Origin of the sequence: Arthrobacter sp. MYb214, from assembly GCF_002979865.1 — a bacterium.
Classification (GTDB): Bacteria; Actinomycetota; Actinomycetes; order Actinomycetales; family Micrococcaceae; genus Glutamicibacter.
Map to the genome: position 1 here is coordinate 1 of NZ_PCPZ01000010.1, position 49,904 is coordinate 49,904.

General features: G+C 62.3%; 52 protein-coding genes, 1 tRNA gene and 1 pseudogene. 24 read left to right on the forward strand and 30 right to left on the reverse strand.

The features are described 5' to 3' along the window. The first annotated feature begins 187 nt into the window (after positions 1-187). The 6 genes from CQ012_RS16790 (at position 188) to CQ012_RS16810 (ending at position 7,783) form a co-directional block, all read left to right on the forward strand. Positions 188-2,161, forward strand: coding sequence for a M13 family metallopeptidase (locus tag CQ012_RS16790; protein ID WP_105662699.1), 1,974 nt, complete (start codon positions 188-190; stop codon positions 2,159-2,161). 138 nt (positions 2,162-2,299) lie between these two features. Next, positions 2,300-3,814 (forward strand): lysine--tRNA ligase, encoded by a 1,515-nt coding sequence (gene lysS, locus CQ012_RS16795; protein WP_105662700.1) that lies wholly within the window; start codon positions 2,300-2,302, stop codon positions 3,812-3,814. A 2-nt stretch (positions 3,815-3,816) separates the two neighbouring features. Further along, a complete protein-coding gene (locus CQ012_RS17700; RefSeq protein ID WP_166650875.1) occupies positions 3,817-3,984 on the forward strand; it encodes a hypothetical protein in 168 nt (55 codons plus the stop codon). A 137-nt stretch (positions 3,985-4,121) separates the two neighbouring features. Next, entirely contained in the window at positions 4,122-4,442 is a 321-nt protein-coding gene (locus CQ012_RS16800; protein ID WP_105659017.1) for a histone-like nucleoid-structuring protein Lsr2, read from the forward strand. A gap of 269 nt (positions 4,443-4,711) precedes the next feature. Further along, complete coding sequence (locus tag CQ012_RS16805) at positions 4,712-7,225, forward strand: ATP-dependent Clp protease ATP-binding subunit (RefSeq protein ID WP_105659016.1); 2,514 nt, start codon at positions 4,712-4,714, stop codon at positions 7,223-7,225. Between the two features lie 90 nt (positions 7,226-7,315). After that, entirely contained in the window at positions 7,316-7,783 is a 468-nt protein-coding gene (locus CQ012_RS16810; RefSeq protein WP_105662701.1) for a hypothetical protein, read from the forward strand. Positions 7,784-7,815: 32 nt separating this feature from the next. Here CQ012_RS16810 and CQ012_RS16815 read toward each other — a convergent pair whose 3' ends face one another. Genes CQ012_RS16815 through CQ012_RS16830 form a run of 4 tightly spaced genes read right to left on the reverse strand, consistent with a single transcriptional unit; the run spans position 7,816 to position 10,349 of the window. Further along, positions 7,816-8,262: an iron chaperone gene (locus CQ012_RS16815; RefSeq protein ID WP_105659014.1), complete on the reverse strand. Its 447-nt coding sequence runs from the start codon at positions 8,260-8,262 to the stop codon at positions 7,816-7,818. After that, positions 8,259-8,681 (reverse strand): VOC family protein, encoded by a 423-nt coding sequence (locus CQ012_RS16820; RefSeq protein ID WP_105659013.1) that lies wholly within the window; start codon positions 8,679-8,681, stop codon positions 8,259-8,261. The genes CQ012_RS16815 and CQ012_RS16820 overlap by 4 nt, the downstream gene beginning before the upstream one ends. Before the next feature lie 48 nt (positions 8,682-8,729). Next, positions 8,730-9,074 carry a helix-turn-helix transcriptional regulator gene (locus tag CQ012_RS16825; RefSeq protein WP_219844379.1) on the reverse strand — a complete coding sequence of 115 codons (345 nt, stop codon included), beginning with the start codon at positions 9,072-9,074 and terminating at the stop codon, positions 8,730-8,732. Between the two features lie 57 nt (positions 9,075-9,131). Then, on the reverse strand, positions 9,132-10,349 hold the full coding sequence (locus tag CQ012_RS16830; RefSeq protein WP_286134409.1) for an MFS transporter: 1,218 nt from the start codon (positions 10,347-10,349) through the stop codon (positions 9,132-9,134). A gap of 130 nt (positions 10,350-10,479) precedes the next feature. On the opposite strand from CQ012_RS16830, the gene CQ012_RS16835 reads away from it, so the two are divergent. Further along, on the forward strand, positions 10,480-10,989 hold the full coding sequence (locus tag CQ012_RS16835; protein WP_105659010.1) for an amino-acid N-acetyltransferase: 510 nt from the start codon (positions 10,480-10,482) through the stop codon (positions 10,987-10,989). A gap of 5 nt (positions 10,990-10,994) precedes the next feature. On the opposite strand, the gene CQ012_RS16840 is transcribed toward CQ012_RS16835, so the two are convergent. After that, positions 10,995-11,795 carry a DUF1206 domain-containing protein gene (locus tag CQ012_RS16840; protein WP_105659009.1) on the reverse strand — a complete coding sequence of 267 codons (801 nt, stop codon included), beginning with the start codon at positions 11,793-11,795 and terminating at the stop codon, positions 10,995-10,997. Positions 11,796-11,859: 64 nt separating this feature from the next. Further along, the gene (locus CQ012_RS16845; RefSeq protein WP_105659008.1) at positions 11,860-12,768 is read right to left on the reverse strand and encodes an iron-sulfur binding domain-containing protein; all 909 of its coding nucleotides are present in this window, start codon (positions 12,766-12,768) and stop codon (positions 11,860-11,862) included. A 123-nt stretch (positions 12,769-12,891) separates the two neighbouring features. Between CQ012_RS16845 and CQ012_RS16850 the strand changes: the two genes are divergently transcribed. Further along, positions 12,892-13,509, forward strand: a complete 618-nt coding sequence (locus CQ012_RS16850; protein ID WP_105659007.1) for a hypothetical protein — start codon at positions 12,892-12,894, stop codon at positions 13,507-13,509. 6 nt (positions 13,510-13,515) lie between these two features. Here CQ012_RS16850 and disA read toward each other — a convergent pair whose 3' ends face one another. The 3 genes from disA to CQ012_RS16865 are packed head-to-tail and all read right to left on the reverse strand — an operon-like array spanning position 13,516 to position 17,082. After that, entirely contained in the window at positions 13,516-14,589 is a 1,074-nt protein-coding gene (disA, locus tag CQ012_RS16855) for a DNA integrity scanning diadenylate cyclase DisA (RefSeq protein ID WP_105662703.1), read from the reverse strand. Positions 14,590-14,623: 34 nt separating this feature from the next. Continuing rightward, a complete protein-coding gene (gene radA, locus CQ012_RS16860; protein WP_105659005.1) occupies positions 14,624-16,018 on the reverse strand; it encodes a DNA repair protein RadA in 1,395 nt (464 codons plus the stop codon). 35 nt (positions 16,019-16,053) lie between these two features. Next, entirely contained in the window at positions 16,054-17,082 is a 1,029-nt protein-coding gene (locus CQ012_RS16865; protein ID WP_286134711.1) for an FUSC family protein, read from the reverse strand. 326 nt (positions 17,083-17,408) lie between these two features. Here CQ012_RS16865 and pstS point away from each other — a divergent pair, with 326 nt between their 5' ends. From pstS to CQ012_RS16895, 6 genes are all read left to right on the forward strand, one after another. Beyond that, on the forward strand, positions 17,409-18,524 hold the full coding sequence (gene pstS / locus CQ012_RS16870; RefSeq protein ID WP_105659003.1) for a phosphate ABC transporter substrate-binding protein PstS: 1,116 nt from the start codon (positions 17,409-17,411) through the stop codon (positions 18,522-18,524). A gap of 119 nt (positions 18,525-18,643) precedes the next feature. After that, positions 18,644-19,579, forward strand: a complete 936-nt coding sequence (pstC, locus tag CQ012_RS16875) for a phosphate ABC transporter permease subunit PstC (protein ID WP_105659002.1) — start codon at positions 18,644-18,646, stop codon at positions 19,577-19,579. Next, positions 19,579-20,718, forward strand: coding sequence for a phosphate ABC transporter permease PstA (pstA, locus tag CQ012_RS16880; RefSeq protein ID WP_105662705.1), 1,140 nt, complete (start codon positions 19,579-19,581; stop codon positions 20,716-20,718). Before pstC ends, pstA begins: the two co-directional genes overlap by 1 nt. A gap of 47 nt (positions 20,719-20,765) precedes the next feature. Further along, positions 20,766-21,545 (forward strand): phosphate ABC transporter ATP-binding protein PstB, encoded by a 780-nt coding sequence (gene pstB / locus CQ012_RS16885; protein WP_105659000.1) that lies wholly within the window; start codon positions 20,766-20,768, stop codon positions 21,543-21,545. 203 nt (positions 21,546-21,748) lie between these two features. Beyond that, a complete protein-coding gene (locus tag CQ012_RS16890; RefSeq protein ID WP_105662706.1) occupies positions 21,749-22,213 on the forward strand; it encodes a hypothetical protein in 465 nt (154 codons plus the stop codon). Next, a complete protein-coding gene (locus CQ012_RS16895) occupies positions 22,213-22,410 on the forward strand; it encodes a helix-turn-helix transcriptional regulator (RefSeq protein ID WP_105658998.1) in 198 nt (65 codons plus the stop codon). The genes CQ012_RS16890 and CQ012_RS16895 overlap by 1 nt, the downstream gene beginning before the upstream one ends. On the opposite strand, the gene CQ012_RS16900 is transcribed toward CQ012_RS16895, so the two are convergent. Beyond that, the gene (locus CQ012_RS16900; RefSeq protein WP_105658997.1) at positions 22,407-23,435 is read right to left on the reverse strand and encodes an inorganic phosphate transporter; all 1,029 of its coding nucleotides are present in this window, start codon (positions 23,433-23,435) and stop codon (positions 22,407-22,409) included. The two genes, CQ012_RS16895 and CQ012_RS16900, sit on opposite strands and share 4 nt — an antisense overlap. Positions 23,436-23,440: 5 nt before the next feature. Then, entirely contained in the window at positions 23,441-24,001 is a 561-nt protein-coding gene (locus tag CQ012_RS16905; RefSeq protein WP_286134712.1) for a hypothetical protein, read from the reverse strand. On the opposite strand from CQ012_RS16905, the gene CQ012_RS17705 reads away from it, so the two are divergent. Then, on the forward strand, positions 23,988-24,233 hold the full coding sequence (locus tag CQ012_RS17705) for a hypothetical protein (RefSeq protein ID WP_181148953.1): 246 nt from the start codon (positions 23,988-23,990) through the stop codon (positions 24,231-24,233). The two genes, CQ012_RS16905 and CQ012_RS17705, sit on opposite strands and share 14 nt — an antisense overlap. A 59-nt stretch (positions 24,234-24,292) precedes the next feature. On the opposite strand, the gene CQ012_RS16910 is transcribed toward CQ012_RS17705, so the two are convergent. Together CQ012_RS16910 and CQ012_RS16915 are read right to left on the reverse strand one after the other, a co-directional pair. After that, the gene (locus tag CQ012_RS16910) at positions 24,293-25,504 is read right to left on the reverse strand and encodes an MFS transporter (protein ID WP_105662707.1); all 1,212 of its coding nucleotides are present in this window, start codon (positions 25,502-25,504) and stop codon (positions 24,293-24,295) included. A 63-nt stretch (positions 25,505-25,567) separates the two neighbouring features. Then, positions 25,568-26,233 (reverse strand): hypothetical protein, encoded by a 666-nt coding sequence (locus CQ012_RS16915; protein WP_105658994.1) that lies wholly within the window; start codon positions 26,231-26,233, stop codon positions 25,568-25,570. Positions 26,234-26,393: 160 nt separating this feature from the next. Here CQ012_RS16915 and CQ012_RS16920 point away from each other — a divergent pair. Next, a tRNA-Lys gene (locus tag CQ012_RS16920) sits at positions 26,394-26,466 on the forward strand. Between the two features lie 90 nt (positions 26,467-26,556). Here the strand turns inward: CQ012_RS16920 and CQ012_RS16925 are convergent. The 7 genes from CQ012_RS16925 to CQ012_RS16955 form a co-directional block, all read right to left on the reverse strand. Continuing rightward, positions 26,557-27,147 (reverse strand): dienelactone hydrolase family protein, encoded by a 591-nt coding sequence (locus CQ012_RS16925; RefSeq protein ID WP_105658993.1) that lies wholly within the window; start codon positions 27,145-27,147, stop codon positions 26,557-26,559. Between the two features lie 18 nt (positions 27,148-27,165). Further along, entirely contained in the window at positions 27,166-27,417 is a 252-nt protein-coding gene (locus CQ012_RS16930) for a hypothetical protein (RefSeq protein WP_105658992.1), read from the reverse strand. Positions 27,418-27,489: 72 nt separating this feature from the next. After that, complete coding sequence (locus CQ012_RS16935; protein WP_105662708.1) at positions 27,490-29,097, reverse strand: ABC-F family ATP-binding cassette domain-containing protein; 1,608 nt, start codon at positions 29,095-29,097, stop codon at positions 27,490-27,492. Positions 29,098-29,308: 211 nt separating this feature from the next. Next, positions 29,309-30,091: a CPBP family intramembrane glutamic endopeptidase gene (locus tag CQ012_RS16940; protein ID WP_105662709.1), complete on the reverse strand. Its 783-nt coding sequence runs from the start codon at positions 30,089-30,091 to the stop codon at positions 29,309-29,311. A gap of 162 nt (positions 30,092-30,253) precedes the next feature. Beyond that, a complete protein-coding gene (locus CQ012_RS16945; protein ID WP_105658990.1) occupies positions 30,254-30,955 on the reverse strand; it encodes a demethylmenaquinone methyltransferase in 702 nt (233 codons plus the stop codon). Between the two features lie 59 nt (positions 30,956-31,014). After that, on the reverse strand, positions 31,015-31,986 hold the full coding sequence (locus CQ012_RS16950) for an SRPBCC family protein (RefSeq protein WP_105662710.1): 972 nt from the start codon (positions 31,984-31,986) through the stop codon (positions 31,015-31,017). 11 nt (positions 31,987-31,997) lie between these two features. Then, positions 31,998-32,336 carry an ArsR/SmtB family transcription factor gene (locus CQ012_RS16955; protein WP_105662711.1) on the reverse strand — a complete coding sequence of 113 codons (339 nt, stop codon included), beginning with the start codon at positions 32,334-32,336 and terminating at the stop codon, positions 31,998-32,000. 502 nt (positions 32,337-32,838) lie between these two features. On the opposite strand from CQ012_RS16955, the gene CQ012_RS16960 reads away from it, so the two are divergent. From CQ012_RS16960 to CQ012_RS16990, 7 genes are all read left to right on the forward strand, one after another. Next, positions 32,839-33,438 (forward strand): TetR/AcrR family transcriptional regulator, encoded by a 600-nt coding sequence (locus CQ012_RS16960; RefSeq protein WP_105662712.1) that lies wholly within the window; start codon positions 32,839-32,841, stop codon positions 33,436-33,438. Further along, positions 33,438-35,216: an alpha/beta fold hydrolase gene (locus tag CQ012_RS16965; RefSeq protein ID WP_105662713.1), complete on the forward strand. Its 1,779-nt coding sequence runs from the start codon at positions 33,438-33,440 to the stop codon at positions 35,214-35,216. Before CQ012_RS16960 ends, CQ012_RS16965 begins: the two co-directional genes overlap by 1 nt. Before the next feature lie 93 nt (positions 35,217-35,309). Beyond that, the gene (locus CQ012_RS16970; protein WP_105658985.1) at positions 35,310-36,530 is read left to right on the forward strand and encodes a GAF domain-containing protein; all 1,221 of its coding nucleotides are present in this window, start codon (positions 35,310-35,312) and stop codon (positions 36,528-36,530) included. Between the two features lie 164 nt (positions 36,531-36,694). After that, complete coding sequence (adh, locus tag CQ012_RS16975) at positions 36,695-38,218, forward strand: aldehyde dehydrogenase (protein WP_105662714.1); 1,524 nt, start codon at positions 36,695-36,697, stop codon at positions 38,216-38,218. Between the two features lie 149 nt (positions 38,219-38,367). Continuing rightward, complete coding sequence (gene adhP, locus CQ012_RS16980; protein ID WP_105662715.1) at positions 38,368-39,399, forward strand: alcohol dehydrogenase AdhP; 1,032 nt, start codon at positions 38,368-38,370, stop codon at positions 39,397-39,399. Between the two features lie 168 nt (positions 39,400-39,567). Next, entirely contained in the window at positions 39,568-39,993 is a 426-nt protein-coding gene (locus CQ012_RS16985) for a DUF779 domain-containing protein (RefSeq protein ID WP_013347532.1), read from the forward strand. A 9-nt stretch (positions 39,994-40,002) separates the two neighbouring features. After that, positions 40,003-40,455 (forward strand): pyrimidine dimer DNA glycosylase/endonuclease V, encoded by a 453-nt coding sequence (locus CQ012_RS16990; RefSeq protein WP_105658982.1) that lies wholly within the window; start codon positions 40,003-40,005, stop codon positions 40,453-40,455. Between the two features lie 20 nt (positions 40,456-40,475). Here CQ012_RS16990 and CQ012_RS16995 read toward each other — a convergent pair whose 3' ends face one another. The 9 genes from CQ012_RS16995 to CQ012_RS17030 form a co-directional block, all read right to left on the reverse strand. Further along, the gene (locus tag CQ012_RS16995; RefSeq protein ID WP_105662716.1) at positions 40,476-41,459 is read right to left on the reverse strand and encodes a diaminopimelate dehydrogenase; all 984 of its coding nucleotides are present in this window, start codon (positions 41,457-41,459) and stop codon (positions 40,476-40,478) included. 114 nt (positions 41,460-41,573) lie between these two features. After that, positions 41,574-41,732, reverse strand: coding sequence for a DUF8730 family Cys-rich protein (locus tag CQ012_RS17710; protein WP_166650877.1), 159 nt, complete (start codon positions 41,730-41,732; stop codon positions 41,574-41,576). A 22-nt stretch (positions 41,733-41,754) separates the two neighbouring features. Continuing rightward, positions 41,755-42,033 carry a metal-sensitive transcriptional regulator gene (locus CQ012_RS17000; RefSeq protein WP_105658980.1) on the reverse strand — a complete coding sequence of 93 codons (279 nt, stop codon included), beginning with the start codon at positions 42,031-42,033 and terminating at the stop codon, positions 41,755-41,757. Positions 42,034-42,060: 27 nt separating this feature from the next. Next, entirely contained in the window at positions 42,061-42,405 is a 345-nt protein-coding gene (trxA, locus tag CQ012_RS17005) for a thioredoxin (RefSeq protein ID WP_105662717.1), read from the reverse strand. Next, positions 42,402-43,271, reverse strand: coding sequence for a sulfite exporter TauE/SafE family protein (locus tag CQ012_RS17010; RefSeq protein ID WP_105662718.1), 870 nt, complete (start codon positions 43,269-43,271; stop codon positions 42,402-42,404). The genes trxA and CQ012_RS17010 overlap by 4 nt, the downstream gene beginning before the upstream one ends. A 3-nt stretch (positions 43,272-43,274) precedes the next feature. After that, on the reverse strand, positions 43,275-43,814 hold the full coding sequence (locus CQ012_RS17015; RefSeq protein ID WP_105658977.1) for a rhodanese-like domain-containing protein: 540 nt from the start codon (positions 43,812-43,814) through the stop codon (positions 43,275-43,277). A 32-nt stretch (positions 43,815-43,846) separates the two neighbouring features. Further along, positions 43,847-45,232 (reverse strand): MBL fold metallo-hydrolase, encoded by a 1,386-nt coding sequence (locus CQ012_RS17020; RefSeq protein WP_105662719.1) that lies wholly within the window; start codon positions 45,230-45,232, stop codon positions 43,847-43,849. A 119-nt stretch (positions 45,233-45,351) separates the two neighbouring features. Continuing rightward, positions 45,352-45,804 carry a hypothetical protein gene (locus CQ012_RS17025; protein ID WP_105658975.1) on the reverse strand — a complete coding sequence of 151 codons (453 nt, stop codon included), beginning with the start codon at positions 45,802-45,804 and terminating at the stop codon, positions 45,352-45,354. Between the two features lie 4 nt (positions 45,805-45,808). Further along, positions 45,809-46,477, reverse strand: coding sequence for a GntR family transcriptional regulator (locus CQ012_RS17030; protein WP_105662720.1), 669 nt, complete (start codon positions 46,475-46,477; stop codon positions 45,809-45,811). A gap of 130 nt (positions 46,478-46,607) precedes the next feature. Here CQ012_RS17030 and CQ012_RS17035 point away from each other — a divergent pair, with 130 nt between their 5' ends. Then, on the forward strand, positions 46,608-49,439 hold the full coding sequence (locus CQ012_RS17035; protein WP_181149093.1) for an FAD-binding and (Fe-S)-binding domain-containing protein: 2,832 nt from the start codon (positions 46,608-46,610) through the stop codon (positions 49,437-49,439). Between the two features lie 122 nt (positions 49,440-49,561). Here the strand turns inward: CQ012_RS17035 and CQ012_RS17040 are convergent. Beyond that, positions 49,562-49,904 (reverse strand): annotated as a pseudogene (locus CQ012_RS17040) (HNH endonuclease); the annotation flags it as partial.

A 49,904-nucleotide genomic window follows, 5' to 3' on the forward strand; every position in this document is an offset into this window, starting at 1 on the left:
GGTCACCGCCGGACTTAACTTGAGTAGATGGTTTGAGGCCCTGGTACCGTTTGGTGCCGGGGCCTCACCTGTTTAACTTGACTATTTAAGCCGTACGCGCATCGGCCGTCCTCACCCTTCCTATCTTCATGGAAGTAGATAAGGTGTGTAGTAGAAATAACAAGATCTTCTACACGAGGGGCTTTCCTTGACCACCGAGACTACGAGTCCACTGACATACCGCGACGATTCAATTCGTCCCCAGGACGATCTCTACCGCCATAGCAATGGCAAGTGGTTCGAGACAGCAACAATTCCAGGAGATCAAGGAATTTACGGTTCCTTCATGGAACTCCGCGACCAGGCTGAGGCTGCGGTCCACGGAATCATTAATGAAGCAGTGCAGAAGGTCGATTCCGGTGCAGAAACTGACGCCGCCACCCAGCGCATTGCCCGCCTCTACAGCTCATTCATGAATGAAGCCGTTATCGAAGAACGCGGTGCCGATCCGGTTGCTGTCTTCTTGAATACTATTTCGGATATCCAGAGCACCGAACAGCTGCTCGAAGTATGCGGTTTCTTCCAGCGCAAAGGCATCAGCGGCTTCATGGATATCGGCGCGATGAACGACGCCGGCAATCCGGACCGGAACCTGCTGACCTTCCTGCAAGGCGGACTGGGCCTGCCTGATGAGTCCTACTATCGCGAAGAGCAGTTCGCTGAAACCGTATCCGACTACCAGGACCACCTTGGCCGCCTGCTGGCCCTTGGCGGTATTGCTGATGCCGAAGCCGCGGCCGCACATGTCGTAGCGCTCGAGAAGGCCATGGCCTCGCATCACTGGGACCGGGTCAAGGTCCGCGATGCTCAGGCACGCTACAACCTGATGTCCGATGAGGAGCTTTCCGCGCTTTTCCCGGGTGTGAGGACCTGGCTGGCTGGCGCCGGCATTGAGCCGAAGTACTACAGCGAAGTTGTCGTCTGGCAGCCAAGCTACCTTCAGGGATTGTCTGAGCTATTCGGCTCCCAGCCGCTGGATGCCTGGAAGAACTGGTTGCGGGTCCAGGTGCTGCGCTCGTTCGCTCCCTACTTGTCCAGCGCATTCGTCAATGAGAATTTCTCCTTCTACTCGGCCAAGCTCGGTGGCGTGGAACAGCTCAAGGAACGCTGGAAGCGAGGTGTCGCATTCACCGAAGGTGCTGTAGGCGAAGACATCGGGCAGCTGTACGTGGCTGAGCACTTCCCTGCAGAGGCCAAGGACGCCATGGACGCGCTGGTTCAACGGCTCATCGAGGCTTACCGCATCTCGATCAGCGAACTGTCCTGGATGGGCCCGGAGACCATCGAAAAGGCACTGGATAAGCTTTCCAAGTTCCGTCCGAAGATCGGCTACCCGAACCAATGGATCGACTACTCTGCCATCCAGGCTGATGAACTGGACGTCATCGCGAATATTGCCTCGGCGAACGAATTCGAGTTCGCTCGTGAATTGAAGAAGATCGATGACGGCGTGGATCGCGAACTGTGGTTCATGTTCCCCCAGACGGTGAACGCCTACTACCACCCGCTGCTGAATGAAATCGCGTTCCCAGCGGCAATCCTGCGCCCGCCATTCTTCGACGTGAACCGCGACATCGCCTCGAATTTCGGCGGCATCGGCGCGGTCATCGGCCACGAAATCGGCCACGGCTTCGATGACCAGGGCTCGCAGTTCGATGGCACTGGCCAGTTGACCAATTGGTGGACCGATGAGGACCGGGCTTCCTTCGAGAAGCTGACCGCCAAGCTGGTGGACCAGTACAACGCGCTGTCCCCTTCAGAAGCCCCGGAACACAACGTCAACGGTGCACTGACCTTGGGCGAGAACATCGGCGACCTCGGTGGCCTGGGCATTGCCTACAAGGCCTACAAGCTCGAGTTGGCCGCCCTTGGCATACAGGAAGATGAAGTGATCGACGGCATCACCGGAGACCAGCGCTTCTTCTACTCCTGGGCCGAATGCTGGCGCACGCTGATTCGTCCGGAGACCGCGGTGGTACGCGTGACCACCGACCCGCATGCACCCGGGGAGTTCCGCTGCAACCAGGTTCCGAAGAACCTGGCATCCTTCCACGAGGCCTTCGGCACCAAGCCCGGCGATGGCATGTGGCTGGATCCAGCTGACCGCGTAGAAATCTGGTAAACCGCATAACTGAATGGATAGGGCAGGGGCAAAGCCAGCTTTGCCCCTGCCCTATCCTGCGTTACGGGCCAAGATCACTGTGTAAGGCTGATCATGAAGGGCTTCAACTGCACGCCATGACACGTAGAATGGTCTATTGTGACTTCCGAAAATAATTCCGCACAGGCCCCAGATCCAAACGACCAGCGACAGGTGCGCACCGATAAGCGCAACCAGCTGCTGGCCAAGGGCGAGGAAGCCTACCCGGTAGGCATAGCTCGCACCCACTCGTTGCAGGAAATCCGCGACAAGTACGAGCACCTCGAAGCTGGTGAAGAGACCGAAGACGTCGTCGGCATTGTCGGCCGCATCGTTTTCATGCGCAACACCGGCAAGCTGTGCTTCGCCACCTTGCAGGAAGGCGGCCAGAAGGGCGAAGGGGTTCGCCTGCAGGTCATGCTCTCGCTTGCCAACGTTGGCGAAGAGCGCCTGGCCCAGTGGAAGTCGCTCGTCGATCTGGGCGACCATGTGTTCGTGACCGGCAAGGTCATCTCCTCGCGCCGCGGCGAGCTGTCCATCATGGCAGACGCTTGGGAAATGGCTTCCAAGGCCCTGCGCCCACTGCCGGTGCTGCACGCCGATCTGAATGAAGAGACCCGCGTGCGCCAGCGCTACGCCGATTTGATCGTGCGCAACGAGGCCCGCGAAATGGTCTTCAAGCGCGCCGCGATCGTCCGCGCCGTACGCAACACCCTGGAGAACCGCGGCTACGTCGAGGTTGAGACCCCGATGCTGCAGCTGGTTCACGGTGGCGCTTCGGCCCGTCCATTCAAGACGCACCTGAACGCCTTTGACCAGGAAATGACCCTGCGCATCGCAACCGAGCTGTACCTCAAGCGGTGCGTCGTTGGCGGTGTCGACCGCGTCTTCGAGGTGGGGCGCATCTTCCGCAACGAGGGTGTCGACTCGACCCACTCGCCGGAATTCACCACCTTGGAATCCTACGAAGCCTACGCCGACCAGTACGTCATGGCCGATCGCATCAAGGAAATCATTCTCAATGCCGCTGATGCCATTGGCGCCGGCCGCACCATCGAGACCCCCAAGGGCACCGCTAACTTGGACGGCGAATGGCGCTGGGTCAGCGTCTACCCTGGCCTGTCCGAAGCTGTCGGCGTGGAGATCACCCCGGAAACCGAAGCTTCGATACTGCGCGAAGTCGCTGCGAAGCACGAAGTGAAGATCGATCCAGCCTGGGGCGCCCAGAAGCTGGTCATCGAGCTGTTCGGCGAAATCGTCGAGCCGACCTTGATCGACCCGACCTTCGTGTGCGACTACCCGCCACTGGCACAGCCGCTGGCACGCCCGCATCGCTCGAAGCCGGGAGTCATCGAGGCCTGGGACCTGATCATCGGCGGCATGGAGCGCGGTACCGCGTTCTCCGAGCTGATTGACCCGGTGATCCAGCGCGAGCGCCTGACCGAGCAGTCCCTGATGGCTGCTGGCGGCGACCCAGAAGCAATGCAGCTTGATGAAGACTTCCTTCGTGCATTGGAATACGGTGCACCGCCGATGGGCGGTATCGGTTTAGGTATCGATCGTCTGGTTATGCTTTTCACCAACGTCGGTATTCGTGAAACTATTCTGTTCCCACTCCTAAAGCCGGAGGCATAGGAATGCCATATATTGAGGCGATCGTCCCGACAATCGGCCTGGCGCTGCTTTTCTGGTACGTGATGAAAGCAATTACAAACGCGGATCGAAAAGAACGCCAAGCTGAAGCTGAAGCTGATGCGCTAATTCAAAATCGCTCGGATTCTAATAATCCAGTAAACGAGAATTAGTCTTTCCTGAAAGAACCTTGTGAATTCTGATGATAATTAGAGTTTAGTGCGGCTATTTGTATATGCTTGTTGTTTGAAATGGGCTGATGATCGAATGTCAGTTGGTCCAGTACATTCAAGCTCGGAGGAATTCCTAAATGGCACGTCAGGTTCAAATTGCCCTGATCGACGATATTGATGGTAGCGAGGCGACTGAATCTATTGCATTCAGCGTCGCTGGTCAGCATTTTGAAATCGACCTGAACGACGAGCATGCTGCTCAGTTCCATGCAGCCATCGAGCCGTACATCGATGCGGCGCGCTCGTCGAAGCAGACTGCAGCGAGCGAAGCTCCAGCAATCCGCGCATGGGCGAAGGAAAACAACATCAAGGTCAACGCACGCGGACGCCTTAATGCAGAAGTTGTAGATGCCTACAATGCTGCAATGCGCAAGGGCGGGCGAAACCGCGCGAAGTAATTTGCGGGGTTTTCAACAAGTCTCAATATAAGAGCCGGCACGCAATGCGTGCCGGCTCTTATTCTTATAACGACGTTCGTAATTCATCCAATACTTTCATTGAACATCGCAATATTGGTGAGCCAAGTAAATCCGGAAATTAATTGCACCTCAATTACGGATTTCCGGTACCAGGGGACCGCTTCGGTTATCCCTGTGGCGAACAAGGGCGCATTGCCTGCGCTTGGTGCGTAGCATCGAATTATTGGTAAGCAAGGAGTGTGCCGAAGATGTTTGAGAGATTTACCGACCGTGCCCGTCGAGTTGTCGTGCTCGCCCAAGAAGAGGCGCGCATGCTCAACCACAACTACATCGGCACCGAGCACCTGTTGCTCGGTCTAATCCACGAAGGCGACGGTGTCGCCGCAAAGGCGCTTGAGTCGCTGAATATTTCGCTGGGTGCCGTTCGTGAGCAGGTTCAGGAGATTATCGGCAAGGGCCAGCAGGCGCCTTCCGGTCATATCCCGTTCACTCCTCGCGCCAAGAAGGTTTTGGAGCTCTCGCTGCGCGAAGCGCTGCAGCTGGGGCATAACTACATTGGTACCGAGCACATCCTGCTCGGCCTGATCCGCGAGGGCGAGGGCGTCGCAGCCCAGGTCCTGGTGAAATTGGGTGCTGACCTCGGTCGCGTGCGCCAGCAGGTCATCCAGCTGCTCTCGGGCTACCAGGGCGGCAAGGAAACTGCCTCCGCTGGCGTCAGCTCGGGCGGACAGCAGGAAGGCACCCCGGCAGGCTCGGCGGTGCTCGACCAGTTCGGCCGCAACCTCACCGCAGCTGCCCGCGAGGGCAAGCTCGATCCAGTGATTGGCCGCGAGCACGAGATGGAACGCGTCATGCAGGTCCTCTCGCGCCGTACCAAGAACAACCCGGTGCTGATCGGCGAGCCTGGTGTCGGCAAGACCGCAGTCGTCGAGGGCCTGGCCCAGTCGATCGTGCGTGGCGATGTGCCCGAGACCATCAAGGACAAGCAGCTGTACACCCTGGACCTCGGTTCCCTGGTGGCCGGCTCCCGCTACCGCGGCGACTTCGAGGAACGCCTGAAGAAGGTCCTCAAGGAAATCCGCACCCGTGGCGATATCATCCTGTTCATCGACGAGATCCACACCCTCGTTGGTGCTGGTGCCGCCGAGGGCGCCATCGATGCCGCGTCGATCCTCAAGCCGATGCTGGCTCGTGGCGAACTGCAGACCATCGGTGCCACCACCTTGGATGAGTACCGCAAGAATATCGAGAAGGATGCAGCGCTTGAGCGCCGCTTCCAGCCGATCCAGGTCAAGGAGCCTTCGGTAGAGCTGACCACGCAGATCCTGCGTGGCCTGCGCGACCGCTACGAGGCGCACCACCGCGTGACCATCACCGATGGTGCACTGCAGGCCGCTGCCACGCTGGCGCACCGCTACATCTCCGATCGCTTCCTGCCGGACAAGGCCGTGGACCTGATCGACGAGGCGGGCGCACGCCTGCGCATCCAGCGCATGACCGCTCCTCCGGCCTTGAAGGAAATGGACGAGGAAATCGCCACCGTGCGCCTGGAGAAGGAAGCTGCGATTGACGCGCAGGACTTCGAAGGGGCTGCCTCGCTGCGCGATAAGGAATCCAAGCTGATTGAGGCCCGCAACGAGAAGGAGAAGTCCTGGCGCAATGGCGACATGGACGAAGTCTCCGAGGTGACTGAGGACCTTATTGCCGAGGTACTTGCCAACTCAACCGGCATCCCGGTTGTGAAGCTGACCGAGGAAGAGTCCACGCGCCTGCTGAACATGGAAGACGAGCTGCACAAGCGCGTCATCGGCCAGGACTCGGCGATCAAGGCCATCTCCCAGGCGATCCGCCGTACCCGTGCAGGCCTGAAGGATCCGAACCGCCCAGGTGGTTCGTTCATCTTCGCCGGCCCAACCGGTGTAGGCAAGACCGAGCTGGCCAAGGCGCTGGCAGAGTTCCTCTTCGGTGAAGAAGACGCGCTGATCACCCTGGACATGTCCGAATACTCGGAGAAGCACACCGTTTCCCGGCTCTTCGGTGCTCCTCCGGGCTACGTCGGCTACGAAGAGGGCGGGCAGCTGACCGAGAAGGTCCGCCGCCGTCCGTTCTCCGTAGTGCTCTTCGACGAGGTCGAGAAGGCGCATGCCGACTTGTTCAACTCATTGCTGCAGATCCTGGAAGACGGCCGCTTGACCGACTCCCAGGGCCGTGTGGTGGACTTCAAGAACACCATCATCATCATGACCACCAACCTCGGTACCCGCGACATCTCCAAGGGTGTGATGACCGGCTTCCAGTCGGCCGCGGATACCAAGACCGGTTACGAGCGCATGCAGGCCAAGGTCCAGGAAGAACTGCGTCAGCATTTCCGCCCTGAATTCCTGAACCGTGTTGATGACACCGTGGTCTTCCCGCAGCTGAACCAGGACGAGATCGAAGAAATCGTCGACCTGTTCATCGCACGCCTGGCCAAGCGCCTGGAAGAACGCGAGATCACCATCGAGCTGACCCAGGCTGCCCGCAGCCTGCTGGCCCAGCGCGGTTACGATCCAGCAATGGGTGCCCGCCCGCTTCGCCGCACCATCCAGCGCGATATCGAGGACCAGCTCTCCGAGCGCATCCTCTTCAGCCAGATCGTTGCGGGCCAGAAGGTCACCGTCGACGTCGAGGGCGAAGGCGAGAGCCGCAAGTTCGTCTTCCACGCTGAAGGCGGCACCGGCCAGCTGGAAGGCGAGCCGGCACCGGCAGCACTGGAAAGCTAGGCCGCAGAGGCATAACCCATAGCCGTGGAACTGACAACGTTCAGTTCCACGGCTATTGGCTTTAATCCGGCCATGTCGTAGGCTCAACACATGAAGAAGCGAAGCAAAGGGCAACAGCTGATTGCCGCTTCCTGCCTCGCAGTCATGGCCTATTCAGCCCTGTACCTTCTCCTCCGTCCCCAGCTTCCTGGACAATTGGTGCGCCATGCCGGCACCGACGGAGCCGGATACGGCCCAACGTGGCTGGTGGTGCTGGTGATTGGTGCCGCGGGCACGCTCAGTATTGCCATCGGCATCATTGCCTACCGCGACTTCACCTCATTGGGGCACTGGAACCCGGGACCGAAATCGATTGTGGTCTGCTTCCTGGCCGCTGGCTTCGGAATCCTCGGACTGGGCGCTGCCATGCTTCTCGCTGCCATGGGAGAAGACGCCGCGCAGCAAGGCACCCTGCCTATTGGCATGGGACTGCTTGGGCTGATCGGAGTCTTCGCGCTTTCCGCCTCGCTGCTGGCAAAGGCATTGCCCCAGGCGGAGCAAGAAAGCCTCGACGCCTGAAGAGCAATCGATTCCCTCCGGGCGTGCTGGGCTTAGCGGGCCACCGCCTTGGCTACCAACTCGGCAAGCATTTCTTCGAGCTGCCCATCAAGCGCGGTAATGGCGAACGAGGTGGGCCATAGGGTGCCCTCATCCAGCTGCGCAACATCGTTGAAGCCGAAAGTCAGGTAGCGGGTACCGAACTTCTTGGCATCCTGCATGAAGCACAAGATCTTGCCGTCCAAAGCGTAAGCGGGCATGCCATACCAGGTTTTCGGCTCCAATTCCGGAGCCGTCTCGGTGATGATCCGGTGCAGCTTCTGCGCAAGCACCTTGTCGTTGCCCTCGAAGGAAGCAATCTTCTCTTCCACTTCCTTGCGGGCCTGTTCCGCCTTCTCGGCTTTGGTCATGCGCTTCTTCGAAGTGCGCACCTCAGCGGCCCGCTCTTTCATCGCGGCCTTCTCGGCGGCTGAAAAGCCTTCTTGTTCTGAACTGCTCATGCTTCTTCTCCCTGAACTGCTTGGTTGATACGGACCATATTTCCCGAAGGATCGCGGAAGGCGCAATCGCGCGGACCCCACGGTTGGTCCATTGGCTCCTGCAGGACTTCAGCGCCCGACGCGCTCAAAGTTTCAAAGACCTTGTCCAGATCATTGGTGGACAGCACCAGCGGGCCGATCGCGCCCTTGGCTACCAGCTCGGCCAAGGCCTGCGCATCGGCAGCTGACCGGCCAGCGCCCGGAGCCGAAAGCACCAGGCTGGTGCCGGCGCCGTCGGAGCCGCCAAGGGACACCCAGCGGAAGCCGCCGTTGGCGACATCGGAGAGGACCGTGAAGCCCAGCGCATCGCGGTAGAACGCGAGCGCCTCATCCACATCGAGCACGGTCAAAGGGACATGATTGATTGAAATGCTTGCCATGGCTCCAGCCTAGGGAGCGCCGACCAGATAGCGCTTCTTCAAAACTGCTCAGAATCTCTCGGGACGCAAAAGGATCTTGGCGATGCAGGCAGGGATCTGCTCGGTGGCTGAATGGTCCCGTTCCCGGTATGACGAGGGAGTTTCGCCGACCACTTCGGTGAAGCGCGTGCTGAAGGAACCCAGAGAGGTCCATCCCACTTGCATGCAAGCATCTGTTACCGAGACCGATGCGCGCAGCAGATGCATGGCGCGCTCGATACGGCGGGTGAGCAAATAGGCATGCGGGGTCTCGCCGTAGGCCCGCTTGAACTCCCTGGAAAAATGAGCAGGAGACATGGAAGCACGCTGGGCCAACGCAGGCACATCCAATGGTTCCGCATAGTGCCGGTCCATCAGGTCCCTGGCCCGGCGCAGGTGCGCCAGGGTTTTCAGCGCTTCGGCATCCACCGGCTAGCCCCGGTTCCTGGCTCGCAGGACAAGGAATGCACCCAGCACCGTTGAGCACAGGTAGATCCCGGTGACGGTGATCCAGCCCGCGGTGAAGCCACCGGCCGAGCCGACCAGCAGGCCCATGGCCAAGGGCCCCACGGTGAAACCGCCAAACTGGCCCGCCGAGACGATTCCGCTGGCACTTCCCAGGCGGCTTGCGGGGATCACCCGCAGCAAGCCCGCCATCAGCACTACCGAAACTCCCAGGGCCGAGGCGCCGTGCAGGCAGACCGCTAGCCAGAGCAAGGCCACCGAGTGCAGCTGCTGGGCCATCAGGAAGCTGGCACCGCCCGCAGTGGCCAGCGACGCCAGCAGCAGCAAGAGCTTAGGAGCTGATACGCCGCGTGACATCATCTGCCCCCATCCGACGCGGGCGGAAACGCCAATGACGCCAGCGACCGCGGCGGTCAGGCCGCCAGCGACCAAGGAGAAGTCCAGCTCGCGGACCGCAAAGAGCGCCAGGTAGACGTTGGTCGCCTGTACGCCGACACCGTTGATGAAACCGAATAGGGCCAGCGCAAAAATGACGAACTTCGTGGAGGGGGTGGCCGCAGCCACCGGCTGGCTCGCGCCCGTTGCCGCCTTCTGCGGGGCAGGCGCGGCGAGCATGGGGGTTGCGCGGATAACCCGTACAGCGATCACCGCGAGGACCGCGGCGAGCACGGCGCCGGCCAGCGATGCTCCGTTCCAGCCAATGAATGCAGCCAGCAGCGGGAACCCCACGCTGCCTACGAGCTGTGAAACCTGCACGCCAGACTGCTTGATGCCGGTCCACGTGATGCGCTGGGCACTAGGGACGCGCTGGGCCAGAATGCGGTTGGTGACCCCGTTGGGGAATGACTGGGCGAAGCCGGCCAAACCGGAAGCCGCCAGGAGCAAGACGTAGCCTGCGGGAATGGCTGCCAAGCCCAGCGCGACCGCCGTCGTGCCGAAGATCAGCAGGACCAGCCTGGTATCCGGTTGCCTGTCGGAGAACTTCCCGAAGACGGCGTTACCCAGTGCGGCGCAGCCGAAGCACACTGTCGCCAACAGGCCGAACTGGGATTCGGTGATTCCCAAATCCCTGATGACCAGGTCGCTGGTGGCGTTCAACCCGTAATTAAGCAGGGGAGCGATGCCGACGGCGGATAGGAGGATGGCAAGCAACCCGAATCCGGGGCGTGCTGTTCTAGCTGGCATCCTCATCCTTGCTCCAGTGCGACTTCAATGTTCAAGTTTATCTTGGCACACCGTGTTGCGGGATGTTCCTTCAATGACATATCCGGCATCTGCTTCGATTCTGCAAACGGTGGGGCATAGGATTTAGAACGTGAACTCTTTTACCGTCCGCTCAGCCAGAACCAGTGATGTCAACGCTATCCGCAATCTTGTGCGCCCGTTGGCCGAGGAACGGATCCTGCTGGATAAGGAAGCGGTCACCTACTACGAGTCCATCCAGGAATTCCTGGTCGCCGAGGACGCGGACGGCAATGTTGTCGGCTGCGGCGGTTTGCACGTCATCTGGGAAGACATCGCCGAAATCCGTACCTTGGCGACCTCGGGCGAGCTGCGTGGCAAGGGCGTAGGCCATGTCCTGCTCTCCGAACTCTTGGAACGTGCCCGGGAAGTCGGGGTTGGCCGCGTCTTCTGCCTGACCTTCGAAGTGGATTTCTTCATACGCCAAGGCTTCAAGGTGATGGCTGACCAGAGCGCCGTGGATCCAGCGGTATACCAGGAGATCCTGCTCTCCCGGGATGAAGGCGTTGCTGAATTCCTGGACCTCGCCCGCGTGAAGCCGAATACCTTGGGCAACACCCGGATGATCATTACGCTGGACTGATACTTCTAGTCCATCCGGTCGTAGCGCGCACGGAATACCAGGTACAGCGCGTAGCAAACCAGGCCCGCACCGATAGCAACCAGGGCAACCGGCCCAAACGGCTGATCCTGGATGGCCTTCAGCGCGCCATCGATGCCGCTGGCCTCTTCCGGGTCGCGCTGTACCGTGGCCACGATGAAGAGCAGGCCCACGGCACCGAGGACTACGCCTTTGGCAGGATAGCCCAGCATGCCCGAGTACTTGATCGCGCGCGATACCTCGGTATTTCCGGAACCGGAGAGATCCTTCAAGAACTTCCGGGTGGCACCCTTGTAGATGTAGTAGCCGGCCATGGCCAGCAGCCCCAGGCCCAAGGCGATCAGCAACCCCCGGCCAAGTCCGGTCTTCATCATTTCTCCGCTGAAGCTGGTGGCAGTCTTTCCCGAATCACTGGGAATTCCCACCGCAAACCGCCCAAAGGTGAAGCCGACAGCCAAGAAGGACACCGAGATGGCCGCGGACTTGAGCCTGCCCTTCAGCTCGTTTTCGGGCAAGAAGGCCTGCGCCAAGGACCATAGGCCCAGCAATAGTGCGCCGATTGCGCAGATCCACAGCAAGACCATGCCGAAAGGCTGCTCTGCCAAGGCGCCCATGGCTCCGCCCTGATCGGCTTCCGCCTTGCCGCCGGCAGCGACGAAAGCTGCGAGGATTCCCACGGTTGCGTGAAGTACGCCGTTGGCGACGTATCCCAGGCGTGCGGCGCGTTCGAACCATGGGTGCTTGGCTACGTGGCGAACAGCAGCGGCCGGATCAACTGAAGCGTTCATGGGCTAAGCATAGGTAGGCATCAGGGCATAAAGCTAGCCGCTTCTGGCTCGTTCCGGGCCGATGCTACGAAGGCAGGCGGATTCCATCTTCTTCGGCGATCGCCAGGCCATCTTTGAGCAGCCCGGCCAGTGCCCGTTCACGCTGCTCCAATGGTGATTGCAATTGGTCAAGCGCCACATACCTTGCATGCGATTCATGGGACAGCTCGGCCAGGAAGGACTGCTCTGGCACCGCCTGCTCATGCTCGCGCAGGATCGCCATGATGGCGCCGCGGACCTGCCGGTCCGTACCCTTCCAAGCTTGTCCCTTCGGGATGTAGTGCGGGGCCGGCTGCCCCTGGGCAATCCATGCGCACTGCTGGAAGACCGGGCATTGCTCGCACTTCGGGCTGCGAGCGGTGCACACCAGGGCACCGAGTTCCATTACCGAAATATTCCACAGATTCGCTGCCTGATGATCCTCGGGCTGGACTTCTGCAGCCCGGGCGAATTCACTGGCACGCGGGCTTGGCTCGGGCAATGCCATGCCGCCAAAGAGCCGTGCATGCACGCGGCGAATGTTCGTGTCCACGACAACGGTGCGCTCGCCGAAGGCAAAGCAGGCAATGGCGGCCGCGGTGTAGGAGCCGATGCCCGGCAAGGCCAGGAGCTCGGCTTCGGTGCGCGGGACTTCGCCGTTGTACTCGGTGGTGATCTCCACGGCGGCGGCATGCAAGCGCTGCGCGCGCCGCGGATAGCCCAGCCGTCCCCACGCTTTCAGTGCTTCGGACAGCGGTTCCGCAGCCAGATCCTGCGGCCGTGGCCAGCGGCGCATCCATTCTTCCCAAACCGGCAAGACACGAACTACCGGAGTCTGCTGGAGCATGAACTCGCTGACCATGACTTCCCAGCCGCTCACTCCGGGGCGTCGCCAAGGCAGGTCGCGGGCGTTCTCTAGGTACCAGGTGTTGATGGTGTTGTGGATTTGCTGCACCCCACCACTCTAAGCCAGCGCACCGTCCGCCCGGAATCAGCGGGAATGGATTGCAGAACGTGATTTGCCCTGGATCCTACGCCATTACCGGCTTCGGGCAGGCAAATGAATTAGCCTTAAGCCATGAGCAACGCATCAGGGGGGAAACCATCGGCCAGCGTCTACCGGCGCAGGCGGATCACCGTGGCAGTACTTGCCCTGGTGCTCGTCGGCCTGCTTGTCTGGGGCGTCGTTGCGCTGGCCGGATTGTTCTCCCCTGATGAGAAGAAAACTGCAGGCAATGAGCCAAGCGCCCAGCAAACCCAGTCGGTTCCTTCGCCATCGCCAGAGCCGGAAGACGACGAAGCTGCGGCCAAGAAGTGCAAGAGCGACGAGGTCGAGATTACTGCGACTACCGATGCGAAAAGCTACGCCTCGGACAAGAAGCCGACCTTGCTGCTGGGCATCGAAAATGTTTCCAAGCGCGAATGCGAATTGAACGTCGGAACCACGCAGCAGGAGTTCCTGGTTTCCAGCGGCGCGGACCGCATCTTCTCCACCATCGATTGCCTGGATGGCGCAGAAGATGTGAACCTGGCCTTCAAGCCGGGGCAGAAGGAGAACGCGCGCTTCACCTGGAACCGCGAGCGTTCGGCTCCCGGGTGCAAGTCGGTCAGCGTGCAGCCGCGTCCGGGAACCTACAAGTTCACCGCCGCTATCGGCGACTTCGTTTCGGAGCCGGTCACCTTCACCTTGGAGTGAAAACGCCTAGATGTAGCGATCCAGCAACGAGGATTCGGCCATGCGGGCCAGCCCTTCCCGGATGGAGCGTGCACGCTGCTCGCCGACGCCCTCGATTTCCATGAGCTGGCTGGTGGACGCTGCCATGAGCAGCTGCAAATTATCGAAGGACGCCACCAGGCGGTCCCCGACCAGCTTGGGCACCGTGCGGATCTGCGAAAGCAGGCGGTAGCCCTTCGGGGTCAGCTGGTCGTCTTGGCCAATGGTGGAGTGCGGGAACAGGATCTTGGTCAGGCCATCAAGCTCAATGAGCTGGGCATCGGAAACTTCATGCAGCGTCTCCAGGGCACGCTCGATATGCAGCTCCTGGCCTTCCGCGTCGGAATAGTCCCGCAGGAGCAACTGGTTATCCGCCTGGATGCCGGAGAGCAATTCCGCATGCTGGGCCGCCAGCAGGCGCCCATCGATGCCCAGCTCCAGCACGTAGCGGGAGATTTCTTCGCTGGTACGGCGCAGCATCTCGGTGCGCTGCAAGACAGCGAGCACTTCCCGCGCGGTGGCGACATCTTCAATTTCCGCAGCTGACAGGGCGCTGGTGACCTGGTCCAGGCGGTGGCGGTACCGTTCCAAGGTAGCAATAGCCTGGTTGCCGCGGGCCAGCAGGCGCTCGGCTGGCTCGAGCACATGGCGCTCGCCGTCGGCATAGAGGGTGATGGTCTGCATGGACTGCGAAACCGAAATCGTCGGGAACCCGGTTTGCGCGGCTACGCGTTCTGCCGTGCGGTGGCGGGTGCCGGACTCCTGGGTTTCAATCTGCGCATCCGGCATCAGCTGCACGCCGGCCTGCTGGATCTGGCGTCCTGTGCCGTCCAGAATGATCGCGCCGTCCATCTTGGCCAGTTCGCGGATGCGTGTAGGCGTGTATTCGGTGTTGATCCTGAAGCCGCCGGAGCTGATCGACTCCACGAGCCTGTCATGGCCCAGCACTATGAGAGCGCCAGTACGGCCGCGCTGGATCCGTTCAAGACCCTGGGCGAGCTCGGTACCCGGGGCAATCTGGGCCAGAACGGCAAGGAATCCGGGGGTTGGGTGCGCTTTCAACTTGCGTCCTTTCGGCGGGCAGCAACAATCAAGTTTATCCTGCGGGCTTCTGTCGCTGGTTAAACGCAATATCCAGCGCCTGCGCGATGTTCTCCACCTGGAATACGCGGATGCCCTCGGGGATGTTCTTCAACGGTTCCGGGGTGGCCGGAGCCATCGCGAAAGAGAAGCCCAGACGCTGCGCCTCGGTGATGCGCCGTGAGATTTCCGGTACTTGCCGAACTTCGCCGGCCAAGCCGACTTCGCCGAAGGCCACGAAGTCCTGCGGCAGCGGGAATTCATTCATCGAAGAAGCCAATGCCAGCGCGCAGGCCAGATCCGAGGCGGGTTCGGCAATTTTCACGCCACCCACGGTGGCGATATACGAGTCCATGGACGACAGATCCATATGCGCGCGGGCCTGCAGCACCGCCACAACCATTTGCGCCCGCGCGGCATCCAAGCCACTGGTGGCACGGCGGGCAGCAGGGGCATTGCTGCGCGAGAGCAAGGTCTGCACCTCGGCAACCAGCGGCCGGCGGCCCTCCATCGTGACGGTGATGCAGGTGCCCGGCACCGGGGTGCGGGTTCGGGTGACGAAAAGCTTGGAAGGATCGGTCAGCGATTCAATGCCGTCTTCATTCAAATCGAAGCAGCCCACCTCGTCGGTGGCTCCGTAGCGGTTCTTCAGCGCGCGCAGGATGCGCAACCGCGAATGCTTCTCGCCATCGAACTGGCAGACCACGTCCACCAGGTGCTCGAGCAGGCGTGGGCCGGCGACCGAACCTTCCTTGGTCACGTGGCCGACCATGATGGTGGACATGGCTCGGGTCTTGGCCGCGTTGATGATCGAGGCAGCGACTTCGCGCACCTGGGAAACGCCGCCGGCAGCGCCGTCCACCTCTGCCGAGGAGAAGGTCTGCACCGAGTCCAGGATCAGCAGCTGCGGATCGATCTCCTGGATCTGCCCCAAGGCCAGAGCCAGGTCGGTTTCGGCGGCCAGGAACAGCGTATCGGCGATGGCGTTGATGCGTTCGGCGCGGGACTTTACCTGCGCGGCGGACTCTTCACCGGTTAGATAGAGCACGCGCAAGCCGGTTTGCGCGGCTTTCGCGGCAACGTCCAAGAGCAGCGTGGACTTGCCCACGCCAGGTTCGCCGGCCAGCAGGATCGCGGCTGCCGGAACCAGGCCGCCACCGAGCACGCGGTCAAGTTCGGAGACGCCGCTGGGGCGGAAGGCCGCTTCGGAGCCGTCAATCTGCGCGATCGGCTTGGCTGGGTGGGCCACCTTGGCCGCGGCTACGGTGCGTGCGGAGACGACACCCACTTCTTCGACAGTGCCCCAGGCCTGGCATTCGCCGCAGCGGCCCACCCACTTAATCGTGGTCCACCCGCATTCAGAGCATTTGAACGATGCGGAAGACTTGCTGCGAGTGGAGGTTTTGGCCATGGCTCAATGCTATCGAGCTATGCGGACATTTTCGTTCAGGACAGCTTGGGCAGCACTTCGATGGCTTCTTCGTGTTCGCGGCCTGCCGCTTCGAGCAGATCCACCACCATCGGGCGCAGCAGCAAGACCAGGCCTTCGCCCTGGAGCCCCTCAACTCCCAGGGCGCGCGGATCCAGTTGGGCGGCGACGCCTTCGAGCTGCAGCTGGGCGGCCTTCTCGTATTTGCGTTGGCCAGCCACCGTGGTTTCGCGCACCGAGTGCGCCAAGGTGTTGACCGCCTCGGATAGCTCGCGCATCAGGGGAGCCAAGGTTTGCGCGCCTTCCGGGGTCAGTGCGCTGTTGCTGAGCACGGAAGCAAGGCGCCGGGCGAAGACCCGCGAGTTGCGGGCGGCCCAGTCGTAGTGGTTGAAACGCTTGGATAGCCGGTTCAGTTCATGGCGGTGGCGACGCCCGGTGGGGGAAATCGTTGCGATTTCCTTCGAAGCGCGGAAGGCGGCTGGCAGCATATCCAGGTACTTCTGGGTTCCGCGAGCCTTGATCAGTGCGTGGAAGGCTGCGCGCCGGTCATCGTCGCGGATGGCCCAGGCGCATTCCAAAAGCGCTTCGGAGAGCTCCTTGAACAGATCCGATAACGCGGACACCGGGCTGCGCCGCGGGTCGGTAGGCCAGAAAATAATCACCAGCAGGGCAAGCAGGGACCCGGTCAGGGCATCGATGGAACGGGCAAATGGCCCATCCGCGCTGATGGGCAGCAGCACTACCAGTGCCGATTGCATGCCCAGCTGGGTGGAGAAGATGGCACCGGAATCCAAATAGCGGGCAATGACCAGACTCAGCGACATCACCAGTGCGGCCTGCCAGATCCCCTGCCCGAACCAGTGCATGAGGGTATCGCCCAGCGCCACCCCCAGGGTGCACCCCAGGGCGACTTCGGCGGTTTTGCGCACGGTGGTGGAGGCGCCGAAGCCCAGGGAAACCAGCGCGCTGGTGGCTGCGAAAATCGGTTGGGAATGTCCCCAGATGCTTTCGGCGATCCAAAAGGCTCCGATTGCGCCAAGCGTCATGCGCAGGATTCTAGGCAGGGAGTTGCGCGAGCGTATCAGCCCAGCGCGATTGCGCTGCGCTATGAATCCGAATAGATGCGCTGGCATGCGCTTCACTTTCCGCCCAGTTGCCATGGCTTCAGTCTTCCACGTGTTCGGCGGCAGGTGGCAGAAGCTGCCGGGATATTGCGCTGGTGAGCAGGATCACTTGGCTTCGAGTATGTTGTTAACCTTATGTTCACCTTTGCCGGGGGAGCTGGTTACTTTCGATCTTTAACGTCGTAGATGAAGCGGGAAGACGCCGCTGAAGGTTTTACATCGATCTACCAACATGGGGAGTAAATCTCGTGAAGCTCAATCGCTTTGGCAGCGCAGCTGCTGTTCTTTCCGTAGCGGCACTCGCGCTGACCGCTTGCGGCTCGGATAACCCAACCGCCGCAGCAGGTTCTGAAGGTGCCGAGGCGTCGGCAGCATCGGGTGTCACCGGAACCCTGACCGGCATCGGCGCATCCAGCCAGAACTCGGCCATGGAAGCATGGACCACCGGCTTCAAGACCGCCAACCCGGAAGCCAACGTGCAGTACTCGCCAGATGGCTCCGGCGCAGGCCGCGAAGCATTCCTGGCAGGTGGCGCGCAGTTCGCCGGCTCGGATGCATACCTGAAGGAAGACGAAGCCGAAAAGGCCAAGGAAGTTTGCGGCCCAGAAGGCGCATTCAACATCCCGGCCTACGTTTCGCCGATCGCGATCGCTTTCAACCTCGAAGGCGTTGAAGAGATCAACATGGACGCAGCCACCATCGCCAAGGTGTTCAAGAAGGAAATCACCAAGTGGAACGATGAGGCTATCGCCAAGCAGAACGAAGGCGTTGAACTCCCGGACACCGCAATCACCGTGGTGCACCGCAATGATGAGTCCGGTACCACCGAGAACTTCGTCGAGTACCTGAAGGCCGCAGCGGCTGACGTTTGGAGCTACGATGTTTCCGGCGACTGGCCAAGCGACATCCAGTCGGAGAATGCCAAGGGCACCTCTGGCGTGGTTTCGACCACCACCTCCACCAACGGCGCAATCACCTACGCCGACTTCTCCGCAGTGGGCGGCCTGTCCACCGTGAACGTGAAGGTCGGCGAGGAATACACCAAGATTTCTGCTGAAGCAGCTGCCAAGGCCCTGGAGACCGCAACCCCAGTTGAAGGCGCAGCCGAGAACGACCTGGCTCTGGACCTGGAGCGCGACACCACCGAAGCGGGCACCTACCCAATCGTCCTGGTTTCGTACCACATCTTCTGCAGCAGCTACAAGGACCAGGCAACAGCCGATCTGGTCAAGGCCTTCGGCAACTACGTCATCTCCGAAGATGGCCAGAAGACCGCGCAGGCTTCGGCAGGCAATGCCCCGATCTCGGCAGCCATTGCCGAGAAGGCAAAGAAGTCGATCGACGGCATCACCGTCGCCGAGTAGTACCCCGCCGGGCAACCGGCACCAGGTGCGGGTGGACGAACTCACCCACCCGCACCAGCAGTACCCCTCCACCCCCGCAGTGAAAACTGCACCACCCCCGTTTCGTAAAGGCTCTAGCCATGACTACCAATGCTTTGACAAGCAAGTCATCGACTTCCGGCCGCGCTGGTGACAAGATCTTCTCCGGTGCCGCCCTGGGCGCCGGTGTCCTGATCCTGATCACGCTCTTCGCGGTCGCGGTCTTCTTGCTGATCCAAGCCCTGCCGACGTTCTTCGCCGATCCGGCGGAGATTTCCGGCGGCGCAGGATTCTTCGCTTACATCTGGCCGATTGTTATCGGCACCGTGATCGCAGCGGCTATCGCGCTGCTGATCGCCACCCCGATCGGCATCGGCGTGGCGCTGTTCATCTCGCACTTCGCTCCACGCAAGGTCGCAGGCCCGCTGGGCTACCTGATCGATCTGCTCGCCGCGATCCCCTCGGTGATCTACGGCGCGTGGGGCTACATGGTGCTCGCTCCGGCTCTGGTTCCAGGCTACGAATGGCTGGCCAAGAATCTGGGCTTCATCCCCATCTTCGAAGGCCCCGCCAGCCAGACCGGCAAGACCATGCTCACCGCCGGCATCGTGCTGGCCGTGATGGTGCTGCCGATCATCACCTCGCTGAGCCGCGAGATCTTCTTGCAGACTCCCAAGCTGCACGAGGAAGCCGCGCTGGCACTGGGCGCAACCCGCTGGGAAATGATCACCACCGCGGTGATCCCGTTCGCCCGTCCGGGCATCATTTCCGCCGTCATGCTGGGTCTGGGCCGCGCCTTGGGCGAGACCATGGCCGTTGCGCTGGTGCTCTCCACCGGCAACCTGATCCCATCGCTGATCAAGACCGGCAACCAGACGATCGCCGCGGAAATCGCCTTGAACTTCCCTGAGGCCTTCGGCCTGCGCCTGGCAGAGCTGATCGCCGCCGGCCTGGTCCTGTTCCTGATCACCCTGGTCGTGAACATGATCGCTCGTGGAATCATCGCCCGCCACAAGGAATTCTCGGGAGCTAACTGATGAGCACCATGACTACTAACCAGAGCAACAGGCCCGGGGTCCCGACTCCACCGGTGCGCAAGCGCAACTCCTTGGCCAAGGGCAAGCTGCCGAAGTGGGCCATCTGGGCGATCGCCGCAGGCGCCATCATTGTCGGCGCGGCAGCGTCCACGCTGACCGGCTTCAACGTTGCCTCCTTCGCCATCTACTCGGCGCTCATCTTCCTGGTGGCCGCCTCCGTGATCACCACCGCAGCTGAAGGCAAGCGCCGCGGCAAGAACGCGATGTGGACCTACCTGATCTACGCGGCGTTCATCGTCGCCGTGATCCCGCTGGTATCCGTGCTCTATACGGTGCTGGAAAAGGGCATGCCGGGCCTGAACAGCCACTTCCTGTTCAGCTCCATGAACGGCGTGACCGGCGCGGTGGACAATGAATCCGTCGCCAATGGCACCCCGGTAGTCGGCGGCGCGTACCACGCGGTGATGGGCACCTTGCTGATCACCCTGTGGGCCACCTTGATCTCCGTTCCAGTAGGCATGCTGACCGCTGTCTACCTGGTGGAATACGGGCAGGGCAAGGCGCTGTCCAAGGCGATCACCTTCTTCGTCGACGTGATGACCGGCATTCCTTCGATCGTTGCCGGCCTGTTCGCAGCGGCCTTCTTCGGCATGATCCTGGGTCCGAACGCCCGCATGGGCATCGTCGCGGCGGTCGCGTTGAGCGTGCTGATGATCCCAACGGTGGTCCGCTCCACCGAGGAAATGCTCAAGATCGTTCCCAACGAACTGCGTGAAGCTTCCTTCGCGCTGGGCGTGCGCCGCTGGCGCACCATCTTGAAGGTCGTCATCCCGACCGCGATCTCCGGCATCGCCTCGGGCGTCACCCTGGCCATCGCCCGCGTGATCGGAGAGACCGCGCCAATCCTGGTCACCGCAGGCATCGCAAGCCAGATCAACATGAACGTCTTCGCAAACTGGATGTCCACGCTGCCGACGTTCATCTACTACCAGATCCTGACTCCGACCAGCCCGACGAACATCGACCCGTCGGTGCAGCGCGCCTGGGCTGCTGCCCTGCTGCTGATCTTCATGGTTATGGCTTTGAACCTCATCGCCCGCCTGGTCGCTTCGATCTTCGCCCCAAAGAAGGGCCGTTGAGCTAAGGCTCCGGTCCGGACAAACCCGAACTTTTCAAGGATTACATCATGGCAAAACGCATTGACGTCAACGACCTGAACGTCTACTACTCCAAGTTCCTCGCCGTTGAAGGCGTCTCGATCAACATCGAGCCGAAGTCCGTCACCGCTTTCATCGGCCCCTCGGGCTGCGGCAAGTCCACCTTCCTGCGCACCCTGAACCGCATGCACGAGGTCATCCCGGGCGGCCGCGTCGAGGGCCAGGTCCTGCTGGACGGCGATGACCTGTACGGCGCCGGCGTCGACCCGGTCACCGTGCGCAGCCAGATCGGCATGGTCTTCCAGCGTCCGAATCCGTTCCCGACCATGTCCATCAAGGACAACGTGCTCGCCGGAGTGAAGCTGAACGGCCAGCGGATTTCCAAGTCCGATGCCGATGCCCTGGTCGAGAAGTCGCTACGCGGCGCCAACTTGTGGAACGAAGTCAAGGATCGCCTGGACAAGCCGGGCTCGGGACTCTCCGGCGGCCAGCAGCAGCGCCTGTGCATCGCCCGCACCATTGCGGTCAAGCCGGACGTGATCCTGATGGATGAGCCTTGCTCGGCATTGGACCCGATCTCCACCCTGGCTATCGAGGACCTGATCAACGAGCTGAAGAACGACTACACCGTAGTGATCGTGACCCACAATATGCAGCAGGCTGCACGCGTGAGCGACAAGACCGCGTTCTTCAACATTGCGGGCACCGGCAAGCCGGGCAAGCTCATCGAGTACAACGACACTGCAGCCATCTTCTCCAACCCGGAGCAGAAGGCCACCGAGGATTACGTCTCCGGACGCTTCGGATAAAGATTTCGGATACCGCCGCTCCTTGAGCCGGCGGTAGACGGACCGGAAGGGGGGTCTTCCGGGGATCCTGGAGGGGATCACCGCCAGCGGCGCACCGATTACGGTGCGCCGCTGCACTTTAACTATTCATGTAAAGCACCCTTGACTGTAAAGCACGCTTGTCAGTAAAGTGTGGTTTACATCAATAGGGATAGGGGACAACGATGGATTCAAAAGCAGTTGGCCAGAGCAAATGGGGCCGTTCGCGCTTCGGTGGCGGGTCGGGCGCCCTGATTGCCGTCAGCCTCAGCGCAGGGGCAGTGCTTTCAGCCGGTGCAGGTGTGCTCTTGGCCCGGCTGAACGCCCCGGAGCATTTCGTCTTGGCAGCGTTGCTCATGGCCGCTGGCTTGCTGCCGGTGCTTTCTACAGCTTGCTGGGCGTTGCTGCTGGATCGCGACACCCTGCGCGGTGCCACAAGGAACCCCGAGATATCGGTGGAGAGCCAGTGGTATGACCGAGCTGCCATCGGAGTGTTCCAGGATTTGCTGTTAGTTTGCGGCCTCGGTGGTGCAGTGTTTTCGTTCATTCAGATCCAAGCATCACTTGGCCTCGTTCTGGCTGGTGTCGTGCTGCTGGCGTTGCTTGACTTCGGAATCCGCTATTTCATCATTAAGCGGGCAGAAAGCTAGTGGAGAACAATCTCAGTGCATACCGCAGGGAACGCGGGTTCTCCCAGCAAGCATTGGCCGACCTGCTGGGCGTCTCCCGGCAGACCGTCATCTCGCTTGAAAAAGGCCGCTACGACCCGTCCCTGCCGCTGGCATTCAAGCTCTCGGCGGTCTTCGGCTGCAAGATCGAAGACCTCTTCATTCCGGGCGAAGACTAGGCGTTGCCCAGCAGCGGGTGCACCGCCAGGGTGAGAATCGCGCCGCAGGCAACGCAGGCAATCGGGGTCAGCACCCAGTGCAGCAGCACCTTGGTGACATTGCGCCACACCACCGATTCGAAAGACTGGTTATTGCCGGCACCGACGATGCCGCTGGTTACCGCCTGCGTGGTGGACAGCGGCAGGTGCAAGACGAGCGAGCCGAGGAACAGCATTGCCGCGGCTACGCCCTGGGCGATCATGCCGCGCAGCGGATCGAAGTTCACCAGCCGGCGGCCGAGCGTATAGGTGATGCGCCATCCGCCCAGGAGCACGCCAAGCCCCAGTGCCGAGGCCGCGGCCAGCTGGATAGCCCATGTCACGGGCCCCGGGTCCATTGCATGACCGGTGATCAGCACCAGTGCGATCATCGCGCCGGTGCGCTGGCCATCTTGCAGCCCCAGTCCCAGAGCCACGGCGCAGGCGGTGATGGCCTGGCCTGCGCGCGAGCCGTTGTTGACCGAACGCGAGGAGTTGTGGCGCATCAGCCAGGTCGCCGGAATCACCAGCGCATAGGACAACAGGTAGGCGATGACCGGGGTGATCAGCATGGGCAGCAGCACCGAGCCGAGCAGCAGACCCCAGGCCCCGGACATCGACAGGTCGCCCATGAAAGCCGAGGCGCCGCTGGCGCCCACCAAGCCGGAGAACAGCGCATGGGTGGAACTGACCGGCAGGCCGCGCCACCAGCAATACAGGCCCCACGCGCCGGCGGTCAGCAGGCCGCAGATCAGCAGCTTCAATCCGACGACGCCATCGGGGAGATTGAAGTTCAGCTTGTCCACCAGCGCCACGCTCAGCCCCGAGGTCGCCAAGGTGCCGAGGAAGGCGAATACCGCCGCCACAGAGACCGCAATGGCCGGGCGCAGCGCCCTGGTGCGGACGGAGGCCGCAACGGCCGTAGAGGAATCCCTGAAGCCGTTGAGCACGCCATAGCCCAGGGTCAGGACGATCGCGAATCCGGTGAGGACCGAAAGGATGGTCATTTCCCCTAGGACTCCTTCACCAGCACGCGACCCAGGTGGTCGGCGAACTGGCGCAGGGTGTTGGCGGTAAGCATCAGGTGGTCGGCCACGCGCTGGTGGCGGTGGATGGTCCCTGGCTTGGCGAACTTCGCGATCTCATTGACCCACACCAGGTGGGTTCGGGCCGCGCGCTTGGAGAACTGCAGCATCTGCAGCCAGTTGTCTTCCAGGTCATCGAGGTTATGCAGGCGCTGGACCGAATCGGAGGCCAGCTCGGCCAGCTGCGAAATGAGTTCAAGCTGCTCCGAGGAACGCTCGGAAAGCGGGGTGGAGCCAACGGTCATGATCAGTTCGCCGGTGCCGCGCAGCTGTTCCATGGTTTCGTGCAGCAAGCGCGAAAGCGTGTACATGTCTTCGCGGGGAAGCGGGCTGATATAGCTGGTTCGCAGGTGGGTGAGCACCGCGTGCACCAGATCGGAGGCCTCGGCTTCCGCGGAGGCCAGATCCCGCAGCTGGTCCGCACGGGTATCGGGTGAGCCGATCATCTCGGCGACATTGGCAACGGAGGTGCGAATGGTCGTCGTCAACCCGCACAGCAACTCGATGCCGCGCGAGGCGGAGGGAAAGATCTGGAACTTCACTTTACGGCGCACCATTCGATTCGACGGCTATTGGTACCAACGCAGAACAGTTTACGACGTGGAAGTTAACACCGGGTATTTGAAGGTGCCGGACCGGGAACGCCTCTCGGCGGAAGGCCGCTCGAAGCGGCAGAATTTTGGAGCCCGGGGTTACCAGCGGCCCGGCACCGTTACCTAGTGTTCTCGCCCTACCGGTGTGCTGTCAACCGCAGGGCGGCGCTCGTGCGTTTTCTCACGCTAGCGGCGCACGCTCTTCTCCGCTCCGCTCAGGCAGAGCAGCGCGCAGCAGAACCAGATCGCTCCCGCCGGCCCCAAACCCGCGGCGACCGTACTCGAGATGATCGGCAAAGCTACTTGTCCGACCCGGTTTCCCATGAGCCGCACGGCCAATGCGGCACCGCGGTCCACCGCCGGTACCGAGGTGGAAATCATGGTCATGGTCATCGGCTGGCCCAGGCCCAGGAAGAAGCCGCCGACCAGCAACGCGGCCCCGGAGGCCCACAGCGAATCGATGAAGATCGGGGCCAGCGCGATGGCTATGCCCGAAATGTACAAACTGGTGACTAGCAGGTGGTTGCGTTCGAAGTGGGCCGAGAGCTTGGGGATGAACAGCCGGGAAACTACCGAAGCGAAACCTCGAATGGCCAAAAGCACACCAACATCTTCGGGTGTGACGCCATGTTTCTCCGCCACCAGCGGCAAGAAGGCCGTGAGGATGTCCAGCATGGCCAGCAAGGTCATCGAGGCGAACATGTGCGAAGCCATGCCCTTGATGCGCAAGACCGAGGGAATGGAGGCTTCGGACTTCGCCGGGCGGGTTTGCGGCGCCGTCTTGGAAATCCTCGGCTGCCAGCTCGGAAGCAAGAAGGGGACAGCTAGCAGTGAGCACCCGGCCGCAATCCACAGCGACAGGCTGATGCCGGCGATGCGCTCAGGGGAGGCGGCATCGGTACCGGAGCCGAGCACCAATCCGCCAATCAGCGGCCCGATGAATTGCCCAGCCGCGTAGGCGGCCGTGAACCAGCCAAAGCCCTTGTCCAGATCGCTGTCGGGGAAGAACCGGGCGATGGAAGATTGCCCGCCAATGGTAAACATCAGATGCCCGAGCCCGAGCACGGCACTGGCCAGCGCCACGGTCAAGGCATTCGGGGAGAAATTGATGCCGATGCCGCCCGCGGCCAGCAAGGCCACGCCGGCAACCATCAGGAACCGGATCCTGCGGATCCGCGAACTGGCCCGGCCCAGCATCATTGCGGTGAACAGCGGGAGGATGGCATAGGCGGCGGTCACCACGCCGACGGTGAACTCGCCGGAGCCAAAAGAGATGAGCTTATAGGTGGTCACCGGACGAATGAGGTTCAGCGCCGTTTGGGAAAGCAACGCCGTTGCGATCAGGATCAGCAACCAGCGTACGAGCCCTGAAGAGTTGGTCCTCGATGCGGCGCCCACACCCACCTGCCTAAAATTGAGGGGCAACTTCCTCAACCCATCCTAAGGGCGCGGGATCATGTTTCAGTCCAATGCGTCCTGGCGCCAAAGCCGGGCGCAGGCTTCCAGATCCACGGCGGTGCCCATCAGGGCCTTGGCCTGCTGGGTCAGCTTGGTTCCCCGATCGCTGCTGGAAAAATCCGCGGCATCGGCATGCTCGGTCATGCCCAGCGCCAGTACCCGGCAATAGGCGGCGGTGCGTTCCAAGGCATGGGCGAAGTCGCCGTCGAAGGCGCCGGAGAGAATCGACCCGGTCATCTTCTTCATCTCCTCGGCGGTCGGCGGCTCGGCCACTCCGGCGACGATGCGTTCGACCTGGGCACGATGGGCTCCAGCCTGGAAGCGTGCAGAATGCACCTCGGGCTTGCTCATTGTTGCCGCGCGAACCGCATACAAGCGCCACAGGGCACCTGGCAGGGAGCGGGCCGGAGCCTCGCTCCACAGCTGCGCGAGCACCTCCAGCCCTTCTTCTTCGGCCACCGCAATCAGCCGGCGTGAAACTTCGGGGTCGTTGTTGGCAATGCCGCGCTGCACGAAAGCCTGGGCGGACAGATGGGCTGCCTCGGATACGCGCGCCGGATCAGCGCCTCCCTCGTAGGGCTCGAAATCTGCCGGGGCGAAGGGGCGTGGTTTGTGATGGCGGAATCCCGCATCCTGGGCAACTTTTGATCCTGCACGTGCACCTCTCATGCGCTCCAGAATACTCGCTGATCCTGAGTTCTGCGCCAACAAGTGATTTAGCTTGCAAACCCCAAGATCCAGCGGAAATTACGGGCTGCCGAATTGCGGAATACGCCGATTAATACTCATGCCGGTCCATCAGGTAGTATGGATTTTGGCCTTGTGCCGTGCGCCTTTAGCTCAGCTGGTAGAGCACTGGACTTTTAATCCATTGGTCGCGGGTTCGATCCCCGCAGGGCGCACAAAATGAAACCGGACCCGGCTTGCTAACGCAAGCCGGGTCCGGTTTTTCGATTTATTGTCCGGCATGGAACCAGCGGACTGCCCTCGTGCTAGACGTAGGGCTGGAGGAACTTGACCATGCGTTCCATCACCAACGCGCGAGCTTCTGGATCATGCGAGCGAAGCGAGCTGTCGGTGAACAGGTGCTGCTTGCCAGGGTAGGTGAAGAGCTGGGCGATATCGCCGCCCTCTGCTTCAACGAAGCGCTGAGCTGCCTCCAGGTCGCCTTCCTTCGCGAAGAACGGGTCCTGGTCCATGCCATGGATCTGCACCGGGACATTTTCCGGCCACGGCCCGAAGCTCCAGTCGGCGTCCAGATCCACGAAGGATTCGAGCAGGATCGCGGCGATGGCGCCGGGACGTTGCTGCGCGCACTGCTGGGCCAGGGCCGCGCCCCAGGAAGTGCCGATGTAGACCAGCTCTTCGGGCAGTTTGCCAAATAGCTTGTCGACGCGTTCCTGGATCTTGTCCGCGGTCAGCTTGCCTGCCATGCGCATACCGGCATCGAAATCCTTGGGCAGCTTGCCGGCGTACAGATCCAGTGCGTGCACGGTGTGGCCAGCGGCGCGCAATTCTGCGGCCATCTCCTGCACCCCGGGGGTCAGGCCCTGGACGTGATGGAAAAGAACAATCGTAGCCATGGGTGCTCCTAGCGGTTTCTAGCGTTCGTCGACCAGGTTCTCGATGCGCTGCGGCAAGTGCTCAATGGCCATGTCCCAGCCGGGCATCTGGCTATTGATCTCCACGCTGTACCCTTCGACCAGCATGAATTCTGCGCAGGTAAGGATTTCCTGGCCGGAACCCGTTTCATAGATGAAGGCACGTTTGATGTCCTGCCAGAGCAGGGTTGCGGACTGGTCGATCACGAGGCCGCTTTTGACGACTTCGACGGTGCGCTGGGGGTAGGACATACTCAACTTGCTTTCGGGGTCCTTGGCGGTGTGCTTTGAACAAGTCTAAACCGGCAGCGCACCGCCAGGGGGTTAGCAAACTGGATTCGGGTAGGACTTCGCCAAGGTTCCCTGCGCATCCAGCTCCAGCAAATAGTCCAGATCCAGCTGCGACAGGAAATGCTGATCGTGGCTGACTACCAGCAACGCGCCCTTATAGGCGCCCAGTGCTTCGCTGAGCTGGCGCACGCTGTCCATATCCAGATTATTGGTGGGCTCATCGAGGATGAGCAGCTGCGCGGCTGGTTCTGCCAGCAGCAACGTCGCCAGATGGACCCGGAAACGCTCGCCGCCGGACAGCGCCGCCACTGGCCGGTCGGCGCTGGCCCCGCGCAGCAGCAACCGGGCAAGCATATTGCGCACGTCGTTCGCGGTTGCTGCTGGCGCCACCAGCGCCACGTTCTGGATCGCGCTTAGTTGGCCATCCAGGCCGTCCAGGCGCTGGGGCAGGTACCCGACCCGGTCCACGAAGAGCGTTCCGCCCGGTCCGGGGCCGGGATCTTCGCCGGCGAGCATCTGCTGGAGCAGCCGGGTCTTCCCGGAACCATTGGGGCCGACAAGGCCCACGCGTTCGGCTCCCTGGATGATGAACTGGTGATCTTCTGCACCTAGCGCCGCGACCTGCTTGCCCGAGGGCAACTGGGGATCGGGCAGCTCGATGCTGATGTGCTCGGCCTGCCGAACCCGCCGATCGGCATCGTCGAGCCTGGCCTGGGCCGAATCGACCTTGCCATCCAGGTTTGAACGCATCTTCCCGGCGTTCGCCTCGGATTTCTGGCGAAGGTGGTTGGCCAGGATCTTCGGCATGCCTCCGGAAAGCTGGGTGGCCCGACCCTTGCGCTTGGCCCGCGCCAACTTCGTTTCGGCCTCTGCCCGTTGGCGCTTTTCCACTTTCAGGGAGGCCTGGGCAGTTCTGGCTGCCTGCTCGGCCGCCTGCTGCTCGGTTTCAATCTGCTCGCGGTATGAGCTGTAGGGCCCTCCGAAAACGCTGAGCTTCCCGTCGTAGAGCTCCACCGTATGCTCCATGAGCTCGAGCAGCTCGATATCGTGGCTCACCACAACCAGCGTGCCCTTCCAGGCACGTACAAGGTCGTAGAGCAATTCACGGGCAGGGCGATCGAGGTTATTCGTCGGCTCGTCGAGCAGCGTGATCGGCGAATCGGCCAGTCGCAGGCCCAGTACCGCCAGCAGCATGACCTCCCCACCCGATAAGGTGGTGATTTGGCGGCCCAGATCCAGCCCGTCGAAGCCCAGCGGCGCCAGTTCAGCTCGAACCCGGGCTTCGGCATCCCAGTTCGCGCCCACCGCATCGAAATCCGCTGGGTCGACACTGCCGGACTCGATAGCTTCCAAAGCCGCGAGGACCTGATGCGCCCCCAGCAGCTGGGCGACGGTCGTGTCCTGTTCCAGAGCCAGCGTTTGCGGCAGGTAGCTCAGCGGTGCGTTCGTTTCTGCCGTTCCGCTCGTTGGGCGCAGCTGCCCGGCGATCAGCTTCAGCAACGTCGATTTGCCGCTGCCGTTGGCGCCGATCAACCCGGTCCGCCCGGATGGAAACGTGCCGTCCAGATTGGCCAGGGCGCTTTCTCCCGTGGGCCAGGAAAAGCTGAGGTTGTTCAGGGTAATTGGTGGTGTCAAAGACATGCAGGTCCTCCCGCGAATGCGAAGGGGCTGCCGGCTTGGGGGATCGCAGAATTGGCTTAACCCCGCAGGGGAGCCGCAAAGGAAAAGGATACCGAAGCCGGTAGCCGAAATGAACAAGATGCACCGTTGGGAAACGATGCGGGGTCGTCGGCTGGCTCAGTAGGTATCCATGCCAACGAGTGTAGCAGGGGGAATTGGGGTGTTAACCCCCTCAGTACAAGAAGATCGGGAGCCATTCCCGGTTGTGCGCGTGGACCAGCGCGAGGAACAGGACGAAGTCGAAGATCAGATGCACGCTAACTACATAGGACAGGGACTTCGTCAGCTTGAAGGTATACCCCTGCAGCAGGGCGAAGGGAAAGGTCAGCAACGGCCCCCAGGATTGGTAGCCGATCTCCCACAGGAAGGAGGAGAAGATCACCGCTTGCAGGAGGTTGGCCTGCCAGTCCGGGAAATGCTGGCGCAGCAATGCGAATGCCGTGCAGATGAAGAACAGCTCGTCCCAGATGCCCACCGAATTAACTCCGAGGAAGAGCCGCCAGAAGATGGCTGGGTCCGAGGCGTCCGGCCAGTTCTGGTAGACACCGGTGCTGATCAGGTACACCGGGAGGATGAAGAAGCCCAGCGCCACCACCCCCAGCAAGTACAGCTTCGCTGCCAGCGGCCACTTGAGGCCGGTGTTCACCGGGAACTTGATGATCTGCTCGCGCAAGGCGAAGCGCGAGATCAGCCAGGGCAGCAGGACTGCCGCGGCCAGCGCTGCGCCCATCAGCGCCATGTGGCCCAGGTCCAGATCGGCGTTGAGCGGAACCAGGCTGATGATCACCAGCCCTGCAGCGATCAATGCCAGATGCCGAGCGAGCCTGCGCTGGATGACCGCTGCGCACAGCAGGCTCAGCGCCAGCAGGCCGTAGCCCAACAGGTCGTTTTCGGCGCCGAAGAGGAACACTGCGGAACCCGAGAGCAGGGAGGCTGGCAGCAGCTTCCAGCTCATCGCGGGGCGGTGCGATTCGGTTGGTATCTGGCTCACGGACACAAGCATGCCAGCTGGGCCGGCAGAAAGACACAGCCCGCCGCCGCGGAACCAGTGCTTTAAAGCTTCTGGCCCGCATCCGTCATTTCGGCTGCGGGCCAGAAGGAAAATTCTGGAGAAGTGCTACTTCCAGGCGCGGTGCACGGCGACGATGCCACCGGTCAGGTTGCGGTATTCCACGTTCTTCCAGCCAACGTTGACGAACTTGGCACCCAGTTCGTCCTGGTCTGGCCAAGCTGCAATGGATTCAGCCAAGTAGGCGTAAGCGGTCGGGTTAGGGGAAACCAGATAGCCCAGCGCAGGAATGGCGCGCGGCAGGAACTGCTTGTAGGCCGTCTTGATCGGGGCGACGGTCGGAGTGGAGAACTCGGCGACGACGATCCGTCCGCCGGGCTTGGCCACGCGGCGCATTTCGGACAGGGCCTTCTCGGTATCCGCGATATTGCGCAGACCGTAGGAGATGGTCACTGCATCGAAGGTGTTGTCTTCGAACGGCAGGTCGGTTCCGTCTCCGTAGACGAAGTTCAGCTGCGGGTAGCGCTTGCGGCCCTCATCGAGCATGCCGTGGGACATGTCGCAAGCGGTGACGTCAGCGCCGGCTTCCGCGAGCGGGACCGAGGAGGTGCCGGTGCCTGCGGCGAGGTCGAGAATGCGCTCGCCGGGCTTTGGCGCGATCGCTTCGGTGGTGATCTTGCGCCAGTAGTTCACGATGCCGCCGGTCATCAAGGTATTGAGCAAGTCGTAGCGAGGAGCCAGCTTGTCAAACATTTCCTGAACCTGTTCGGCCTTCTTGTCCAGGCCTGCGCGCGCATTCTGAGAACTCATGGGTCTAAGTCTTCCATATTTGCGCGCGCCAAGGCGCCGGATGTGGGGCGAATCGCCCTTTAGAGAATCGATTCGAGCCGGGCGTAGCTGGCCTCCATCCCGTCGGTCATTCCGGTGGCGAGCACCATGTCGCGGGTTTGCGCATCTGGGTAGGTGATCAGGATCGTCAGCAGGGTGCCGCCCTGGTTGGATGTCAGCGTTAATTCATTCACCGTGGCCGGGTAATCGGTGCCGATCATTTGCTCCGTGGTCCGCTCGTAGGACTGGGGCAGCGTTTCAAGTACGGTTCCAGTGAAACCGAAACCGGAGCCGTCATCGGCAGATAGCGGTTCCCACCAGTACCGGTAGGTCTCGCCGGCCTCTTGCGCCGTCACGCATTCAGCCAACTGCCATCCGTCGGGGCCGAGCATCCAACGTTTCATGAGCCGCTGGTCATGGTGGGCCTGCCAGACTTGCTCCACTGACCCGCGCACCAAGCGGGTAATGCGCACCTGGGTGTCCGACAGGATCTGTGCATCGGTGATGAAATTTTCGGCATAATTGCGCAGGTCGATGAGGACTTGCTCGATCTGGCTCATGGCCGAACGGGTGCCATCGATCATGCCCATGGAGACGACTTGTTCCAGCTCCTCAACGGAATCGAAAACTGCTGTAATCGTCAGTTTTGATCCTTCAGGCGTCGGGTCGAAGGAGAAAACCATGCGGTTGAGGGGCAGGTCGGGGTTCGGAGTGCCGTCGGCGTGCGCAAAGCCGTCGCTGACCTCAAAGAATTTGTGCTCGACGACTTCATTCCAGATCCAGTAACCGTGGAATTCTTCGCCTTCGGGAGAAGTCATGTGGTAGTTCGAGCGGCCACCAGGGGTGGCATCGTGCCGGGTGAAAGTTGCCGGGTATTCCACCGGCCCCCAGAATTTTTCAAGTTGCCGGGCGTCCAGGTAAGCATCCCACAGGCGGGAAACCTTGACCGGAAATTCTGCGTGGACAGTCAGTGAGAGTGCTTCGGAATCTTTGACAACGGATGTGACAGGCATGGGAATGCTCCTTATTTGTCCCCATCGGCGAGGAAATCATCGAGCCGGCTGATGCGTTGGCGCCAGATGTCTTCGAGGGAAGAGAGTAGCTCTTGCGCGTGCCGGATGGTATCCGGTTGTCCGCGAACTATGCGTTCGCGACAACGTGCGATTTTTGTGACCAGACCAGCGGATTCCAATGCCGCGACGTGCTTCTGAACTGCCGCAAAAGACATGTCATAGCTTGCAGCAATTTCCGAAACGCTCACCTCGGCGTTTAGCGTCCGCCGCACGATGTCTCGTCGTGTGGCATCTGCCAAGGCGCGGAAGACCTTGTTTGCCTGTTCTTCGCTCAACTCATATACAACCATTTGGTTGTATATTACGCCCGGAATGGGCTGGAAGTAAAGAGGTGGATCAAAACTTTTGGAGGGTAGTGTACTTATCCCCTATATAATCGACATTGTATAGGTGATATGTCACCTGCGAATTTCAGCCTTGGGATTGCGCGCCGCGGGCCGCCCCCATGCCACTCGCGAGCAGCCGTTCCCATGTCGGGAACAGGGTGCTGATGCGCATCGTGCGCGGATTTCCGATTTGCCGAACCCGAGGCGGTGGCCGATGCGATCGCATCCCTTGCCTCGGCGAGGCGTCGGGCATGAGCGGAGCGAATTCCCCAGTGCGCCCTGAGGCGACTGCTTGCGCAAAGCCTGGACGGGGCAAGCATCATCCATGGCTCCGGTGATCATGATTCAGCGCTTCTGCAGCGTCGCGCCCAGGATTGCTTGGGCGCGCGTGGCAAGTGGATGCGCTGCCCGGGGCGTTCGAGAGGCCGGATTGTAAAAATATATAGACTGGTCTATTTTTAATTGTATGACTCCCAAAGGAGACCTCACCAAGGCACGGCTCGCAGAGTCCATGCTTGAACTCATCCAGACCAGCGGATACAGCGGCACCGGCCTCAATGCAGTGATCGAGCACGCTGCAGCACCAAAGGGGTCGGTCTATTTCCACTTCCCCGATGGGAAAGAGGGGCTGGGCGTGGCCGCAGTAGAACTGGCCGCCAAGCAATTCGAGACCATGATTATCCAGATCGCCCAGAGCGCAGGAGGTGCTGCCGAAGCCGCCAAGCTTGCTATCCAAGCGTTGGCCGCCATCATCAGCGATAGCGGCTTCCGCTTAGGCTGCCCCGTGTCAGTGGTGACCTTGGAAATGGGAGACTCAAGTGAACGCCTGCGGCAAGCCTGCGCCACCGCATTCGAGTCATGGATCACTCCGACCACTGCCCTGCTCGAAGCCGATGGCGTGGGCAATGCCCAAGCGAAGTCCCTGGCAACTGTTATCGTCTCGACCATCGAAGGGGCCGCCATCGTTTCCCGGGCGATGAAAAGCACCCGGCCGCTTCTCGCCGCCGCCGACGCGGTAGCCGACCTCATTGGCCTGCGCCAACAGGGCGAAGGGGACCAGAATTGATGCACGGAGCCAACCTTCGCCATGCGCTGGTTTTCGGGGCATCGGGACTAATCGGCAGGCATCTGATCCTTGCTCTCCTCGACGCCCGAACGCAGGTAACAGCAGCTGTCCGGAATGCTGAATCCGCAGCGAAGGTCAAGAATTGGCTGAGCCAGCACGGACTGGAACAAGAGATCAATACCGCGATCGTCGACTTCGACGCCCCCGAAATCCTGGCTGGCGGACCTGCGGCCTTCACCAGCGTCACCGAAATTCACAATTGCGCCGGCACCTACCGATTCGGCATGAGCGCGCAGGAAGCCCGCAGCGCTAATGTTGGCATCGTCGAGAAGCTGGTGGATTTTGCTGCAGCGCTGCCAGAGCTGCAGCGCATTGTGCATATTTCCGGCTACCGAGTCGGCGGGCAGGATCCCTCGAAGGTTCCGTGGCCGCAGGACTACCGCGATCATCTCTACCGGAAACTAGGCGCTTACGAAGCCTCGAAAGTGGAGTCCGACGCGGTCTTCCAAGCCCTCGGCAAAGAACACGGAATCCCTTGGACCATCGTCAATCCGGCCAGCGTCATCGGCCACAACATTACCGGGGAATCCGACCAGCACATCGGGCTGGCCGGCACCATTGAGCAGCTCTGGGAAGGGAAAACCGCAGCTCTTCCCGCAGGTGACTCGACTTTCTTGCCGGTGCTCACGGTCGACTATATGGCTGCGTTCATGGCGGCCGTGGCCATTGCGCCGGAGGCGATAGGCAAATCCTACTGGCTGCTGGATGATGCCACTGCGCCACTGGGGCGCTTGCTGGCCGAAACTGGCCGGCATCTTGGCGCGAAAGTCCCCAAGCTGCGCTTGCCCGTGGGTCTAATCAAGGCTCTTCCTTCGTGGGTCACCAAAGCCGATCCGGAAACGCTCCACTTCATGTCCGCGGACCGCTATCCGACCGGGCCCGCGATCGAATTCGCCAACCGGCACGGAATCCAGATGCCTGATGTTGGTTCCTCTCTGGAGCGCTGGGCCGACTATCTGGCCGCCCACCGATTCGGGGCCGCGGCATCTGGGGCACGCCGCTATGTAGATGTCGGGGGAGTGAGAACTTTTGAGCTGGGCGACCGCGAGGAACGCCGGTTGATCTTCCCTGGCCTTCCGGTAAATGCCGATACCTGGGCCGCAGTAGCTCAGGGCATTGGCGGACGGGCCGTTGACCTGCCAGGGCTTGGGCTCAGCGGCGGACGGGGCGTCCCGGATTGGGACCGGTGGCTTCCCGCTCTCCTGGCAGGCGGCCCGGTGGATCTGATCGGGCACTCCATCGGGGCAGCCGCCGCCACGCTCGCCGCGGGTCGACTGCCGGGCAAGGTCCGCTCGCTGACCTTGGTTGCGCCGTTTTTCTTGCAAGGGCACGCAGGGAAGGCGCCAAGGTTCCAGCCGCTGGTCCGCGGCTATTTGCGCCATGCGACCGCGGAGCAACTCTCACGTCAATTGACCGGCAACGAGGCGAGCTCAACTGCCTTGGTCTCCAGCGTCAGCGATCTGAAGCGAAGTACCGCCGCCGCGGTAGCTGGCCATCTCGCCCTGGCGAGTTCCAAGCAGTGGCGCCGGCAGTTGCGGGAGATGCTCGATCGCTATGACGGTCCGCTCCGAATTATCTGGGGAGCCGAAGACCCATTGGACCCCGCCGCAATCCGGCAGCTGGAGTCCCGGCCCGAGGCTGGACTGCACTCCATTCCCTCCGCGGGGCACCACCCGCAGCTGACCCACGAGGATGCCCTGATTGAACTGTTGAAGTAGGGGTTGGAGCACGCCTCTTCTCAAGCATCCCCTCTTCGCCTAGTCTGGTTGGAACTGCACAGAACCATCTTTCCGACGGGGTGAAGGGGGAGCGTGAGCACATCTGCCATCGACTGGTCCAACGCAACTCGCCGCGCACAAAAAGCCCGCGAGCTGCTCTCCTCGCAGGAAACCGGACTGGGCGACCTCCCATTGCGCAATGACGTGCGCGAATCCTGGAAACGGTCGCTGGCCCAAACAGGCTCGGTTCAAGAACCGCCGGTTCTGAGCAACGACCGGTTGCGCCTTGCCCGCGAGCGCAGCGAGCTCCAGCGGATTTGGCCTGTTTTCGAAAAGCTCCTTGTTCCCGCCGCAACCGACGCCAATCTCTTGGTCGCCCTTGCGGATGCCGGCGGAACCTTGTTGTGGGTTGCGGGAAGCACCAGTTCGATGAGCCAAGCCGAGCACGTGGGCTTCATGGCAGGTGCCGACTGGGCAGAAAAGAGTGTTGGCACATCCGCGCCGGGAATGGCGCTGGCAACCGGGGCCGGTTCGCAGGTCTCGGGGGCTGAGCATCTCTATGAGCAAGCCCAGCAGTACAGCTGCTCGGCGGTACCGATCCGCGATCCGCGCACTGGTCAGGTAATTGGCGCAATCGACCTGACCGGTGGCCCGGAAGCCGTTGCCACGCACTCCTTGCCGCTGCTGCAAGCGGCGGTCATGGCTGCGGAAACGCAGCTGCTCTTGCCGGGTGCCGGAGTCGTGGCCGATCCCGACTACCTGGACTTGGGGCGCTCTGATGGGGCCCATCTGGGATCAGTGCCGATTTCCCTTCGCCATGCAGAAATATTGACCCTTCTGGCGCACTACCGGGAAGGCCTGAGCACTGCCCAGCTGGTGGAAGAGCTGTTCGAGCGTCCCGATTCCGCGGCCGAGGGCACGGTCCGCGCCGAAATCGTCAGGCTGCGCAAGGTACTCGCGGGCCCAGGCGGGCGTGCCTTGACTTCACGCCCGTACCGCCTTCAGTGGGACCTGCATACGACCCTTGGCCGCCTATGGCGTGCACTGGAGCAGGGCGATCTCGATTCCGCCCTGCCGCTGTACTCCCCGGGCCTGCTGGCCCGCTCCCAGGCGCCAGGCATCGTCTCGCTGCTGTACCGGACCGAGGCCGCGCTGCGTGAAATGGTGCTGGATCGAGGAACTGCGCATCAGCTGCTGAACCTGGGCCGCCAGCTGGCTGACCCTGGCCTCTTGCGAGCTGCCTTGCGCGAATTGCCTGCGCAATCGCCAGCGCGCTCACTTGTCGTCGCCGAGGTCCAGGCCCTCGAGAACTAGGTTCCTTGCCATTGCCGTTCCTCCCGCCAGGCTCGAACATGCCATTGCGGTCATCTGGGATCCCGTTGCAACCTGACTGCAACCTTCGTGTGACTAGAGTCACAAGCAAGGTTCCGCGATGATGCCATCGCGGCCAGGACATCCGACTAAGGAGACGTGGAGCAATGGCGGTTTACGCAAACCCGAATACCGATGGAGCACTGGTCAATTTCAAGCCGCGCTACGAGAACTACATCGGCGGTGAATGGGTAGCCCCGGTCAAGGGCATGTACTTCGAGAACATCACCCCCGTCACCGGCAAGGTCTTCTGCGAGGTGGCCCGTTCCACCGCAGAAGACGTCGAAGTGGCGCTCGACGCGGCGCATGCGGCGGCTGGCGCCTGGGGCAAGACCAGCCCGGCCGAACGCGCCGTCATCCTGAACAAGATCGCGGACCGCATCGAGGAAAACCTTGAAATGCTCTCCGTGGCCGAGACCTGGGATAACGGCAAGGCGATCCGCGAGTGCCTGAATGCCGACCTCCCGCTGGCAGTGGACCACTTCCGCTACTTCGCCGGAGCAATCCGCGCCCAGGAAGGCAGCCTCTCCCAGCTCGACGAGGACACCACCGCGTACCACTACCACGAGCCGCTGGGCGTGGTCGGGCAGATCATCCCGTGGAACTTCCCGCTGCTCATGGCCGTTTGGAAGCTCGCCCCGGCCCTGGCGGCCGGCAACGCGATCGTCCTGAAGCCGGCCGAGCAGACCCCGGCCAGCATCCTGGTGCTCATGGAGCTGATCGGCGATCTGCTTCCAGCCGGCGTGCTGAACGTGGTCAACGGCTTCGGCGTGGAATGCGGCAAGCCGCTGGCCTCCAACAAGCGCATCCGCAAGATCGCCTTCACCGGCGAAACCACTACCGGCCGGCTGATCATGCAGTACGCGTCGGAAAATCTGATCCCGGTCACCCTGGAGCTGGGCGGCAAGTCCCCGAACATCTTCTTCGAGGACATCGCGGTCAAGGACGACGCCTTCTACGACAAGGCGCAGGAAGGATTCACGCTGTTCGCGCTGAACCAGGGCGAAGTCTGCACCTGCCCATCGCGTGCGCTGATCCAGGAAAGCATCTACGACCGCTTCATGGGTGATGTGGTGGCCCGCACCAAGGCCATCAAGCAGGGCCACCCGCTGGATACCGACACCATGATGGGTGCCCAGGCATCCAACGACCAGCTCGAGAAGATCCTCTCCTACATGGACATCGGCAAGTCCGAGGGCGCCAAGGTGCTGCTCGGCGGGGGACGGGCGGATCTGGGCGGAGAGCTCTCCGGCGGCTACTACGTGCAGCCGACCATCTTCGAGGGCACCAATGACATGCGCATCTTCCAGGAGGAGATCTTCGGGCCGGTGGTCGCGGTGACCAAGTTCAAGGACTACGACGACGCGATCTCCATCGCCAACGACACCCTGTACGGATTGGGTTCGGGGGTGTGGAGCCGCAATGGCAACGTGGCCTACCGTGCCGGCCGCGCCATCCAGGCCGGACGCGTGTGGGTCAACCAGTACCACGCCTACCCGGCGCACTCGGCCTTCGGCGGCTACAAGTCCTCGGGCATCGGCCGCGAGAACCACCTGATGATGCTGGACCACTACCAGCAGACCAAGAACCTGCTGGTTTCCTACTCGGAAGACAAGCTGGGCTTCTTCTAGGAGCAGTAGCTGCCACGAGCAGCATGAGATGACAACAGACCTCGAAGGTACGGGGCCAGCCGGGACGGCGTCCGGGGATCGATTGGCCTCATCCCCCGCACGCCAGCCGGCACCCCGCACCTTCGAATGCCATGCAAAGGACAAAGTACATGAGCAAGATGAAAGCTGCAATAGTCGAGGGCTTCGGCGAAGAGTTCCAGGTGAAGGAAGCCGCGATCCCCGAGCCCGGCCCCGGCCAGGTGCTGGTGAAGCTGATCGCCTCGGGCGTCTGCCACACCGACCTGCACGCCGCCGAAGGCGATTGGCCGGTCAAGCCGAAGCTTCCGCTGATTCCCGGGCATGAAGGCGTGGGCATCGTGGAAAAGCTCGGCGAAGGAGTCACCGAGGTCGCGCTCGGGGACATGATCGGCAACGCGTGGCTGGCTAGCGCCTGCGGGCACTGCCAGTACTGCCGCACCGGCTGGGAGACGCTGTGCGAAGCCCAGTCCAATGGCGGGTACTCCGTGGACGGTTCCTTCGGCCAGTACATGCTGGTGGATTCCCGCTATGCCGCGCATATCCCGGAGGGCTCGGATCCCCATGAAATCGCGCCGGTGCTGTGCGCGGGAGTGACTGTCTACAAGGGCCTGAAGATGACTGAGGTCAAGCCCGGCCAGTGGGTGGCTATTTCGGGTATCGGCGGACTGGGCCATATCGCGGTGCAGTACGCGGTGGCCATGGGCATGCGGGTGATCGCCATTGACGTGGCCGATGACAAGCTGGCGCTGGCCTCGAAGCATGGAGCGGAAATCACCGTCAATGCCTTCGCCCAGGACCCGGCCGAGATCATCCAGCAGAAGGTTGGCGGAACGCACGGCGTGCTGGTTACGGCGGTGCATCCAAAGGCGTTCGGGCAAGCGATCGGCATGACCCGGCGCGGCGGAACGATCGTGTTCAACGGGCTGCCCGCCGGTGATTTCCCCGCACCCATTTTCGACATCGTGCTCAAGGGCCTGACCATCCGCGGATCGATCGTGGGAACACGGCAGGACATGATCGAGGCGCTGGAATTCTATGCGGCAGGGAAGATCAAGCCGACCTTCCATACCCGCCCGCTGGAAGACATCAACGCCGTATTCGACGAAATGCGCCATGGCAAGATCGATGGGCGCGTTGTCATCGACTACGCCGGCAGGGCGTAGCCGGATCCGCAACGGTTGATGGCACGGTACCGGATGCGGCTTTTCGAAGCGGCATCCGGTACCGGTGCCCTGGCCGCCCTGGCCGAGCGATGGACGGTGCGGCCCAAAAAGAGGACACTGGCCACAACGAGATAAATCCGGACGTGGACAACGAGGCAGGAGCAGGACATGAGCACCGTAACCGAAACACGCGCCGCAATCGAGGGCGAAGAGTTCTCGCGGGTGGCCTTCACCTCCGAAGCCCTGGACCTGCTTCGCAAGCTGTGGGGGATCCATGGCCCGCTGATGTTCCACCAGTCCGGAGGATGCTGCGACGGGTCCTCGCCGATGTGCTATCCGGCCGGCGAGTTCCGCACCGGGGGATCGGACATCCGGCTCGGCGTGCTTTCCCTGGACGGCGCTGATGGCACCGCCCTGGGCGACATTGATTTCTGGATGTCCAAGGAGCAATTCGAATACTGGAAGCACACCAAGCTCACCGTTGACGTGGTCAACGGGCGGGGATCCGGTTTCTCCGTCGAAGCCCCGGAGGGCAAGCGCTTCTTGATTCGCAGCGAGATCATCGAGTTCCCGGCTGGCCCGAACCCCGACTAGGCTTGGCCCATGCGACTGTGGTCCCTGCACCCCTCATTGCTCGACGCCAAAGGGCTGGTTGCCTGTTGGCGTGAAACACTGCTGGCCCAGAAGGTGCTCGCCGGCCAGACCAAGGGCTATACAGGGCACCCGCAGCTTCTCCGGTTCAAGGCGCAGCCCGCCCCGCTGGTGCATATGGGCGGCTATCTGCAGGGCTTGTGGGACGAAGCGGCTGTCCGGGGCTATCGCTTCGACGCCGCGAAGATCCTGCATCCGGCAGCCGCCGCGCAGCTGGAAAAGATCCCGGTCACCCAGGGGCAGGTGCACTTCGAGCGCGAGCACCTGCTGCGCAAGCTCTCCGTCCGGGATCCCGCGCGCATCGCCCGCTTGGAACCGGCAGGGCAGGTGGCCCTGCATCCGCTGTTCGTGCAGGTCCCGGGGCCAGTGGAGGCCTGGGAGAAGGATGCGCTCGCCAGCGGGTGAGCTGCTGGCCCGGCAAAATCCTAGAGCAGCTCCGCGCGCAACTGTGCGGGGGATTTGGGCGAGAGCAGCCCCGGGGCCACATCGTAAACGGTCTGCGCACCGGTGATGCCGCGCTGGTTCATCCGGAAGGCGGCCCGGGCGTAAGCCACCAGCACGCTGGAAGTGAATTCCGGGTTGGAGCCAAGTGCCAGCGAATACTCGATGACCTGCTTCTGCTCGTCGCTGGTATTGCCCGAACGGATCACGAACCCGCCATGCGGCATATTCGAATGCTCGGCGGCCAAGGTCTGCTCGTCGATGAACTGCACCGTGGTGTCGTACTGGTTGAAGTAGTGCTCCATGGTCACGATGGCTTCGCGCACCGACTCCGGATCGGCACCGTCTTCGAGCACGACAAAGCATTCGCGCTGGTGCTTCTCGCGGGTGCTCAAGGAAGGGCGCTCGCCGGCCCGGACCCGGTCGATAGCCTCCTGGCTCGGGATCGTGTACTGCACACCGGTGGCGACGCCCGGGACGCGGCGGATCGCATCCGAATGCCCCTGGCTCAGCCCGCGGCCCCAGAAGGTGTAGGTTTCGCCGTCGGGCAGCAAGGCCTCCCCGAAGACCCGGTTGATCGAGAACATGCCCGGATCCCAGCCCACGGAGAGCAACGCGGTCTTGCCAGCTGCCTTCGCCGGGCCGTCGATGGACGCGTAGTACTCGGGGATGCGGGCGTGGGTATCGAAGCTGTCCACGGTGTTGAACAGCGCCGCGAACTTCGGGCCCTGCTGCGGCAAGTCCGATTTCGAGCCGCCGCAAAGGATCAATACGTCGATCTGCGCGGCGTGCTTTTCCAGCTCATCGATGCCGAACCGCGGTGCCGGCTGAGCCAGTTGGAGGGCCTGCGGGTCACGGCGGGTGTAGACGCCCACCAGCTCCATATCGGGATTCTTGGCGATCGCGGCTTGGACGCCGCGTCCCAGATTCCCATAGCCAGCAATACCGATGCGGATCTTTGAAGTCATGCCTGCCGTTTCCTTGGGGGAGTGAAGTTTGCTCAGCCGCGGATGGGCTAAATACTTCGGATTATGCCAACGAATCCCGGGGCAGTGAAACCCTTGACCCTCTATGACCCCGGTCTAGCCGAACAGGCGCTTGAAGAAGCCCTTCTTCGGTTCGGCTTCGTGGCCCTGGCAACGGTCCTTATTGGGGACATTGCGCATAGTTGCTTCAACGTGCTGGCCGCAGCCAGCCCACGTGGTCTTCTGGCAGATCTTGCATTGAACCTGGCGGCACATAATTTTTTCCTTGGGGTAGTGGTTAGGACAGGGAGAGGAAGAGCTTTTCGAGTTCTTCGACGCTCAGGCCGTCTTCTTCCTCGGAAGCCTTCTCGGGATCGGCGATGCAGTACTGCATCGCGGTGGAGACAATGGCGAATCCGGCGCGGTCCAGCGCGGTGGAGACGGCGGCCAGCTGAGTGACTACCTCTTTGCACGAACCATCGGTTTCCACGGCGTTGATCACCGCATCAAGCTGGCCTCGGGCACGCTTAAGGCGGTTGAGGATCCGCTTGCGGGTCGCTTCGTCAGCAGTGCGCATCAATTTCTCCTTGGTACGGGTAGCGGGTTAGTCGTCTTCTGCAATTTCGGCATCCAGGTGTTTGAGTTGGACGAGCAACTGCTCCATAGCGCCAGAGCTCAACGCTCCGGGTTTTGAATGTACAAGTATCCCATCCTTGAACGCCATGAGCGTCGGTATGGATGCAATCCGGGCTGCCTGCGCCAAATCCGGCTGGGTTTCGGTATTCACCTTGGCGAAGGCGATTTCAGGATGCGCCGCGGATACTTCGTCGAAAATCGGGGCAAAGCCGCGGCAAGGACCGCACCAAGGCGCCCAGAAATCCACGAGCACCAGCCGGTTCCTTGCGATGAACCCAGCGAAGTTCGAAGCTGACAATTCAAGCGGCTTCATCGGGTTTCTCCTTTCAGAACGAGCGGGCAGCGCGCCCCCATCGCCGGAATTTTGTTGCACAGCAGCACCAATGCGCCCGCGAGGGCTGCAACCGCAACTACGACCAGCCCGCCGGGAGCCGGTAGTTCCTGGCTGAGCACGAACACGCCCATGGCCAAGACGAAGTAGCCGAAACCCTTGCGCAAAGCGCGTTCGTCGATCCTGCGCGAAAGCCGTGCGCCGATCAACGAACCGAGGATCGCGGTGGTCGCCAGCCCTGCGGCCAGCGGCCAATCCAGTGCAACTGAATTCAACTGCCCGGCCAGGCCAGTGATCGAATTCAGGGTGATCACCAGCAGGGAGGTGCCCACCGCCTGTTGCACGGACAGCCCGGCCAGCAAAGCCAGTGCAGGGACGAGCAGGAAACCGCCTCCGGCACCGACCAGGCCGGTGACCATGCCAATGCCCAAGCCGACCGGGGCGGACAGCCACAACGGCTGTGTTGCGCTGCCAGTGTTTTTCCGTCCGCGGATCATCCCGCGGGCACTGGCCAGCATGATGATCGCGAAACCGAGCATCAGCAGCTGGGCAGGGATCCCGCTGGCCAGCAGCCCGCCGCCAAAGGCGCCAAGCATGCTGGTGGACGCGAAGACCATCCCCTGTTTCCAACGCACATTGGCCTTGCGGGCATGCGGGATCAGGCTCGCTGCCGAGGTCGCACCGACCACCAGCAGGGAGGTGGCGATCGCTTCCTTGGCGGGCAACCCGGCTACATAGCTGAGCAGGGGAACCATCAGGATTGAACCGCCGCCGCCGAACAGTCCCAGGGACAGCCCGACGATGCTCGCTAGTGCAAGGGCCAGAACCAGCAGCGGTCCGAACTCCATGGCCTACTTCTTTACTTTGTTCCAGGGCATCTTGCCCAAGAAGCTGATCATCGGGCAAGAATCCCGCAGGGCTGAGAACACCAGTCCGCCACCGATGGCCGCCGAAAGATAGGCGAACTTCGGGGAGATGAACTTCGCTCCGAGCAACCCGGCGAGCACCACGGAACCTGCGGTCATGCGCATCTGGCGGTCCAGCGCCCAACGCTGCACGCCGCGCACCATGGTGCCGCCGGCATTTTCGTAGGCGGTGACGCCGCCAAGCAGTACCGTGCTGTGCTCGATCTGCTGCTCCTGCAGGGCACGCTGCGCCTTGGAAGCACGGTTGCCGCTGTGGCAGATCAGCACCGGCTTGCCTGGAATCTTGGCGAGCACCTCGGTGGCGTTGGCGGTGAATTCTTCGAGCGGCACGTTGTACGAGCCGGGAATGTGGAGGGTTTCGAATTCGCCCGCGGTGCGCACGTCAATCAAGGCGAGGTCCGTGTCGGGGGCTTCCACCAGGCATTTAAGTGCTTCGGCGTCCATGGTGGTCAAAGGGGTAGTCATTGAATGCAGTTCAGCTTTCGTGGCGGGGGTGGCTAGTTGGCGAAGGAGGACCAGCCGAGGTAGCTGCCCTCAAGCTCGACGACGTTGTAGCCGGCATCGCGCAGTGCGCTGGCGGCCACGGCATTGCGCATGCCGCTTTGGCAGTAGGTGACGATGGTGCCGCCGGCGGGCAGCTGATCGAGATTCCACAACACCCGTCCCCCGGACAGCTGCTTGGCGCCCGGGATATGCCCGGCGGCGAACTCGGTCTTGTTGCGGACATCCAGCAGCATCTCGTACTCGAAATCGTCCAGCTGTGCCGGGGTGATCGACTTCGGCTTCACCGTTGGCAGGCCTTCCAAGCTGGTGGTGAAACCCTTGACCGCGTCGATGCCCACGCGCATTAGGTGGGCGCGGATCGTCGCGGCGTGTTCGCCGGTCTCGGCCAGCACGATCAGGGCGCGTTGGTCCTTTTCCGGATCGTAGGCCCAGGCGCCGAAGCTGGCGGTCTTCGCCGTACCCGGGATGGACAGCGCGCCGGGAACGGTGCCTGCGGCGATCTGGGTGTGCCCACGGGTATCGACGAGCACCGAGACCCCCGCCTCCAGCTGCTGGAGGAGCTGCTGGACGGGTATTTCAGCTAGGGGGTCGAGCTGGCCCAGGATGGCTGGGCCCAGGCGGTTCTGCCGCTTCATGCGGCCGAAGTAGGCGTGGGCGTCGGGCTGGCCGTTGAGCAGTTCGGCGATGAAGCCGTCCTGGTCGTCGTTGGCCAGGTAGGTGCTCCACCAGGCGAACTCGCGTTCGTAGCCCAACGTGGTGGAAGGGACCGCGCCCAGCGCTTTGCCGCAGGCGCTGCCCGAGCCGTGGCCTGGATGCACCTGGATGTAATCGGGCAATTCTGCCAGGGTTTTATTCAGCGAAGCAAAGAGATCGCGGGCGCCTTCGAAGCGGGTATCGACACCGCCGGCGGCCTCGTCCAGCAAATCCGGACGGCCTAGGTCGCCGGCGAAGATGAAGTCGCCGGAGAGCAGGTAGCCAGGGTCTTGGCTGAAGGCTCCGTCGGTGATGGCGTAAGCCAGGTGCTCCGGGGTGTGGCCCGGGGTGTGGCGGGCGGCGATGCGCAGGTTGCCCAGCGTGATGATATCGCCATCCATCAAACGTTCTGCCTCGAATCCGTACTGCCAATCTTTGCCGCCCTCGCCCGAAACGTAGCTGGTGGCGCCGGTGGCGGCGGCTAGTTCGCGGGTTCCGGAAAGGTAGTCGGCGTGGATGTGGGTTTCAGCGACGGCCGTGATGCGCATGCCGTGCTTGGCAGCCAGGGCAAGGTAGTCGGCGATGTCGCGGCGCGCGTCGACCACGAGAGCTTCGCCTTTGGCCTGGCAGCCGATGAAGTAGCTGGCCTGCGCGAGATCTTCGTCGTAGAGGCGTTCAAGCAGCATGGTTGGTTCCTTTCAAGGTGGATTGGAACCAGACTAGTCTATACCCCCGGGGGTATGTCAAAAATACGGGTGGGGGTATGTGCGGAGGCCCGCAATGCCGCTAGGTGGGAAAGGTGTTTTTATGCCCGGGTGAAAGTGCGCAGCCAGCCGGTTAGCCGCAGCTGCTCCGCGGGGTCCAAGGTTGCCAATAGCTGCAGGGTGCCGTCGTCTGCGGGGCGCAGAATACCCAGGTGATCGGCTGGAACATCGGACATCGCCTCACCAGCCGGGGAATCGGGCGATGCGCTCGCCGCCCTGGAGATGAAGACCTCGTCGGGTGAACCGTTCCAACCCTCGAGGATCGAGATGGTGCCTTCCAGCAGGCGCAGGGCCTCGTGCGCGTGGATCCATGCGGTGGCATCCTTGGCAGCCAGCTCGAACCCGGCTTCGGGAACAATCTTTCGCAGGCCCGTGGCCAGGACGCGCGCTTTCGCGCTGAGCCCCTCGGCCTGGAAGGCGGCTACCGCATCCAGGCGCTGTGTCATGCGCGCGAAGTCCTGCTCAATGCTTTTCCTGCTTGCGAAAATGCCCATGCTCCTATCTTCGCCTACCTTGCGAAAGGCTGTCGAGGTGCTCGGCCAATCGGGTGCTGGCGCGGGAGAGGTGCTGGGCCAAAACCTCTGCCGCGCCCTGGGCATCGCCGGCGGCGATGCATTCGAGCAGGCGTTCATGTTCGCTGGCGATGTCCGCGGTGTTCAGCAGCGTTGCATCCTGGACGTGGGTCATGCACAGGCGGATCTCATCGCTGAGCTGGCCGTAGATTGCGCTGGTACGGGTCGAATCCAGGGCCTGGACCAGTGCGGAGTGGAAGCGGACATCCGGATTGACGATCTGGATCGGGGAAGCATCGCGCAGTGCGGTGATTTCGGCATTGGCCTCGCGTGCAGCTTCCGGGACCTGTCCGGTGCTGGCCAGCAGCCGCACGGCCTCTGCTTCGATGATGGCGCGGGTGCGGTAGATGTCGCGGGCGTCGGCGGATGAGAGCAGCGTGACTTTCGCGCTCTGATGCGCGTTGCGCGTCAGCAGGCCGCTGGCAACGAGGTTCTCCAGCGCGGCCTTGGCGGTTGGCCGGGCCACTTCATAGTGCGCGGCGACGTCCACTTCGCCCAGCGGGGTGCCGGGAGACAGTTCCCCGCTGAAAATCCGGGCACGCAGGGACTTGACGACGGCCTGAACCACGGAAACCACACCTAAACGGGCCGCCATCAGGGTCCTTTCGAGCCGCGGAAAATTTACCTAACAAGTATCCCATGAATAGTACTACTATGGCTTGTGTACTTGTAAGACAATTTCCGTATTCGGCAAGCGCCGCTTGCCAACTGCACAGGAGCGCACCATGGCATTGAGCACGCCAGCACTCGGAGAAACGACGGTTTCATCCGGCATCCTCGATCTGGTCGGCGACCAGGATCGCGTCAAGACCCGATCCATCGACCGCGTTGCCTACGCCTCGGATGCCTCGCACTACCTGTACACGCCGCAAGCTGTCGTGCTGGCCAAGGACGCCGCGGAAGTCTCCGCGCTGCTGGCTGCGGCCGCGCGCGGCAACCAGCCGGTCACCCTGCGCTCGGGCGGCACCTCGCTGGCCGGGCAAGCCAGTGGCGACGGACTGATGATTGATGTGCGCCGCAACTTCCGCGGCATCACCGTGCTCGATAACGGAGCGCGCGTGCGCGTGCAGCCCGGTGCCACCGTCCGCCAGGTCAACGCGCGCCTGGCCGTCTATGGCAGCAAGCTGGGGCCGGATCCGGCCAGCGAGGCGGCCTGCACCATCGGAGGCGTGATCGCGAACAACTCCTCGGGCATGGCCTGCGGCACCGAATTCAACACCTACCGCACCCTGGAATCCATGACTTTCGTGCTCCCCTCGGGCACCATGATCGACACCGCGGATCCACAGGCCGACCGCAAGCTGGCCGCCGCTGAACCGCAACTGGTCGCCACGCTGGACAAGCTGGGCCAGCGCGTGCGCAGCAACCCGGCCTCGGTCGCCAAGATCGAGAAGCACTTCGCGCTGAAGAACACCATGGGCTACGGCATTAACGCCTTCCTGGACTACGACACCCCGGCAGAGCTGATGGCCCACCTGATCATCGGCTCCGAGGGCACCCTGGCGTTCGTCGCCGAGGCCGTCTTCCGCACCGTGCCGATCCGCAAGCTGGCCATCGCCACCTTGGCCGTCTTCGATAACCTGGATCTGGCCACCCGGGCGCTGCCTGAACTCGTGGATTCCGGCGCCGCCACCCTGGAACTGATGGATTCCACCTCGCTGCGCGTGGGCCAGTCGCTGCCCGGCGTGCCGGATGCCATCATGGGCTTCGACGTCGACCAGCAGGCCGCCTTGCTGGTCGAATACCATGCGGACACCGAAGAGGAACTGGCCGGGCTGCGCTCCGCCGGCCAGTCGCTGCTCGACGCATCGGCATTGCGCGCCCCAGCGGTGCTGTCCCCAGATGCGAAGAACCGCCAGGCCGCGTGGAAGTTCCGCAAGGGCCTGTATGCTTCGGTAGCCGGTGCCCGCGCCACAGGCACCACCGCGCTGCTCGAAGACGTCGTGGTCCCGGTAGAGTCCCTGGCCGAAACCTGCGACAGCCTGCAGGAGCTGTTCACCGAGTACGGCTACGCGGATTCGGTGATCTTCGGCCACGCCAAGGACGGCAACATCCACTTCATGCTCACCGACCGTTTCGAAGGCGATGCGGCGTTGAACCGGTACAACTCCTTCAACGACAAGATGGTCCAGCTGATTCTGGACAAGGACGGCAACCTCAAGGCGGAGCACGGCACCGGCCGCGCCATGGCGCCGTTCGTGCGCGCGCAGTACGGCGATGAGCTCTACGAGGTGCACCTGGAGCTGAAAGCCGCCTGCGACCCGCGCCTGATGATGAACCCCGGGGTGATCATCGACGAAGACCACGCCGCGCACATCCGCAACATCAAGCTCAACGAGACCATCGAGATCGAGGCCGACCACTGCGTGGAATGCGGCTATTGCGAGCCGGTCTGCCCGTCCAAGGACCTGACCCTGACCCCGCGCCAGCGCATCGTCGTGCGCCGGGCCATCGCCAAGGCCGAGGCCGAGGGCAACGCCGAGCTGGCGGCCGAACTGGAGCGCGACTACGAATACAACGGCGTGCAGACCTGTGCCGTGGACGGCATGTGCGTCACCGCCTGCCCGGTGGGCATCAACACCGGCCTGCTGGTCAAGCGCCTGCGCCGCGAAGACGCGCACCCGGTCCTGGAAGCCGGCTTCAAGGCCGCAGCCAAGGGATGGGGACCTGCCACGCGCGCTGGTTCGCTGGCCCTGAGCATCGCCGATAAATTCCCTGCTTCGCTGGTCCGCGGTGCCACCGATGCTGCGCGCAAGTTGGTCAGCACCGACACCATGCCACGTTACGATGCCGACCTGCCCGGCGGTGGCAAGGCGCGCAAGCCCATGGCCGGCAACTTGGGTGCAGCTGGCACCGAGCCGCTGGCCATCTACCTGCCAGCCTGCGTGAATTCGATGTTCGGCCCTGCAGGAGATGGGGAAGGAGTTGCCCCGGCGTTCACCAAGCTGCTGCACGCTGCTGGCGTCTCGGTTTACGTCCCCGAGGGCATTGAATCCACCTGCTGCGGTACCCCGTGGACTTCCAAGGGCTACGAACAGGGCCATGAGGTCATGGGCCAGCGCGTGCTGGAAGAAGTCCGTGCGGCCATGCCGGGCAAGGTCCTGCCGATCATCTCCGATGCCTCCAGCTGCACCGAAGGCTTTGCGCATACCCTGGCCGAGCATGGCTACGAAGTGGTTGACCTGCTGGCGTTCACTTCGCAGCACTTGCTGGAGAAGCTGCCAGCGCTCGAGAAGATCTGCTCGGTCACCTTGCACCCAACCTGCTCGTCCACGCAGATGGGCCTGAACCCGGACATGCAGAAGATCGCAGAGGCTGTGGCAGATACCGTGAACACCCCGGTGAACTGGGGCTGCTGTGGTTTTGCCGGTGACCGCGGCATGCTGCATCCGGAGCTGACCGAGTCGGCTACCGCTCGCGAAGCTGCCGAGGTTCGTGAACTGGATGCGCAGGAACACGCTTCGTGCAACCGCACCTGTGAACTGGGCATGACCCGTGCGACGGGCAAGGAATACCGCCACATCGTTGAACTGCTGGCAGACGCCGCCAGCAAGTAGAGGTCGGAGCAAAGCCGCTTGGAAAGTAGTTTCCAGGCGGCTTTGTCGCAGGATGCTGCGCAAAGCCGGTGGCGTCGAGCGGCATTAAGCCATGAGTACGCGCAATGGTTGCTTGCCGGGAGTCAGGCTGCGATGTCTTCAGGGCCATCCTTGGGCTTCAGCCGTTCCTTGAGCTGCTGTATCCATTTCGAGTCGCGTCTCAATTGCGGGAACGGCTTGTGCGCGTAGCCCGTAGCTGGCGGCGCGGTGGACTTGTAGGACATCGCCGAGCCGGGACAGATCATGATGGTGTGGCCGTTGCCGTAGGTCGTGTATTCGTACCAGCCGGCGGCTTCCTTGGCCTTGTTGCAACTAGCGCAGCGGCCATCGCCGTTGAAGACGGTGCTCCTGCCTCCGCGGGCGTATTGCTTGACGTGGTCTATTTCCTCCACGATGCCGTCGCAGAACGGGGTGCGGCAGTGCCGG

Excerpts from the sequence above, each read along its gene's own strand:
- CQ012_RS17700 (WP_166650875.1), top strand. The coding sequence starts at position 3,817 with ATGCCATATATTGAGGCGATCGTCCCGACAATCGGCCTGGCGCTGCTT.
- CQ012_RS16800 (WP_105659017.1), top strand. The coding sequence starts at position 4,122 with ATGGCACGTCAGGTTCAAATTGCCCTGATCGACGATATTGATGGTAGC.
- CQ012_RS16805 (WP_105659016.1), top strand. The coding sequence starts at position 4,712 with ATGTTTGAGAGATTTACCGACCGTGCCCGTCGAGTTGTCGTGCTCGCC.
- CQ012_RS16810 (WP_105662701.1), top strand. The coding sequence starts at position 7,316 with ATGAAGAAGCGAAGCAAAGGGCAACAGCTGATTGCCGCTTCCTGCCTC.
- CQ012_RS16815 (WP_105659014.1), bottom strand. The coding sequence starts at position 8,262 with ATGAGCAGTTCAGAACAAGAAGGCTTTTCAGCCGCCGAGAAGGCCGCG.
- CQ012_RS16820 (WP_105659013.1), bottom strand. The coding sequence starts at position 8,681 with ATGGCAAGCATTTCAATCAATCATGTCCCTTTGACCGTGCTCGATGTG.
- CQ012_RS16825 (WP_219844379.1), bottom strand. The coding sequence starts at position 9,074 with ATGGACCGGCACTATGCGGAACCATTGGATGTGCCTGCGTTGGCCCAG.
- CQ012_RS16830 (WP_286134409.1), bottom strand. The coding sequence starts at position 10,349 with ATGCCAGCTAGAACAGCACGCCCCGGATTCGGGTTGCTTGCCATCCTC.
- CQ012_RS16840 (WP_105659009.1), bottom strand. The coding sequence starts at position 11,795 with ATGAACGCTTCAGTTGATCCGGCCGCTGCTGTTCGCCACGTAGCCAAG.
- CQ012_RS16850 (WP_105659007.1), top strand. The coding sequence starts at position 12,892 with ATGAGCAACGCATCAGGGGGGAAACCATCGGCCAGCGTCTACCGGCGC.
- radA (WP_105659005.1), bottom strand. The coding sequence starts at position 16,018 with ATGGCCAAAACCTCCACTCGCAGCAAGTCTTCCGCATCGTTCAAATGC.
- CQ012_RS16865 (WP_286134711.1), bottom strand. The coding sequence starts at position 17,082 with ATGACGCTTGGCGCAATCGGAGCCTTTTGGATCGCCGAAAGCATCTGG.
- pstC (WP_105659002.1), top strand. The coding sequence starts at position 18,644 with ATGACTACCAATGCTTTGACAAGCAAGTCATCGACTTCCGGCCGCGCT.
- pstA (WP_105662705.1), top strand. The coding sequence starts at position 19,579 with ATGAGCACCATGACTACTAACCAGAGCAACAGGCCCGGGGTCCCGACT.
- pstB (WP_105659000.1), top strand. The coding sequence starts at position 20,766 with ATGGCAAAACGCATTGACGTCAACGACCTGAACGTCTACTACTCCAAG.
- CQ012_RS16890 (WP_105662706.1), top strand. The coding sequence starts at position 21,749 with ATGGATTCAAAAGCAGTTGGCCAGAGCAAATGGGGCCGTTCGCGCTTC.
- CQ012_RS16900 (WP_105658997.1), bottom strand. The coding sequence starts at position 23,435 with ATGACCATCCTTTCGGTCCTCACCGGATTCGCGATCGTCCTGACCCTG.
- CQ012_RS17705 (WP_181148953.1), top strand. The coding sequence starts at position 23,988 with ATGGTCGTCGTCAACCCGCACAGCAACTCGATGCCGCGCGAGGCGGAG.
- CQ012_RS16915 (WP_105658994.1), bottom strand. The coding sequence starts at position 26,233 with ATGAGAGGTGCACGTGCAGGATCAAAAGTTGCCCAGGATGCGGGATTC.
- CQ012_RS16925 (WP_105658993.1), bottom strand. The coding sequence starts at position 27,147 with ATGGCTACGATTGTTCTTTTCCATCACGTCCAGGGCCTGACCCCCGGG.
- CQ012_RS16930 (WP_105658992.1), bottom strand. The coding sequence starts at position 27,417 with ATGTCCTACCCCCAGCGCACCGTCGAAGTCGTCAAAAGCGGCCTCGTG.
- CQ012_RS16935 (WP_105662708.1), bottom strand. The coding sequence starts at position 29,097 with ATGTCTTTGACACCACCAATTACCCTGAACAACCTCAGCTTTTCCTGG.
- CQ012_RS16940 (WP_105662709.1), bottom strand. The coding sequence starts at position 30,091 with ATGAGCTGGAAGCTGCTGCCAGCCTCCCTGCTCTCGGGTTCCGCAGTG.
- CQ012_RS16945 (WP_105658990.1), bottom strand. The coding sequence starts at position 30,955 with ATGAGTTCTCAGAATGCGCGCGCAGGCCTGGACAAGAAGGCCGAACAG.
- CQ012_RS16950 (WP_105662710.1), bottom strand. The coding sequence starts at position 31,986 with ATGCCTGTCACATCCGTTGTCAAAGATTCCGAAGCACTCTCACTGACT.
- CQ012_RS16955 (WP_105662711.1), bottom strand. The coding sequence starts at position 32,336 with ATGGTTGTATATGAGTTGAGCGAAGAACAGGCAAACAAGGTCTTCCGC.
- CQ012_RS16960 (WP_105662712.1), top strand. The coding sequence starts at position 32,839 with ATGACTCCCAAAGGAGACCTCACCAAGGCACGGCTCGCAGAGTCCATG.
- CQ012_RS16965 (WP_105662713.1), top strand. The coding sequence starts at position 33,438 with ATGCACGGAGCCAACCTTCGCCATGCGCTGGTTTTCGGGGCATCGGGA.
- adh (WP_105662714.1), top strand. The coding sequence starts at position 36,695 with ATGGCGGTTTACGCAAACCCGAATACCGATGGAGCACTGGTCAATTTC.
- adhP (WP_105662715.1), top strand. The coding sequence starts at position 38,368 with ATGAGCAAGATGAAAGCTGCAATAGTCGAGGGCTTCGGCGAAGAGTTC.
- CQ012_RS16985 (WP_013347532.1), top strand. The coding sequence starts at position 39,568 with ATGAGCACCGTAACCGAAACACGCGCCGCAATCGAGGGCGAAGAGTTC.
- CQ012_RS16990 (WP_105658982.1), top strand. The coding sequence starts at position 40,003 with ATGCGACTGTGGTCCCTGCACCCCTCATTGCTCGACGCCAAAGGGCTG.
- CQ012_RS16995 (WP_105662716.1), bottom strand. The coding sequence starts at position 41,459 with ATGACTTCAAAGATCCGCATCGGTATTGCTGGCTATGGGAATCTGGGA.
- CQ012_RS17710 (WP_166650877.1), bottom strand. The coding sequence starts at position 41,732 with ATGTGCCGCCAGGTTCAATGCAAGATCTGCCAGAAGACCACGTGGGCT.
- CQ012_RS17000 (WP_105658980.1), bottom strand. The coding sequence starts at position 42,033 with ATGCGCACTGCTGACGAAGCGACCCGCAAGCGGATCCTCAACCGCCTT.
- trxA (WP_105662717.1), bottom strand. The coding sequence starts at position 42,405 with ATGAAGCCGCTTGAATTGTCAGCTTCGAACTTCGCTGGGTTCATCGCA.
- CQ012_RS17010 (WP_105662718.1), bottom strand. The coding sequence starts at position 43,271 with ATGGAGTTCGGACCGCTGCTGGTTCTGGCCCTTGCACTAGCGAGCATC.
- CQ012_RS17015 (WP_105658977.1), bottom strand. The coding sequence starts at position 43,814 with ATGACTACCCCTTTGACCACCATGGACGCCGAAGCACTTAAATGCCTG.
- CQ012_RS17020 (WP_105662719.1), bottom strand. The coding sequence starts at position 45,232 with ATGCTGCTTGAACGCCTCTACGACGAAGATCTCGCGCAGGCCAGCTAC.
- CQ012_RS17025 (WP_105658975.1), bottom strand. The coding sequence starts at position 45,804 with ATGGGCATTTTCGCAAGCAGGAAAAGCATTGAGCAGGACTTCGCGCGC.
- CQ012_RS17030 (WP_105662720.1), bottom strand. The coding sequence starts at position 46,477 with ATGGCGGCCCGTTTAGGTGTGGTTTCCGTGGTTCAGGCCGTCGTCAAG.
- CQ012_RS17035 (WP_181149093.1), top strand. The coding sequence starts at position 46,608 with ATGGCATTGAGCACGCCAGCACTCGGAGAAACGACGGTTTCATCCGGC.